Origin of the sequence: Arsukibacterium ikkense, from assembly GCF_000987775.1 — a bacterium.
Lineage (GTDB): Bacteria > Pseudomonadota > Gammaproteobacteria > Enterobacterales > Alteromonadaceae > Alishewanella > Alishewanella ikkense.
Genome location: NZ_LAHO01000020.1, coordinates 1 through 57,671 on the forward strand (window position 1 = coordinate 1; position 57,671 = coordinate 57,671).

Sequence of the window (57,671 nt, forward strand, 5' to 3'; positions counted from 1 at the left end):
TGGATGGTGTGGTTGCTGCAACGCTTACCGAGTAGCATTATAAAATTAAGGAAGAACAATGAAGAAAATAGTTTATGGAATACTGCTGCTTATAATGGGATGCCACTGGAGTAGCTGGGCTGCAGCGCGTCTCCCTGTATTACAAGAATTGGTGATTGATAGTGTTGTGCTTGGCGAAAAGCGTAACCTGGTGATTTACTTGCCGGCAGGTTATCAAAATAGTCAGGAGCGTTATCCGGTGTTATACCTGACCGATGGCGACATTCAGGCCCCACATACGGCGGGTACGGTAGATTATTTAGCAAAATTTGAGCAGATGCCGCCAATGATTGTGGTAGGTATTGTTAACCCGCCTGAAACACGCGCCAGAGACCTGACTGTAACCTCTTCAGAGAAGCAAAACCCTAATCAACTGGAAAATGCAGACAAATTTTTATCCTTTGTTGAGAACGAAGTTATCCCATTTGTTAAACAACAGTACCGTACACTGGACTATCAAGTGCTGTCTGGCACGTCGCATGGTGGTCAGTTTGCTATCAATGCATTGGTAAAACGACCAGGCTTGTTTAACGGTGTAATAGCGATCAGCCCATCCTTATGGTGGAATGATAAGCAAGTGCTTGGATTAGCTGAGGTGGGTATGAAAAGCGATCAGCTGCAAGGGCGTTTATATATTTCTATTGCCAATGAAGAGGCGGCAATGACAGAACCATTCCAGCAATTTGTCGAACTGACGGAACGCTATGCCAGCGAAAAACTTGTAGTTGCGAGCCAGATTTTTAGCAATGAAACTCACAATACAACCGTGTTGCAAGGGCAATATGCCGGCTTAAAGTATTTGTTTTCCGAATGGCCTATTCCAGAAGGTGAGCCTAAAACTTTGGCTGATTTGCAGGCAAAATTTGCCAGTCGCTCGAAACTTCTCAAAACAGACATCATGATCCCAGAAGATAAAGCCAGCGGTTACGCTGGGTGGTTGCAATATTTAAACAGGCAAGATGATGCTTTGGCATTGCTGAAGTGGAATCGGGAAAATTATCCTCAATCTTTGAATGCTCATACAGCCTTAATCAAAGCTTACTTACATTTCAAAATGGCACAAGATGCCAAAGCAGCACTTAAAGATGCATTGAAATCGATAAATGAGCTTAGCACTGAACAAAAAGCACAGCTTGAAGCTTTGTTTACTTAGCATGTATTCGAGTTAAGATGCGCAAACAAACGCCAGTAAGGTACGGGGTCAAGTAAGGTACGGGGTCAGGTCTTGCAATTTGCCAGTGAAAAAAACAAGAAACAATCCCTGCCCCTGAAATCCCTTAAGCTACGGTTTTTAAAATTTTAAAAGGATTTTTTACTATGAATAGGGTTTTGTTGTTCATCGTTGCGCTCGCAGCCTTTGCATTCACCAAGCCATGCCTGGCTGATCTGTCTTTAACGTTAAATAACGACGACATGGCAAAAGCGGAATCCATGTATCAACGCTATTGCTCTTTGTGCCACGGAGTGCAGCGCGAAGGTTACAAAGCCGACCATGCGCCGTCTTTACGCTCACAGTCTTTGCTTAGCACCGCCTTCCCTCAAATGTTGTTCGATTCTATTGCATGGGGCAGAGTCAATTCTGCGATGGATGGATACATCGACGAAACCGGTGGCCCTTTAGCAGAATCAGACATTCTGTTACTTATCAGGTGGCTGGCGCAAAAAGAAAACAGTTCTGCTATTGATTTAAATCAGGATCCTATACCCGGTAACGCTTTGAGGGGTAAAAAGCTGTATTCGAAAAACTGTGCAAGTTGTCACGGTAACGAGGGGCAAGGTATTACAGGGACGGCTTTAGCAGATCAATTATTCTTAGCAAGCGCAACCGACAGCTATCTGAAATACGCTATCGTAAACGGCAGAGATGGCACTCCTATGCAAAGTTTCGCTGGAACGTTACAGGATGAAGATATAAACGACGTTGTTGCCTATATCAGAAGCCAGGCGTCGGGTTGGAGCCCGCAACCGCCTGAACTAGCGCAATGGCCGGATGCAAGTGAGTACGTGATGAACCCCAATGGTGAAGCGCCACAATTTAATTTAAGAGAAGGTAGGTATGTGCCCGCTCGCGAAGTTGAAAAGGCATTAAAAGATAACAAAAAATTTATCATTTTGGATACCCGGCCGGGTTCAGCGTGGCAACGTATTCATATTCCTGGCGCGGTACCGATGCCGTATTACCGGGACAAATCAAGAATTGCCGAAAACTTACCCAATGACGGAACCTGGATTATTGCCTACTGTGCCTGTCCTCATGCGGCATCAGATTCAGTCATCAATCACCTGCGCAGTTTAGGTTACCAAAATACGGCGGTAATTGATGAAGGTATTATTAAATGGATTGAGATGGGCTTACCCGTTGTTGCCGGTAAAAACAAAGTCAACTAAAGGTGTGGGCCAGTTCAAAATGACAAAATTTAGTGTGTTTACCATGCTTTGCGTATTATCCGCCTGCATCGTCTGCTCTCAGACTTCAGCTGCAGATAGCCATGCCGTAGTCGATGCTCAACTGCGCACTAATCAACAAAAGCATGGCATTCCCGGCCAAGCCGTGCTTGTGCTGCACAACAACGATATTTTATACCGCAATGCCAGCGGCACCACTGCGCTCGGAGACGGTGTACCTGTAACGCCTAACACAGTTTTCCCTGTTTACTCGGTAAGCAAGCTTTTCGCCATCACCCTTGCAATGCAATTACACGAGGAAGGAAAGCTCGACATTGCTGCGCCTGCCTCACGCTATGTCGAGAATCTGCCACATTCCTGGCGTAATATCCGTATCGATCAGTTTTTAAACCACGTTTCGGGCATTCCAGAATATTTTGATAGCAATAATTTTTCGCGCCCGTTTCCGCCCAGCCTGGCAGCCGTTTTTGCGAACTTAAAAGATCTGCCGCTGCTATCAGCACCGGGCGAGCGAACTCGCTACACCAATACTAACAACCTGGTGATCGCAGCTGTCCTTGAGTCCGTCACACAGACGTCGTATCGGACACTGCTGCGCCAGCGCATCATCGAACCGCTTGAGCTTAACGAAACATGGCTGGACCTGGCCGACGTACCCAAAGACCGCCTTGTTGAAAGTTATCGTGCGAAGGGGGGCCAGATTGTGCCTGATCTGTCGATTGCGTGGCCGGATTACAGTGCCGCGCACGTGGGTGCCTTCATGACACTGGATGACGCGGGCAAATTTATGTCCGCAGTCGCGCAAGGACACCTTGTGTCAAAATCAGAACTGCTGCGTCTTTGGCAACCCTATCAGTTCGCTAACGGCACTGTAGGTTTTTTTGCAGCCGGTTGGGACTATGGTGAGTCAAGTCGCTGGCGAGAGGTTGGCCACGATGGTGGCACCAAGGTGCGGGTGCGCATTCTGTTCGATGACAATCTCGATAATCATTATGTGATCGTCTATTTAACCAACGGCAATAACGATGGAGTGTGGTCGAGCACACTTGTCAACTCGGTCCAGAACCTGATATTACCGAAATAGCTGAAGTTTTGCGGGGTCAGGTGCGGGGTCAAATCTTGCACTTTGCTAGTGAAAAAGGTGAGAAACAATCCCTGCCCTGAGGCCCCTTAAAACGTTGTTGCCTACTCTAGAATATATAGATAAACCCGACGCCTACTTCGGCCTCATAATTGCTGCGGGCGATTGGGCTGGCGCGCACGTCACTGCTAAAGTACTCATAAAGTGCTTCGCCGTAGATCTGCCAGTTCCGGTTGAGGTTGTGACGGTAATTGTAATCTATACCAACTGAGCGCAGCCCACTGCTTAATCTGGTTTCATTCAACCCCGATGCCGCGGCTTGCTGCGCGTTGATGCCAAAATCTTTATTGGCGTATTCGCTATCGTGAAATACCGCAACAAGGTTAATCTCGGAGCCGGAACCGTCAACTTGGTTACCGAAGCGGCGGCCTACGCCAAATAGGCCAAGGTTACCATTTTTGCCAGTCACCACCCGACCAACCAGCCAGTAACGCCAGTCGGCGCTGAACGCACGACGTGCTTGCAATACGAGTTCAAAGCCCTCATCGCCGTCACCCAGTCCATCCAGATAGCCCTTGTCAGAATCACCTTCTTCCCGGCCTTCTTCAAAGCCGACCAACGCTTCAAGTAGCCAGACATCAGCACGCAGGCCACGCCAGCCTAGTGCTTCACCGGCCCAATAGAAAATGTTATTGCCACTACGCCACTGCACGGCGCCGGCTGGTTGCAGCTCAAACCCAAATTCGTCCGAGCCTTCGTAGGCAGTTTCATATTCAATACCAAGCCCTAGGCCAAAGCCCCAGCCGTCCTGGCCCCGGGTGAAGTCGTCAAGTGAAGGTAACGGCACCAGAGCCGTCTTTTCCTCTTGCGCTATGGCTGTTTGCAATAAAAAGCCCTGTAGCAACACAACCAGCATTAAACTTGTGAATTTTTTCATGGCAAATCTTTCCTGTGCGCGCGGGCAATGAACGCCCGGGAGTGGCGTTATTTTTTCAACTATACGACAAACTCGAAAAATAAGATCTCAGCTTGGCGTTTTATTTAAATATGCAATTGGCTCTTTGCTTGCGACGTCTTGCCAAGAATATTAGGGTCATCACAAAATTAATCTGAATGTCCTTTTCTCGCTCATAACTGATTGTCAGGTTACATTGGAACCTCTCAGCTAAGCTGTTGGATCTGATATAAGCCACTGAAATTTAAGTCCGAAAAATTAACTCAGTACTTTGTTCGCGATGTCTTTTTCTTTCTACTCTGCGAAGCTGTTTTCTCCATTATTTTATTGACCACTTTCTGGGCAGTTGCTGATGAAGTTGGTCTGAAATGCCCTGAAGAGGCCGTCACAACAACATCGCTCTTTTCTGATGAACCATATCGTAATGTCCCTGCACATTTTACGTCTGGATCACCACCTACAAGTGTCGGATGCGGTAGCTTTTGGCCATCACTTCTAATTGCGACATGCAATTCATCGCTATTTGATAAAACATACATGTGCTCATCTTCTTCTCTGTTATCTAGGTAGGATGTGAGCTGTTTTTCAGAAGTAACTTTCTGCTGACTCAATACTGCATAGTCCATCATTGCTGCAGCTCTACTGGCATTTACCGCGCCGTCAACGGCGATATTGGACGAGGAACTAATTGCTGCTCCGAGCCTCCCCTGAATATCTGCTATCGTGTGATTTTCAAATAACTTATTAACTTTGTCATGCCTTAGATCTCCTCTAACGTGATCATCTGGCACTACTAAACGTTGTATTGTATCAACCTGGCTCAACGGCGACGCTCTACCACCAATTTCATTTTTCCTGGCAACAACAGCTTGTGCCTTAGCCCCCATCACATCGGCTTCATGCTCCAAACCCGGGTCGTCGTTTATCGCTTCGCCTTTTAGCTGAGTCGTCGCCCTTACTCTTCCCTGCTTTTGCTGCACCACGTGCCAGGCTTCGTGTGGTAAGTGTTGCTCCTGTCCCGGGGCTAGGTGAATATCGGTGCCCTGCGCATAGGCATGGGCTTGCATTTGCGCCGGCTTGGCCGAGTTATAATGCACTTTGACATCGTCCATCGCATAGCCGGATAAATTCTCGATGCCGGTTTTTAGTTGTTCCGGCATGCCAGTGTTATTGCTGCTGGTATCTGCCTGACGCTGACTAACAGCATCAGGCTCAAACTTTCCCTGCAATGGCTCCTCTTCGTCCAGCTGCAGTTGTTTGGCTGCATCAAACTTGCCTTGCAGCGGCTCCTCCTCTTCCAGCACTGCCTGCTGCAATACAGCAAACTTGCCCTGTAGCGGCTCTGCTTCATCCAGGCTTAATTGCTGGCTAACCAGGCCTTGCAGCTGCTTGCGTTGCAGCAACTGCTGCGGGCTTTGCTGAATCGCCGCTATCTGTTGTGATTGCTGTTGCAATAGCTGGCTGTGTTGCAGCGCAGTACTGGCCACACTGGCCTGCACTGGTGGCTGCTGGGCTGGGTTTTCTTTGGTACGACCCTGGGCAAATTTCATCTTAAGTATCCTTTTGCTGTGCCAATACTGCAGCGGCGGTTATTTGTCTTACAGTGTAGACGGTCTTGTTCATGCCTACGGATAATGTTCACGCCTTTGCTGTAAGCGGCGGTATAAAATAAACCCCAGCAGCAGCAAGGCCAGCGCAACAATTAAAATAATGGATTGAAACTGATGCCAGTAAGGATCGCAGGATAAAATCAGCAGTAAGCCGATAGCAAATACGCCCGGTACGCCGTACAACATAACCGGATGCTCCAGCCAGCGCTGCAGCGGGTGATAAAACAGGGTTGCCAGCAGGTACACCGCCAGCACTGACAGCAGCAACATTGCCAGCACTAAGCGCCAGAACCAGCGCTTTGGGCACACTCTGTCGCACAGTTGCAGCAACACCTGCTGATAACCATAACTTGGCACGCTAAACGCCTGGTACACAATGTCGTACTGCGCCTGGCTCAGCGGTAGGGTCCAAAAAGCGGCGCCACTGAAATTCCAGTTGGCATAGGTTAAATCATTACGCAAATCCTGCTCAGTCAGTTGGCCACTTTGCTGCAATTGCGCCATTTCAAACAAGGGCAGAATTTTTTCCAGTAACAAAGTGGCATCATCGGCGTTGGCCATCGAATCAATAGCCGTTTTTAACAACTTCATTTCCCGCCGGAATTGATATACGTCCGGCTTAGCCGCCGAAGAGTGCCCCACTGAGTCTGCTATGCTGTGATCAAACCGCACCAGCAACAGGTTTACCAGCGGCGCCAGCTCGGCCAGTTTTTCAGGTGAGTAAGGGGTATCAGCCGCACCGGGGCCCACCGCAACCTTGTTAAGTAAGGCCATTACTTCCTTTGGCAAGGCGGCATTTAATACCGCCTTAGCGGGTATTTTTAAATTAATATAATAGGTATCAGTCGCGGAGGCCTCTGCCGGCAAATTCAGATCTGCACGTAGATCGCTTAAAAACGTCTCAAAATTCAGCTGCTCAGCGACGGTCAGGCTGCTTAAATCCAGGTTAAAGGTGACACCATCGGCCAGGGTGCGACGGGAACTTAAGCCAAGGCTCAGCCAGGGCTGTAAATTATTCAGCGCAAAGCCAGCCATCGGTGTCGTCAGCTCTGCCACCAGTTGCTCGCGCAAGCGCTGTAAATCCGCCGGATGATAGCTAATGCGGTCAAATGCCGTAACCACAATATCCAGATAAGTATTATGAGACTGTGCCGTGTTAATAAAGTCGTTAAACTGCTGGTTATTACGCCAGTTTGGCGGGCTTTGCAGCTGATTATGCTCCCCCAGCGTAAACGAATATAAGCCAATGCGATTAAAGGCATTAAAGGCAATTTCACTGTCACCGCTTTGCCAGTAAGGTACCAAACCATAGCTGAAATTGGTAAAACGCTCCTGTCTGACGATTTCCGGTGCGCAACCGCAGCGCGGCGTAGCTTGCCAGCTCAGCGGTGTCGGAACATGCTGCCGCCAGTGACCCGCTTTAAAACTGCTGTTGTACACTAGCTGGCGCCATCTGCTCTGTTGCTCGCGAGTGAATGGCGTTGCCGTTTTATCATCTGTGGTCGCAAAACCTATAGTGTCCAGTGCCACTGCCAGCAGCTGCTCACTGTGAAATAGCTGATCCTGCAACAGCTTCAGTTGCTGCAGTGGCGTTTCAGGCAGCTGCTGCGCCAGACTGGTTAAGTCCTGCCCGGTCAGCTGGTGGTAGCCGATAATGCTGACATCTGCAGCATCAGTATGACTGCTGGCAACAGTTTCAGGCAGTAAGGTAAGCCCACACCAAAACAATGCAACGACATAACAGCGCAGCCGTCTCATACCATCATTCCTTCTTTGCGCCGCTCACGGCTGATGCCCTGTAATAAGTCTGCCTGCGCCAGCGCTTTGTCACCGCGCAATAAGGCAGCGATAGCGGCGTAACGTACTACATTGGTTATCGCCCCGCCCGACAACTCAAACTCATGCGCCAGATAGGTTAAATCGACATCGGCAGCCAGCATGACAGCGTCGCCAAGGATATGCCGCCACAACCGCAGCCGCTCAGATACGTCCGGCAACGGAAAATACACCATGGTTTGAAAACGGCGGGCAAAAGCTTCATCGATATTAGCTTTCAGGTTGGTGGCCAGCAGCACCACGCCGGGAAAATCTTCAATCCGTTGCAGTAGGTAAGACACCTGCTGATTGGCGTATCTGTCGTTACTGCCGCTAGTCTGGCTGCGCTTACCAAACAGGGCATCGGCCTCGTCAAAGAATAAAACCCAGTGCCGGGCCTGCGCCTGTTCAAACACTGCAGCCAGATTCTTTTCTGTTTCACCAATATATTTCGATACCAGCGCCGATAAATCGATGCGATAGACATCCATACCGGTTTGCTGGCCAATTAAGGTCGCCGTCAGGGTTTTACCTGTACCCGGCGGGCCATAGAACAGGGCGCGATAACCCGGTTTAATACTGCGCCCCAGTTGCCACTGCTGCATTACCGTATGCTGGTGCTGGATCCAGCCGGTGATATGGGCAATATCGGCCATCACGGCCGCTGGTAGCACCAGATCCGGCCAGCCCAATGCGCTGGTTAACAACTTGGCCGGAAAATAACTGTTGTAGTCCGGCTTTTGCCGGGTGCCGGTTACAAACAACTGCAGATACTCCGCGCTAAGGCTGAGTCTGGCGCTTAGAAACGGCTCATCGCCGGTTTCGTGCAGCAACTGCAGAATATTGTCACGCTGCAGCCGTTGTTCAGCCTGGAGCAACTGCATCACCTGCAACCGCTGCGCCAGATCATTGCCCGCCAGCAGAAACGCGGCAGTCTCAGCACTGGGTAAAAACCCGCGGTGTTGTTTGCTGCTGCAACCGCCAAATTCGGTAAAGCTGCGGCCAAGGTTATCATTGCGGACAAAAAAGCTGTCCAGCAACTGCGGCTGTAAATGCGGCGCCAGCGCCAGCAGCAGCATAAGCCGCTCTGACACGCTGAACTGTTGCTGCAACACAAAAGTGGCATAACTGCCCTGCCCGGCCATTAACTCTGGCGGCGGCGCCTGCTGCAGCAAGTTTAGCGGCTGCTGCTGAAAATAACTGTGCAGTCGCAGTTCAATGCATTGTGCCAGCCAGTGCAGATCCTGTTGCAGGCAAGCGGCATTATCATCAATGGCTACCGGGCTTAATTTAACCGCGCCAGTGGACATAAAGTTCTCCCTGCATCCATGGATAACAAATTAATGAAAACGACCAGGGCAGCCCCTCAAGCAGCATATCGTAGGGGCCGCTATCTAATTGCAACTGCCAACCACTGCCGTTACCAAGGCGCACCAGGCTGCCCCCCCGTTGTAAAAAGCATTGCCGTAAAGTTTCGACTGAGCTGTTAGCCAATTTAGGCCACTGCGCCAGAATACCGGCCAGCAGGCTATCAGCCAGCTCCAGCTGGGTGTCACTAAGCCTGATATCAATATCAACCGGGCCAGGCGGTTGGCGTCCGGTGAGCAACATGCCCAGCCGCCACTGCTGCCAGTAGTCAGCCCGGATCAGCTCTGCCGTTTCGCCAGTGGCCATATAATGCAACAGCGCGCAGGCCTGCCAGGCATGCTGTTCGCTATTAAACCGCTGCGCTGCAACCCAGCCCAGCCGCTGCCATAACAGCGGCAGATAAGGTGCCGCCAGCACCAGACCAGCATTACTGACCAGTTGCATCGACTCTGCCGGTTGCCTCTGTGCTGCAAGATCACCATCCCGCCGCGCTGGTTGCCGCTTAGCGGTTTGCGCCACCTGGCTGTGCGGTGTTTGATACTGCGCCGTTTTGGCGTCAGCTAATCTGGCTGGCGTTGCCTTACCCTGCTGAACCTTGGCGGGCTCTGTGCCTGGTGGCTGCGGCAGAGGCGCTGTGCTGACTGGCGGGTAGAGGCCGCAGCCATTTGCGGTACTGCCAGGCTGATGCGGTAACCGTTCAGGGGCCAGATATTGCAGCAAACGCTGCAACTGGCCCAGCAACAAACTGCTGGCCCGGCCCGGTGTGGCCTGCTGCAGTTTACTTTGGACATTGCGATAAAATGCTGAGCTGCTGGCCGGAGCCAGCGCAGACATCAGTGTACTTAGTAAGGCGCTGCCAAGCAGAACTGCAGTGCTATCAGGCATGGTTTCCGGCTGGGGGGTTAACACGCTTGCAGCCGGCTGCCGATTGACAGCTGACTGCGCTGCTATTGCCATTGTACTGGCAGGCTGTTGTGTTGCAGGTGTAACCGGCAGCAGCGATGACGGCACAAACTGCGCCACAACATGCTGACACAACAGCTGGGCCCGCGCTTGTATCGTCGCCGGTAACGCCTGCACTACCAGCTGAACCAGCTGCTGCCACAGTGGCCCGGCGGCCACGGTATTGCCAACAGCTGCGGCTGCAGCCAGCCTGGCTGGCACTGGCGTTGTCGCCCAGGGGGCCGTTACTGCCAGCTGCCACTGCAGTTGCTGCCACAGCCGGGCGCTCTGGCTGTCAGCAGCATTGGCGATATTACCGCTGTAGTACTGCAGCTGCCCTGCCAGCTGTTGCAACGTATGCCGGCCGGCTACGGCGCCTTGCTGCGCCTGCAGCCACAGCTGCAGCTGCACCAGTAATAAGCTCAACGTCAGTGGCTGGGGTTGCAAAGCACATTGCAATAACGGCTGCCATCTGGCTTGCTGCTGCAATGGCAACGGTAAATTTATTGCCGTCAACGCCCAATGTAGCAGGCGGATATAAGGTGTAAGAGCGGCGACACTGGCCGGTTGCAGCTGCTGAAATAACCGTTGCAACAACTCTGGCTGCGCATACTGCACCAGCGATGGCAACAGGCTGAGTTGCTGCATTTGCTGGCGTAATTGATCCAACCACAAGCTGCTGTTTTGTTGTAATAGTTGCAACAGCAAACCATTAAACTGCCGCTGCTGCGCCAGCGTCAGCCTGGCCTGACGTAGTAAATATTGCCACCGCTGCCAACGCTCGGCAGGGTTAAGCTGAGCCAGCTTGTGTGGCAAGGCGGCCTGCGGCCGGTGATAGCGCTTTACTGCCGGTAACACTGCGGTACTGAGTGCCCGCCGCTGGCTGCCATAGGCCAGACCAGCTGCTACAGCTGTATTTACTTCGCCCGGCTGCGGCAGAGTCAATAGCGGTTGCAGTAACTGGGTTAATTGCAGCAATAACGGGCTGTGGGTGGCAAAGTAGCGCTGACTGTGCTCTAAGGTCAGCAGCATGTGCTGTACTAACGCCTGCAATGACACATTGTCATGTGCCGCCATCCGCTGCAGCAAATAATGCAGATAGCTTTGCCGGTTAAACCGGCTGCCGCGCTCAACCAGTAAGTAACTCAGGCTAAGCTGCCATAGATGACGCTGCCGCTGGCGCAGCGCTGGCGGCGGCAGCTGGGCCTGTTGCCGCACCGCATGGCTTAACCGGGCAGGCGTAACAGCAAACAGTTGTGGTTGCGCTAGCAGCTGCAGTACAAAACGCTGCTCAGTCGGCACCAGCAATTGCACCAGCTCCGCCAACATATCAGTGTTTAAACCAAATGCCAGCACAGTACAAATATCACCACTGGCCGCTAGCTGGCGCAATAGCGCTACCAGTTCACTGGCAAACCGCCGGTACAGTGGCCAGTGCAGCGTTAACGCCGCACTGTCGGCGCTTTTCAGGGCGCTGATTAAGTTATTACGCTCAGTCGACGTTAACTGCTGTTGTTGCCGGGTTGCCGCAGTGGTTGCCTGGGGCAGTAACAACCATAGCTGGGTGCGCAGCGCCTGGCGAAAACTGTGTTGCAACAGATAACGGTCGCCAGGCAGACACATCGGCGGCAATTGCAGGCAAATCTCGTCGAGCTTGACCTCGGCAGCAACGTCAAACTCGTCCAGCACCTGCTGTGCCACCGGCAACAGTTCATGCTGCCACAGCTGTTCGGCACTGTCGTTAAACCATTGTGCGGTAGCCATAGTATGGCAGCTGAAATTCAGCTCAATTTCAGTCAGCTGGTGCATCGGCTCTCTCCACTGCCGCTTCGTTGCTCAGCGCATACAGATACTGCGCCAGTGCAACCGTTTCCGGCCCGGCGCTGTCACGCCCGGCTTTAACAGCGCTGCGCCAGTATTTAAACAGGCGCTCAAACCGATGCATGCGCTCAAAGCTGATAAACAGCACCTGACAGCTTAAATGCGCCGGGCAATTCAGTTGCAGGCTTTCAGTAACCAGCCGCTGAAAACCACTGTCGGCAAAGCGCGCCGTCCAGTTCGGACACAGCACCGTAATGCGGCCATCGTAGAATTCAGCCGGCAACCTGGCTTTGGCTTTCGCCGGCAGTAACAGCACATGTTCAATAAGATGCAGGCCTTCTGAGGTATGGCTGATATGGCACAAAAACCGGCTTAAACAATTGGCCAGAATAAGCGCACGGCGATAATGCCGATAACTGCCGCACAGCCACCATTCGTCCCGCTGGCTGTTGGGTACTTTTAGTAGCAGCTGATAGCGTTGTTGCTGCAAGGTGATCCGGTAATTACTCAGCGTCACCCCGCTTTGCACCACTTGCTGCGGCAACGTATCGCCTTCCAGACAGATGGCAGTGGCCAACCGCCGGCGCAGCGCGGGGCTGTCAGGTGCAAAGGGCAACCGCAGTGCCGCTACCGGCTGTAGCAAATCATCAGCGCGGGTTTCATCCAGATACAGGCTTTGCAGCTGCCGCTCGCTGCTCAGGCGTAACTTATACTGTAATACCGCAGTGGTCAGCGACTGCGCCGTCTGGCCCAGATCCAGCAACAGCGCCTGCTTTTGCACAAAGCCGCCAACAGCATCACGCCACAGCGGCGCATAATGATCCGGCGCCGCCACCCGATCCCGCGTCATTGTGACTATCTGTTGCAAATACCGGACTTTTTGTGCCAGCCGCCGCGCCGCGCCGCTGTAGGCATTATGATAATAATCAAAATGTTGCAGGCTGTGCTGGTACAGACTCTCACCATACAGCGCCAGTAAGTAATCCAGCAGCCGGTGTTTACGCGCCAGCACATTGTCAAATTGCTGATACAGCTGGCCGAGCTTTTCAGCCATATCAGCCGGATACAACTTGCTGATGCCCGAGATCTGTTGCTCGTTCAGCACTTGCCAGTAATAGCTTTGCTCAGTGTTAGATGGCGAGAACAGCGCCGGCACCTGCTGCAACTGGGCGAGAAAATTGGCCAGCAGTTGTTCAAACAGCAGCAGATACCCCTTCAGCTGCCACTGTGCTGGCTGCAACTGGCCGCGGCTTTGCGCCAGGCCATAGTTCACCGGCAAAAATGCCTGCAGTGAATGATACTGGGCCAAGGGCCGCAAGCGCCCCTGTGGCAATGCACACACCCCATCCAAATCCACCTGCCAGCGGCTTTGCTGGCGAAACAACTTTTGCCGGTAACGCTGCAACACGGCGGCTAAATCAACACTGACGGCTTTATTGCCAACATACAGCTGCACGTTAAGTTGAGCTGCGTTGGCAGGCAATTGCAGGGCGTACAGCGCCAGGCCATGCTGCAACGGCAGGCTGTCATAATAGTGTTCGCCATTGCAGCAAAGCGAGAACTGTGTCAGTTGCACCACGCCATCGATACTTTGCAGTGGTTGAATAAAATCATGTAATTGCACGCTGGTGGCCGGCTCGCTATGTCGCAACATACCCGCAGGTGTCAGTGGCCCGTCAAATAACTGCGAATAACTCAGCCCCTGCGCCAGCAAATCGGCATAACTTTGGCGCTCAGTGCTTTGTTGCAGCAACTGCTGACAGCAGTAATAAAATTCAGCTAACAGTTCAACCGGATCAGCTGCTGCACGGATCTCAAGCTCAGCGGTCGGCTGGCAAGCCAGCGGCGTCAACAGAGTAATATCGCCAAGCTGCTCGCCCAGATTGCGCTGAGTACTGAAGCAGCGGCGAATATCGATGTCCAGTTGCTGCACATCAGGTCCTGTCGTCGTGCCGGTGTCAGCCGCCACGGCCAGCACCCGGTACAACCCGGTCATGTTGTCAGCTAACAGGTAGATATCAGTCAGCTGCGGTAACTGATCCAGCAAATAACGCCGGTAATCAGCAGCAGTCACCGGCCGGCTACTTAAAATGTGCTGCGGTGCCACCAGCCCCAGGGCTGCATAGTCTATCTGGCCATCGGCACTGCTTAGCAGGTCGCTGATGGCAAAGTCGCAGCGGTATTGCAGCTCTGTCAGGCTAAAACACAACTGCTCCAGCAGGGTGATCCCCGGATCGTGCAGGTTATAATCGGTCCAGCGTTTACCGGCCAGACGCACAATATCAGCCAGCCCCTGCTGTTTCAGCCGGTTAAAGCTGTCCGGGTCATTGGTTTGCCGTCTGGCTATGCTGGGGCCGGCTTGCAGCGGCGCATCACGTTCAGCCATTGTCGCCCCCCTCATTGCCTGCAGCGCCCGTCAGATCCGGCGCTTGCCAGCACTGGCTCATCAGCTCGTCAAACCACAACCGGATCAGGTAATAACTGATCCGGATATCCGGCCCTAAATCACTGCGCGAGCGTAATTGCAGGCAGTAACTATCGTCCGCTAATGCCTGCCAGCGCAGTTCAAGTTTATTGCTGCGCGCCAAATAATAAGCCTGCTGCACCCGGATACGCTTTTTACGATTCAGAAAATTAAACCACCACCCTGTCGGATTAAAGGTATTGATAGCACTGGCTCTGAGCAGTGCGTACTTGCCACTGCCTTTGTTGCCGGTACCCGCCATCACGTCAAACGCGTGACAGCCGTGCAACGGGCCGCTGATATCATGCCACTGGCCATCAGCGGGGATCTGCGCTTTGCCGGTTGGCTGGTAGCCACGCTGGCCCTGAACGCTGACGACCCCGGCGACATCCAGCGTGCTGCCTGGCGTACTGGTAGCAATACCGACTCGTTGCTGTGGCGTTACCGTCAGTACAGGCGCTCCGTTTAGCGGCTTAAATTGTAACGCATTGCTTTTTTCATCAAACCGCAATTGCCACAGCGGTTGCTCGGTCAGGTTGTCGCGAAAAAAGCTTAGCAGTTCAGTGTGTTTGCCCAGCACAGTAATTTCAAAACCATTGCTGGCCGATTTATCAAAGCCATCTTCCAGCGTGTTCAGCGACGAGTCGATAAGATCGGCAAATTCACGAGCCGTAGGCATCGCGCCATCGCGGAAAAAGTTTTTCAGCGTATTGCGGTTACGTTTAGCCATCGCCTGCTTCCTGCGAAATAATAAATGTCTGGCCAATTTCCAGCTCGCTGATGCCGGTCGGCTCTGCTGCAATCGGCCGGCTTTGGCTGATCAGCTGCAGCGCATGCTGGCTGGCCGGCGTTATTAAATGCCAGGGTCGGGAGGGCCGCAGTACCGGCTGGTGTCCGCTGCTGAAGCAGGCGCTATCCAGCATACGGTACTGCCGGCTACCGTACTCGCTGATATGTAACAAGGAGAAATCCGTCACGTAATCAATATAAGACCGCTGCTGAATAAACGACTGCAGCAGCTGTGGCCGCAGCTCCCAGCCAAAACGGGCTAGCTGCCCGGCACTGACCCAGGGACAGAGATAGTCAGACAGCTCCTGCTGCAACAACTGCAGGCCATCACCGCCCTGGCGCATGCCGTTCAGCTTAACCGCGCAGCGCACCTGCAGCTGCTCAAATCCCGGATTGGCGACTTCTATCGTGGCAAAGGGTGATGCCAACTGTGTCACAAAGTGCTTAATTTGCCGCAGCAATTCACCACTGACTAATACCTGGCTGCAAGCCCGATGCTGACACGCGGTTACTTTCGCCAGCACCACCAGCAATAAACGGCCAGGGCTTAACTGCGTGTGCTGCAAGCTGGCATTGGCAAAACATTTCACTTTGGCCAACTGCGGAAAGGCCTGCAACACCAGACGCTCGTAATCATAAGGGGTGCAGGCGCGCTGCTTGTGGCTTAAACGCTCCGCGATCCGCTGTATCCGTGCACTTGCGCTCTCAGCCGACCTGACATCTTGCAGTGGTAGCAGATAATCGGGCGGCCCCATACCAGCCAGTTTGCTGTGGTATTGCCATTGCAGCGGCACGGCACCTGCCAGCTGCTGCGCACTAAGTTGCCGTTCAGGGTCAACGGCCTCGACTGCCACGGCATTGGTTTGAATGCGCCGCAGCCGACCATAGCGGCGGCTATGCGCCGGGCAACACAACCGCAACCAGGCCAGACCTGCCGGCATCAGCTGATGTTGCTGCTGCAGGCGGTGCGGTAGCTGCAGCAGCACGGCGCCGCTGCAGGTCAGACCGTAGCTACTGTCGGATAACAGCGCCTGCTGCGGCAAATCCTGCCATTGGTCATTGTGCAGATACTGCCAGTGCAGTGCATCTTCCGGCACGGTATCGCTACTGCCCTGTGCCGGCTCAAGCTCAAACAGCAAGCTAAGCTGACCACTGATGTCATCTCCCGCTAACCCCAAACATACATATGCCTGATGCGCAAAATACGGCAGTAAGCGCACAGCGCTGCGATCGCTAAGCGGATAGCTCTGGCGCTGACCAAACGGATATAGCTGCCGCAACCGGTCCAGGCTACCCACTGGCGGATCCTGCCGGGTATAAATATCTGCACTCGCCCGGTAATTTACACTAAACAACTGCAATTGCGGCGCATAGGGCGTTAATGGCAATGGCTGTGGTCTTTTGTGGCGGGCGTTATACAACAAGGCGCTACTAAGCGCTGTAGCATAATGGCTGTGGCCAAACGCCATTGCTGGCTGGCGCAACGTTAAGCGAAAAAAGCCCGCAGTAGCGCTATTCTGATAAGGCACATTTGCCTGCACACTGCTAAGCTGGAACGCCCGCACATCAGTAAATATCAGGCTCTGTTTGCCAGCCAGACGGTTACTGTCAGGCTGACTGGCAAACAGGCTACAGTCGGCGCTTTGCTGGCGCTGCTCAGTCAGCGTCTGCCACTGACCGGTGTCGAGCAAATCCAGCTGCGCTTTAAAACTGTAATTGCCAATACGCTGTTCCAGGCCGGCACCTGGCTCCGCATAGCCCGCATAATGGCTGACAAAACCATCAATATGTTCTGGCAGCTGGGTCCAATGCAGTTCTAACTCAAGCTGTTGCAGCTGTTTTTGCTGCCAGTCTGCGTGGTTAAACAACAGATAACTGCCGCGGCCCGGTACCGGGCCAAAAGGCCAGAATGGCTTGCTGCCATCAAGCGGCCCCTGCTGATTAGCCAGATTAAGCTGGCAGGCACCGCGCACACTGACCTCAATCCGGCAGTGTAATAAATCAAACTGACTACACAGCGTATAGCCACACAGCTTGGCCGTGGGATTCAGCAGTAACTGCAAACTGGCCACACCTTGCGCATTTGCCTGTACTGGCGCAAAACTGCTGCTCAGCTGACAGTTCAGTAGCAAGCCAAGCCGGTCGTTGCCCAGAGGTTGCAGGCTATACTCGGCCACGTCGCTGTAACCGTCGGCGCTAGACAGGCGCAGCAAAAACAAATTGCTGCAATAGCGGTAAAACACCGTCATTCTGTCATCCTGCAGCAACTGGGCGATACAGTTATAACTGTGACTGGCACCCTCCGCCAGGCACAGCAGTTTGGCCTTCTGCTGCAGCCGCATTTTATCCTCATCACTCAGCCACTGTTCAGGGCCAAACAGGTAGTAGCTGAATAACAGGCCAAACAGCCGGTAAAACTCAGTTAGCTGCTGGCATTGCAGTAACAATGGCTGCAAGTTGTTAAATTCGGTTGTCAGTTCGTCCGGCACAGCCAATGTCAGTGCCACACTAATGCTGCGTTCACCTTCACTGAGCGCCAGTGCTGCCGACTCAATAGCAAAGCCGGGTAAACGCGCCACGGTATCATCAGCAACAAACAGTGGCTGGGCGGTATTAAGTTCGGCGCTGTGGGCGCTGCTGTACATGCGGCTGACAAAACCCAGCTCGTGCTCCGGCGAGATACGCTTGCTGCTGAGCAAACTGACACTGCACAGCTGTTGCACCTGCACCCTGGCTAACCATTGCGGCTGAACGTTGCGAAACAGCACCGGCTTACCCGCGCTGTCTTTACCGGCACTGAATAGCGTATTGGCATTAAGTTGTATCGCTGTGGCCTGCCCCTGCAGCGGCAGACTAAGCCACAACCGCTGCCTGGCCGCTTGCTGCCAGCGCATTTTCAGACAATCATCGTAATAAAACGCCAAATGACGTGCCGTTAGCTGGTTTAATTGCTGCTGCTTGCTCTGATACAGCTTTAAAAACGCCAGCAGCAAAGCCAGCGCGGGCTCGGTCTGCCCCGACTGCCACAAGGGTGCCAAACGCTCCTCAGACTCCTGCTGTAAATAGCGGCCCAGTTCCATGGCAGCAGCGCAGCAGCGCGCCAGCGCATCAGCCACCGCAATCGCCGGGCTGTGGGCAGGCGCTGTCAGCGCAAATAGGCTGTGGCGCTGGTCAAACTGTGCAGCCGGCACTAATGGCAATTGCTGCAAAGCTGGCGCGAGGTGCAACTGCCAGCTGGTACTCAGCTTATCAGCCAGCAACAAAGCGGGCTCAGAGCCGGCTGCCAGCAGCTGCTGATACCAGTGATTAAACTGCAACAGCAACCTTTGCACAAACTGCAGCTGCTGGCGCTGGGATTGTTCTGCCAATGCCTGCCAGTCTTGTTGCAATCCTGACAAGTCCAGCGCCGCAATTTGGGCCAGCGTTACCAGCTCACTATGATGGAACAGTGGCTGCCAATTGTTGCCGGTAGCTGCCGCACTGTCTTCGCTGTTGTCGCTGATAAAACGGATCTGCCCGGCCAGAGCGGCAGTTAAACTCAACAACTGATTAATATTCAGCTCATCCACCTGAAAATAGCCGGCCTGCAGCGGCGCATAGCGCTGCTCTGTTTGCGCGGTGCCGTCAGTATAAAACTGCGCTGGCCAGCGCATGGCCTGATTATGATCAGCACTCACAGCGATACCTCTGAGCCTTCAAGCAGGTAAAACGGATACACCATATTGTGCCGGCTGTTACTGGCACGGATCTGATAACTCAGCCTTAGCAGCAAGATGCCGTCGTACAATTGTTGCAAGTCAGGCGTGACCTGCAACAAGCGGATGCGGGGTTCATAAAACAGTACTGCGTGCTCTATCGCGGCAATAATATTGGCCAGCACATGCTCATCCACTGCGCTGAACACATAGCGCTGCAAAGCACAGCCGTATTCTGGTTGCATTACCCGCTCACCCGGTTGGGTGGAAAATAAAATCCGCAGACTTTGCTCAATATCCAACTCGTCGGTTACCATCGCCACCTGGCAAGTAGACGGACTGAACGCCGGAGGGAAAGCCCAGCCGATACCAATAAAGGCGTTATCCGGATGCTCGCTGCTCATTCAGCCTCCTATCATGACCGTAGCGGCGCCCATTACCACAGTACCACCATGGGCACAATTATCACCAAGACGCGCGGCAGGTTTACCGCCAATCATTACCGTAGCCGACCCCTTGATAATACTGTCGGGCGGCCCGACACAAATACAGCTGTCGCCCAACACCGCGGCCGGCAGTTTTTCAATTAGTACTGTGGCAATGCCAGGCCCCAGTACCGGCCCCCCAACATGCGGGATCGGTGGTAAACCCGGGGTCTGCATCGGGCATTGATGCATATCGGTTAAGCGTGCAGCAGGTGGCATAGTTTCTCCTTAATTGATCAGCACCATAGCGCCTTTCACCGTGGTCTGGCCGCTGGCCGATAACTCAGCGCTGGCGTTGCCTTTGGCGGTAAAACCTACTTTGGCCTGCTGGCTGATATTCAGCGCTTCTGCGCTAAAATCCGCTTTGGCGGCCAGTTCAATATTACCGACGGCCTGCAGGCTGATTTTACCTTTGGCGTTTAAACTGATGTCTTTTGGGCTGTCCAGTAAGATACCACTGGCAGACAGCTCAGCTTTGTTGCCATGCTGGTCCTGCAACAGGATGGTTTGGCTGTCATCATCCAGCACCACTTTGTTACCGGCCGGGGTAAAAATACTAATTTTTTTCTTCTGCTCGTCGTACTCCAGCGTCAGCTTGCTGCGGCTGACAAAGGCTTTCAGGTTATTATCTGCCGCGTGCTCATAGGCTGGCTGTTGCTTGCTGCTATATACACTGCCCAGGATCACCGGGTAACAGGGATCGCTGTTCAGATAACCTAAGATCACCTCGTCGCCAATTTCCGGCAGGCAATACTGGCCAAAACCAGCCGAAGCATAAAAGCTCAGCAGCCGGGCCCAGACGCCTTCGGTTTCAGCTTCTGCTAACGGCACTTTGACCTGAATACGGTATTCACCGCCCGGATCGGCATCCAGCTTCAGCACCACACCAATTTGCAAACCGTTTACCCCCGGCAGTACGCCAGCGGCCAGCGGCGCACTGATATCGCTGTTTTCCGCAAACCACTGTGCCGACATACCAAAGCTGACCTGGCTGACCCAATCACCCTGTATCACGCTGTGGCGCACCTGGCTGACAAACACCTTGCCGTTAAAGCGCTCACCCACGCCGTCAACCTGCAGCAACACGCCCGGTTTTAGCAACGCCGAGCCCTGACAGCGTAGTTCGCCACGAATACGTGACAACGCCGATTTGAGCTGCTGCCCCTTAGCCCAGCTCGTTAAGCTGTCGCTGCTAAGCGGCACATGTGTTTGCAAGCGAAGTTCCTTGATCGCCGCCACCTTGGCCAGCGTATCGGCCGCCAGATTGCCCTGAGCGGTTAACTCTGCCGTGGACGCCTCGCTGTTTTGCAGTTGTTGACTGGCGGGGTCCCAGCTCACCGCTTTGACGGAGCTGAACTGCTGGCTGGCATCCAGACTTGCATTGAAACTCAGCAAATCATCACCGTAGGTGACTTTCAATACCGGCTCGCTGCTGATATCAGGCGGCGCTACGCTTAACTTACCGTCATCTGCACACAGCAGCATGCCGTTCACTTCAGCGCGCAGCAGCATAAAATCCCAATCGCTGCTGTAGTACTGCACCAGCTCGGCATGGCTTTCACTGGTGGCGGTGGCTTGACAACTGGCACCATATTTACCGGCCAGTTGCTGCCAGATATCACTGTCGGTCATGTCGACATAGTTGGCGTTATGGCGTGCCAATGTGGCAGCAAACAAGCTGTCACGACACTCCACCACCAAGTCGGCCTGATTGTTGCCCCTGATGCTTAAACTGTGCTTGACCACTACACCACTGAACACCTGTTGCTCGTCATCACCATAACCCAGTTTCACCACCAATTTAGCCCCGGGTGCCAGCTGCGGCTGGTTCGATAGCGGAAAGTCTTTATTCGGCATATCGCCATCACTAAAGGTTAAAATCGCCTGCGGAATGCGATTTAAAGCTTTGCTTATTTCGACACTGATCACACTGACACTGTCTGCCAGCACCTGGCCATCACTGCTGATCACCAACCGTACCGGGCCCTCGGCCCCCTGCAGTGGAGAATTTGCCATAGTTACCTCAACGGCGGAAAATACAGCATGGTGCCGGGCGTAAGCACACTAACGCTGTTCAGCTGGTTAAACTCGGCCACCGCCAGGTAGTAACTGCTGTCACGATACTGGCGGTAACACAGCAACGGCAGGGTATCGCCGGCTTTTACCAGGATCTGATGGGTTAAGTCCGGAGACTGCCTGTCGGCCTTTAATGCCTCCTGTTTATTTGACATATAGCTGCCAAAATTCAGTTTTATTTTTGCCCGTAGCGGATCGCCGCCGGGTTTAAACAAGGTGTAATCCACCGTCATACTGCTTAAACGGCCAACAAAGCTGAAACTCTGGCCCCATTGCAGCTTGACGATGCTGGGCTCATGCTTTTCACCGACATAGTGATACACCACGTTTTTCAGCTGCTGTACCTGCTGGCTGACATCAACTGCCGCAGCTTGCGGCACCACGCCGGTACCATCCAGTATCAGCTCAAAACTGAGCTTTTCCTGCTGATACTGGCTCAGCTTGCTTTCCACCGCCGATTTACCAATTGGCAGGCTAGTACTGTTGTCACTGTTATAGCTGATGCCCAGCTGATGGTTCAGGCTGGCCGGGTTGATCATGGCCTGAAACTGGCCTTCGCCAGTGGGCTGACCGTTATGATCACAACAACTGATGCTAAGCAGGGTTTTGCTGCCACTCATTAGCGCGGCCTCTGTTCAAACCGGGCCTGTTCAACCAGACGCTGGCATTCCTGCAGGATATCCTCCTTTAACTGGCGCAGCGCCTGGGCTTGTAATGCCTGCAGCTGTTGTGGCTCGGGTTCAGGTTCCAGCAAGGTAGATTTAACTATCAGTCGGCTGACTTCAATTGGCATTGGCTTAGCCCTCCCGGCTCAGATATTGATAGCTGAATTCCAGCTTTTCGATGGCCACTTCGTTTTTACTGGCATTAAAGGCCTCTACCTGCCAGCTAACCGGCCAGGCATTAACAAAACCCCAACTGCGCGCCGGCTGGCCATTGCTGTCGAGCAAAGCCACGCTGATGGTCATCGGCGTAATAGCACTGTCCAGGCCCTGTTCAAATACCTTAAGACACCACTTGATTAAGGGTGAATTTACGTCGGCGATACCACGCTTTAATACCAGATTGCTGTGTTTAACCGCTTTGGGCAACTTGTGCACAAAGCGGTTTTCACCGCCTTCTATTACCTCTTCAGTATCCATTTGCACCCCGATGCCCGACACCTCCTGAAAGGCGGTGTCGGTGCTATCACCTGTTGCAGCAAATTTCACCCGAAAATAAAACGCCGGTAGCGGATATTCCGCTTGCTCAGTCATACGTTTTTACCTGTCAGGGATTATCTATAGTGATACCTTCGTGCACAATTTCGATGGTTTCTATCGCCACCTCATTGCCGTCGGATTTCAGATCAGTACCGGTGATCTTGGTAGGCCAGGCGTTGGTTAAGGTCCACACCATAGTTGTCCCCCCTTCCTCATCCAGCAGACTAATGGTAATGGGCAGCCGTTTTATCGTGTTCATCTTGATCTGGCTGAACCAGGTCCAGAATTTGTTATCCGATTTATACACGCCTTTTTTCATGGTCACGTTGCCAGACTTTTTCAGCCCCGGCATCTTAGTGGCGGAAAATACCGGGTTGTCGCCAGCGCGATATTCAATAATTTGCGCCTCAACATCCAGGCCAGACACCTCCTGAAACGACATTACTTCAGAGTCCCATTTCACCTGAAAATAAAACTTCGGCAAGGGCCATACCGAAGTGGATTGGGTTGAACCGTCATCAGCCATTGTTAAGCTCCTTAATAAGCATGTTCATTGTCAGTTACTCACTATTCGGTTAATCAGTCGGTTAATCAGGATTTCTGCATCTGCTGCTGGAAAGTGATTTCAATAAACTCAGCCGGCCGGATCAGTGCTACCAGCACAGTAACCCGCAAAATACCTTCGAGAATATCTTCCGAGGTCATGGTTTCGCCTAGTCCTACGCTGACGGTGAATGCATCGTCAGGTGAGGCGCCGGCTAAACCACCACGCTTCCAGATACCAGTGAGAAAGTTGCGGATCATGCTCTTAATGGTGACCCAGGTACTGGCGGTGTTGTTTTCAAACACATAGGCTTTAGTGCCAAGCCGGATGGATTCCTCCAGCATCACCATGGTGCGGCGCACACTGATATAACGCCAGTCGAGGCTGTTACCATCCAGTGTTCTGGCGCCCCATACCAGGGTGCCTTCACCAATAAAAGTGCGAATGGCATTCACGGATTTGCCCTGGGTACTGACGTTTAAATCTTCCTGCTCATCGTGGCTGATATTGACCGCCGGTGATACCACGGCACTTAAACTGACGTTGGCCGGCGCTTTCCACACGCCCTTGGTGTTATCCACCATAGTGTAAATACCCGCCATGGCGGCAGCCGGTGGCAGTAAATTCAGCATAGTCCGCATCTGACCAAGTAACTGGCTGTATAAAGGGCTGATGGCTTTTAAGCTTTTATGCAGCAGCATTTGCTTGGCCACGCGCTCGGCGCTTTCCAGTTTGCTCCAGTCAGCGCTGATTTCGGCTATCGCATCTAACTGTTGCTGCAGTTTCAGCTGGGCCGCTTTATCGGCGGCAGTGGCAGTTTCGGCCAGTTTTGGCAGCTCATCCGGCAAATTCCGTTCTTGCTTTAACAGCTGCTGCAGCAGCTCAGCCGGCGCCAGGTTCTGGTAACTCAGATCACGCTCCTGCACTATGCTGGTGTTCAGCCACGGATAATAGGCGGTGGCGAAATCAAGGTAGTTGATACCCAGTTTACCGCGGAAGTTGTCGATGCAATCGCCATCCGGATGCTGCCGGGGTTTATAGCCCTGCCAAACATCTAAAATCGCCACCCGGTTGCGCATCTTGCCACCACAATGTGCCAGCGCGGCCTGCTGCACTGCGATGCAGTCGTCTTCGCCCAGCAGTACCGCTTCAGGAACAACCAGCATGGTAGGCTCCTGCTCCTTAATCAGCTGATCAATGCCGGCCATTAGTTTGGCGCCTGCCACATCGTCGCCATAATTACCTACTGACACGATATAACAGGGGCCACCACCATTCTGGTAAAACAGCATCATGGCGTAGTACAGCAAATTTTTGCCGCTATCGTGGCTAAGCTGATACGATTTAGCGCCGACACTAAAGGTATTGTCATCCGGCGCAGCGGCTTCGGCCAGGCCGAACATTGGTGTCGGTGCAAAGCCAAAGTAATTATGAAACTCTGACATTGAGCTGATACGCATAGGATGATTGGTCAGTGACTTAGTGCCATTCAATGCTTTTTCGGTATAGCCGATAAAAGCCGGCACTGCCGTTGCCACTTCCACCACCGAATTGGGAAAGGCATTTTTTTCTACGATATAAACGCCAGGCGTTTTCATCTGCCCCATGATTGGATCCTTTCTGGTTAATAGTTAAGATATATTTCCGCTATGTTGCTCGGTACTCCGTTTGCTACTGCCAAACCACACTGTCCGGCTGCCGCCACCGGCAACCGTTTAATGAGGATTTTTTCACTTTGTTCGTCCTGGCTTACCAAGGCAAAGCGGTACAGGCTCTGCTGTGCCAGTGCCAGCGGCGCGCTGGAGTCAAATACTTTGGCGCTGCGCCCATTGGCCAGGGTGACATCAGGCTGCTGCACAAATTGTGGTGCCGATAGTGTTGAGCCATGCGGCGCCAGATCGCGTATTTGCACTGGCTGCGTAAAGCTGTCACCACAAAGGTAATAGCGCCAGATACGGCGCCGGCTGCCAAAGCTAAGCAGATAATGTCGCACCTTAGCAGCCGTAAGCTGGGTGATGTCTGAGCGCAGGATCGTCAGAGCCAGCACCAGAACCGGCAGCGGTGTCTGTTTAAGTTCAGGCAGTGCCATCAGTTTAGGGTCAGTGCTGCTGATCACATCAGCTGCATTTAATTCAGCGCCGCTATGTAGACGTAACTGCTCATCCTGCTGCAGCGGCGTACTATTGTCGCAATACAACAGCTGGCCCTGTTGTAACGCCGGCTCAGTGTAACTGCCAAACTGCGCATCACGGCTGTACAGCAAAAAATGCAGTGTCAGGGGGCTGTCGCAGCATGCCGCGGCGATATCACGCCGGCTGCTATCAAGCAGCAACATAGCGCCCTGCTTGGTGGCTTTAAACAACAGTTGCGCATTATGCAGCCGTCGCGACGTGTCAGCAGTGGGTTTCAAATCAGCCTGTTGCAGATAGCCTGTCGTGAAATAACTGTGCTGTAGCTGTATATAACACAGCGGCAGATAACTCATACCCGGCTGCCTATATCACTAACCGGTTTGCTTAGCAGGCTGCTCTGGCCGTAAATGTCGGCACCGTCAAAGCTGACCATCCGCACCTTATACAGCACAGATGGCAGGTATTTGCCGCTTAACATGCCCCATAAGTTACTGGCGTCCTGAATGCTGAGGTTTTCCAGATCCAGTGCCAGCCGCTCAATCGCCGGGTCCAGTTCTGGCAGGTTCTGATGGGTAAAAAGCGGATTGCGCTGAAAAAAGCTGATACTGGCCGACAACAAAGTGAGTGCGTCGCTGTAATTGGCGCCGTTGAAATTCGCCGCCAGCATTAAGTATAAATTCAGGTGCAGCGGCGGTGTGCTGTTAGCACTGCGGCTAAAACCTGTGTCGAGCAGGCTGGGGTTATGGCGTGAAGCGGATTCTTTTTCTATACCAACCAGAAATAACGCCAGCTTATTATTAACGTGGGTACATACGTTACCGTCGGCTTCATTTAAATTTGATACCAGCACGATATCTTCAGCCAACTTAAAATTATGCCGCAAGAAACGGTTAAGTTGAACCGCCAGTAGCGCCAACGTCTTTGCTATCATATTGTTATTGTTCCAGCCAAACGCACACCACATAGCCGTCAAGGCTATGAACGATACATCTTGATTTAACTAAAAATCGACGGCTAAACAGCTTTTATAATAGCTATCGCGTCAGCCCTTTCCTGCAACAGCGACAGCACAAATAACAAAGCAAATTTCTGTTATTTATACAAACAAGGGGACCTGATGCATATAAAGATAGTGGCTAAAACAAACAATGCAAACATATCGAAAATTTATCGCAAATTTATCATCTATAAATACCAACATAAAAATAACGACTTAATGACAAGGTGAAATTACCACAATACAATTACTCGCCAGGCTGCTGGCGCAGCATTTTATGTTTAACTTTGGGGTGCTGTGGTCTTGGGAAAGCCTGTTTCGACAGTCAGAACACCAGCGACAGTTGTGCGCCAACCGTTGTCCGACTAAACCGCTGATTGTCAGCGTAATACTCTGTACTCCCCGGCCTGCCTAACATATTAAGCGACTGATACCTTAAGTTGTACCAATTACCATATAGCTCAAATCGAATAGTGTCGTGCAGTTTAAGTTCCAGCCCGGTTCTGGCCATGGCGTGGCAGCAACTGTCGTTGTTAGTGTCTAACCACTGCATCAGGCTGCCGTTTAAATCAATCCCGGCCTGAAAATAGGGGCTAAGCCACCAGTCCATGCCCAGCCGCCCATAGAGAAACAGCGGCCGGATCCGGCCCTCATCATAACCAGCCGGTTGCTGTTTTAACGTGATCCGCTGATAACTTACACCGGTCTGAAAATACACATGGGTGCGGTCTGCTGTGCGTAAACCAATAGCAAAGCCCGTGGTTTCGGCTTTAGCACCTTGTTCGGTAAATGCCGATAGCACTTTCTGGCTGTCAGCAAATACTGCCTGCGCTGCTGGCGCCGCTAACATTCCTGTCAGCGCCAGGCCTGCCACTATTAATTTACACATTCCCATTCCTACACTAAAAATTAACATTAACGACAAGGGGCGCAGATAGTAGCGTAAAGACAATTGCCTCGCCAGCATTGAGTAAAACCATGGCCTCTGCAACAATGTAGCCACTTCGGATTTTCAACGTGTGACCTGTTATATGTCGACTTTGCGCTATCGCCTTACTTGCTTGCTGGCTCTGCTATTGCTCACCTCACCCGCTCAGGCCCAATGGCACCGGCTACCGTTTCAAACCATGGGCACTGAGGCCTATGTCGAATTGTGGGCCGAAGATGATGCAAAGGGCCAGGCGTTGCTGCATGGCGTGCAAGCTGAATTTGAACGGATTAATCAGCTGATGAGCCCTTATATCAGCAGCAGTGAACTAAGCCTGTTAAATCGTGAGGCGGCGGCCAGGCCAGTGACCATCAGCAGCGAGCTCTACCAATTACTGCAACAAGCCGAACAACTGGCCATACTGAGTGAAGGCGCTTTTGATATCAGCTTTGCTTCTGTCGGTTTTAGCTACGACTACCGGCAGCAGCTTAGACCCAGCATCACAGAATTGACCGAGCAGCGCCCGCTGATTAATTACCGGCATATTCAGTTACTGGCTGACAACCAGGTTAAATTTGCCAGGCCCGGCGTAAAAATTGATTTGGGCGGTATTGCCAAGGGCTACGCCGTTGAACAAGCCATTGGCTTGCTGGCCAGCGCCGGCATTAAGCATGCGCTGATCACCGCCGGTGGCGATACCCGTTTGCTGGGCGACAAACGCGGCCGGCCCTGGCTGGTGGCCATTAAACACCCGCGTAAAACTCATGATATTGTGGCGCAATTGCCGCTAACAGACAGCGCCATAAGCACCTCGGGCGATTATGAACGCTTTTTTATTGAAGACGGGGTGCGTTACCATCATATTTTAGACCCTAAAAGCGGCCAGAGCCCGTCCGGCTTAATGAGTGTAACGGTATTAGGGCCAGACAGCACCCGCGCCGATGCCATGTCAACCACGTTATTTGTGCTGGGGCTGCAGCGCGGTATGGTCTTTATAGAGCAACAAAGTGACTTTGAAGCCATCTTTATCAGCAGTGAGCATCAGTTGTACTTTTCATCAGGGCTGGCCCAATGAAGCAGCAACTAAATTAGCAGTATCCGCGCACCAAAAAGCCCACTATACTGAACCTGCTGCTAATTTAAGCAATCTTACTAATAGCATGTTAACTGGCAGAATAGCTAAAACGGAAACCCGATGTTAAAAGCAGTATTACAGCTTGTTATTCAATTCAGTATAGTGCTGTGGCTATACTCACCGCAGGCTGCCGCCTGCAATTTACGCTTGGGGATCGAGACTCATTTTCCGCCGCACATTATTCACGGCGAGACGGGCTGGAGCGGCCTCAGCATAGAGCTGGCACAGCGCCTGGCCCAAGAGGTAGAGTGTGACCTTACCCTGGTTGAAAGCCCCTGGCTCAGAGCCATGCGCCAAATCGATACTGGCGAGCTGGATCTGATAAGCCATTTAACCTTCAGCACTGAGCGGCTGGAACGTTTCGCCTTTATTGGCCCACACCATCTGGAACAGATTTTCTTAGTGGCAGACCCTGACGCCATTCCGCCACTCAGTTCAGTAGAACAACTGAGCAATGAGATTGATCTGACTGCTATCGCCATGCTCAATGGCGCATACTATGGCGAAGATTTTGCCCGGCTGCAGGCACAACCCGGCTTCAAAAGGCAATTAGTTTACATCACCAATAGCCTGGATAAAATGGCGTTGCTACATGCCGGCCGGGTCAACGCCGTGCTGGAAGATTTGTCTGTACTGCGTTACTGGCAAACTGAGCACAACACTACCTCTAGCCGTTTTCAGCCATTGCTGGCCATCCACCAGGGGCCGGTGTATTTTGGTTTTAATAGAAAAACCTTGTCAGCAGCCCAACTACAGCAACTCAATAATGCCTGGCAACAGTTGCATAGCAGCGGCGAGCTGGCCAGGATTGTTGCCCGCTACCAGCAGCGTGAAACAGAGTTAAACATACCGCCACCTCAGCCACATTTATAACCTGAATGCGGCCTGCAGTGCATCAGTAACTCTGCGGCTACACTATAGGCGCAAACGCGGTTAGCCTGTCCTGGCTGGCTGCATTGCCCAGACCATGAAACGGTGCCACCTCCGGCAGCCGGCTCTGTTCACCATGTAACGCCAGATAGTTCAGCAGCACGGTTTGTACCAGTAAGTTCACATTATTAGCCGCCATGGATGAACCTGTTTCTACCGAGCCATCCGGGCGCATAAAGCCAATTTGCTGATGGCGGGCTTGTTCGGTTGTGCTGCCCCCCAGCAAGGCCGGCCGGCCATTCGGGTTATATACCAGGATGGCAGATGCCGCGGTAGCAGAACTATCACCGGTCCACTCGCCTTTACCGCGGCCATTGACGCTGTCGTCTATCCGGCCATTACTGCTGACCGAACCATCGGAATACAGATATATCATCAGCGGCTGATTGCGTCTGGCGGCATATTCCAGGCAGGCGCCTATGCAGCGGCCCGCCCGCAGATCGCGCAGCTCTCCGGTGCCCCGCTCGCCGGTATGATAATCATAACCGCCAATGGTCACGGTACCGGCGCCGGCAAAACCATTAACCACCAGTTTCATCACAGAGGCGGTTTTACGAAATTCAGCATCGCCGTTAAATTCAGCGCTTGTGAAAATGCCGGCCGCACCGACAATGTCCGGATCAGCGGCCGGGTCCAGCGTCGCCGGGTTACCAAAACGGTCAGCCAAGTCGGCACTTTTCACATAGCCACAACGCACCAGATCTTTGATTACCGCATCGCGGCTGACACCACTGTTTACCCGGCTCAGTTTACTGTCGCTTAAGCGTTGAATAGACTCCATTACCGCCACAGCGTCATTCTGATCCAATAACCCGAATAAATCACCAACATCTACCAGCCCTGTTACATCACTGGGCCGGTCAATTTTGGTTGGCCGCCACTCCGGGTTATAAAATTCGGCTGGCGCCATCGAGTTAGCACCAGATTCTGAATTACGTGAGCCAATTAATGGCATTAACGAGCCATTGGCACCGGCTTTGGCGATGGCATACATCGGATTATGCGGATTATTGCCAGTGTCGTTCTCCGAGCGTGACGGCATCACCGCTCCATTGGTCATGGCCTGAGTGGCCATACTGGTGCGCTCCAGGATACCAGCCAGCATTTGTGAATCGCTGTGAAACGCCAGGCCCAGCTGATCATTGATAAAGCCGCTGGCCGGGTTAGCTGCATTTACTGCCGTGGGCACCATATCTGCGGGCAAGCCCTGCCGGCTGTAGCCCTGGGTAGACAGAAAATCGAGCTGGCCGCCCGCACCACCCACCAGAATATTAGAACCGGCGATATTGGCACCACCGGCCAGGTCAAAACAGATAAACGGGATTTTTCCGGCGCCTTCCACGTTAATACCACACTGGTTTTTTAACAGTTCCAGATCCGGTGATAAATCCGCAAAGGCTTTGCTCGGATTAGCAAACAAGCTAAATACCGAGCCGGTCGTCAGTAACCCCGCGCCGACACTCAGGCCACAGGCGATAAAGTCGCGCCGGGTAACCGGCCGGCTATGGCAAGCGTGCAGTAAGGGCGCATCCGGATGTAAGGCTTTTTTTAGTTTCATCAGTTTAATCCTTGGTACATCAGCATTAGTACCTGTTGTTAGTACAGCAGCAGCTGGGCGCTGGCGAGCATGGCAGTGCAGGCAGCTTTGGCAATGGTTCGGGTGCGCTGGCTGTCGCAAGCGCCGTTACACTGGCTTAAGCGCTCGATCAGGTTATTCAGCTCAGCTCTGGCTTCACTTTCAGCCGGCGCAGTCGCTGGCTGTAACGGCGCAAACCTGTGCAACAACGGGCTGATTAATGCCTCGCGGTTGGCCGGGCTGAACGCCTCTGCCGGGCTGGCATTAAAATTAACCGCCGGGAACCAGGCACTGCGAATAGCCGTGTCGTTGATCGCAGCATTACAGTAGGCAATACCCAACTGGGTAATCGCCATTTGCTGCGCTGAAATAAAGGTTTCAATGTTGCTCTGCGCTGGTAATTGGCGCGAAATAGTCTGGTAAGTACTGGCAATGGCCGGCGTAGCCTGAGATACGCCGGTTAGCTGACTCATACTGGCGTGAATAGCGGCAAAAGGCCGCATGCCAATATCGCTGCTGTCCGAACTCAACTGGCTGATTTGCTGCACAGCAAATACCGGCTGGCTTCGAACATTACTGTACTGGCCAATCTGGCCAAACGACAGAAAAAACTCATCGCTGGCAGCCCCCGCCTCAGTGGCAATAACGGTCCCCAAGCCAGACATCGGCACAGGTTCACTCAGGTTAGTGCCGCTATTGAAACTGAATTGCTGACGAGTCCAGGCCTGGCCGGCAGTTATTTCCCGGCCGTTTAGCGCCAGCGCCATGCCGCTAAAGGTGAGGTCTGCCGGTAGCGCCAGACCATCCAGATTAATCAGGTAAGGCTGGCTAAACAGGTAGGAATAGTTATCGAACTGCGCCACTTCAAACACAATATAGCTCTGTGGCAAATCAATTAAATGGCCAATCGCAAACGGCAGATAAAACTTCTGGCCCACGCCGACACTGAAGTTCTGGGCAACTTGCGCTGCGCTGAGCGCCCGGTTGTGCACCGCCAGCAGGCGGATACTGCCCTGCCACTGCCGGCTGCCATCGGCTTCATTGCCCAGCATCAGCGCAAAACTGTTATCCCAGTTGCTGATGGCAACAGACGCGCCCTGCACACCACTGTCGGCACCATTAACATAAATGCGCTGGCCGTTTACCGGGTCCTGGGTCAGCACCACGTGCTGCAAACTGGCTTGTAACAGCTGATCCGCGTCGGCCGTACTAACTGCCGGCATACCGGCAAAATTACTGCCACTGCTGCGCAGCAAGAAGTCATAGTTATACTGGCTCTGGCCCAGGGTGACATTGCGACTAATGGCACTGCCAGCGTAACTGACAATAGCTGCCGGTCCTTGCTGCACCACATTGGCCGGTATCAGCCAGGCTTCAATGCTCAGCTCGCCGGTAGCGCCAATCAGCTGCGCCAGCTTGGCACTACTTTGCGTACTAGCCTGCGCCCGGCCACTGTTAATTTGTAAGCCCCAGCCGGTTAACCAGTTAAAATCGCCCTGCAGGGTCAAATTAGCGGCAGGCTCTACCCCGGAGGTATCAAATGCCTGATTGCCCTGGCCTTCTTTAAACTGATAAAAGGCAATCTGATTGCTTTCATAACGCCCGCCACTGGAGGCCACCACACCGTCGTCCAGCCGTAAGGCTTTTGACGGTATTAATTGCGGGTCCAGCTCAGTTAGTGGTACCGCATCACTTATTGCCCTGACTGCAGAGAGCATCATAGCCGCATCGCTGGCGCAATCTGACCAGCAGTTATGAAACTCACCGCCTAAACGGGCAACCAGGCGTGACAATTCCGGCCGGTCCAGATTGATTAAACTCCGGCTGGCCTGATAGGCAGCAGCAACGTCGCTGGCAGCAAAAAAAGGCGCCTGGGCCACGGCCGCATCCGGGCTATGGCAGCTGGCACAGTATTGCCGCAGCAAGGGGTAGACTTCAGCGGCAAATAATCCCGAACTTTCAGGCAGGGCTTTGCTGGCACCCGGGTCGCGGATCACCGGTGCTACCAGCGTAACTGCTGCTTGCTCGGCATCGGTGGTATCGCCCCAGTTACGCAGCCACTGGATTATAGTGTCAGCACAGGCCGTATTGCTGCTAAGCCAGCAGTTATGGCCACCGGCCACTTTCTGCACCAGCAGCGATTGCGCCGGATCAGCCAAATTGACCAGTGGCAACATCGCCGCATATGCCAGATTAATATCGTCACGCCGCACAAAATACGGCGCGGTATTGCCTTGCTGATGGCAACTGCCGCAGCGGTTATCGGCCACCAGGTTATCCCACAGATTGACCTTAAATTGTTGCACATCGGCCGTTTGTGGCACCGGCCCGGTGTAATTATTGGAATTGTCCTGCTGCGGTGGTGGCGGGTTTTGCTCTACCTCTGCGCCACCGCAAGCGATTAACAAGACACAAAGCATACTCAGCAGTACAATTCTCATGCTTAGTCTCCCATACAATAGGTGGCGGTGTCGGCAAACACCTGTTTTAAGTTATAACCACTCTGGCTGAAGCGTTCGCTGCTTTGCTGAATAAGCTGCACATCTGCCAGACTTTCAGCTGGCCGTAAACAAGTGGTTTCAAATGCTTTTTTAACCTGACACTGAGCAAAGGCGACCGAATTTGCCAATTCTTCGCCTAAACTCTTCGCGCCATAGCCTTCACCCGGTAAGCTGCTATCCCAGCCCAACGCCTGGTTCTGGCCCTGACGCCAGTAATTTTGCCAGTAGTCATCTTCGGTTTTATAGCCAAAAGGGAAATTACCGGCGTTAATATGATATTTCGGTTGCACCCGGCTGCCGGTCTGGCTGTTACTGCTGCCACTTTGCTGATAAAACAAGCGGCCATTATCGCCGTTTTCGTCAGTAAACTGATAATCGTAATAGGCAAACGCCTGCGCTAAGGGATCCATACCCGCATGGCAACCGAGGCAGCGGTTATGAAAAATCCGGCTGTCACCACCGGGGCTGCGGCTGACATCCTGCCGGATCCGATCGGCAGGCGTGCTGTTGTCTTTTAATGGCTCCAGATCAGTGCAGAGCTGACTCATCAGAGTAAAGCGCAGCATCGCCCGGTTAGTCCCCAGATAAAAGAACGCCTTGGCCCCTGCCCGGCTGGTCATCACCCCGGCACTGGCTGCTGCCGGTATACCCAATAAGCTGCTTTGTGAGCGCGGCTCCAGATATTGCTGCAAGTCAATGGCTTGCTGATCCAGCGCCTGATAATGGGCATTATTGTCTGGCGCGTAAGGGGGTAAACCTAAACTGTCGGCCGCCACGTATAACACATCTGTTTGTAACAGCTGCCGAAAATCAGCATTGTCGCGCACCAGGCCAATCAGCGTGGCGCTGTAATCGTTCAGTGGCTCAAAAATATCTAAATCGCGATTGGTGGCCGGGGTGGCAAACAACTTTAACGTGGTGCGATAAAAATCCGGGTGCTGCATCGCCAGCCCGGCAGCTGCCTGGGCATTACCCTGGGCTATCAACTCTGCCATCTGTTGCAAAGTATCCGCATCGGCCGGTACACCAGCCAGGCGGTCATGCAACCGTTTTGCCTGCTCCAGCGGCCCGGCAGCTAAAGCAGCACTGAACAAGATGGCCAGTACCGCCACCAGCAGGCCCGGTGCCGCCGGTTTAATATAACGTTGCATAGTTTTCTCCTGCCCGGTTAGCCGGGTAAAAACGCGATGGTCCAGGTTGAGCGGGTTGCCGACACCTCGGCTGCGCCGAAGCTGACCGCCTGCAGGCGCAACATTAACTGTCGCTCCAGCCGCTCATCATTTAATTCACTTTCAATAATTTTCACTCCGGCTAAACTGCCGTCCGGGTTAATAATCAGCTCAAATACCACTTTACCTTTAAGCAAGGGGTTAGCCCGCAACGCCCGGTTATACAGGGTATACAAGCTGCTTTTATTCGCTTCCAGCGTTTGCCGGATACTGGCTTCTGAGCGCCCACTCTGGCGGGCCGAATCATTGCTCGCACTGCCACTGCTATTGCCGGCAACGGGCGCAGCAGTGGCCAGACCACGTAATTGCGCATCCGCCAGGGCAATGTTTGCCGCTGTGGCTAAATCAGCGCGGGCTACATCAGCGCTAACCGGCGCAGCCGCTTGCGCGGCTGTTTTTGCCAGCATCGGGTTGGCAATTAACTCAGGCTCGGCAACCGCCGCCGCTTGCTGGCCGTCCCGCTGCAATTGCGGTGCCGGCTGCTTGACGGTAAACGTCTGGCGCAGGGCTGCCAGCTCGTCCTGCATCGCCAGTAAACCTGCTTGCTGGGCCTGAGCCCGCGCCTGTTCCGTGGTGACCGGGCTGGCGTCTACCACGGTTTGTTCCGGCTCGGCTGCGGGTTCTGGCTCCGCAACTGGCTCAGGTTCAGGTAAAGCAATCGGCTCTGGTGGCACAATGTCCCGCTGCTCTAACATCACCCGTGCCAATTGCGGCGGTAATTGCTCCAGCTGCGCCCGGCTGCGCTCGGGCACCTGATACAACGGCACGGCTATAGATAACAGCAGTAATAGCAGCAGGCCGGCGATCACCACCTTAGTGAACAACTGATCTTCACTTTGCCAGCCCGCACCGCCGTGCCAGGTTAAGCTACTCATGGCGTGGCCTCCAGCGCGTTGCTGCGCTGCTCTACCGCCAGTGACACGTCGCGGTATTCGGTGGCCGCACTGATCGCCATCAAGCGACGTAGCACCGCATACGGGGTCGTTGCATCGGCCAGAATAGTAATCGGCCGGCCCACCGCCTGTTGCTCCGTGTTTAGCGGCGCTGCGCGCCCGGCCAGATACTGCAGCTCTTGTTTAACGGCAACGCTTAGCGGTTCCTGCCACAGCTCGGCAGCTTGCTGCCAATCGCCGCGCCACACCTGTTTGCCTTGCAGCAGCACGCCATTAGGCGTCACCGTCAGCAATACCTGCTCCCGCGGCAATTGCTCTGAGACCGATTGCGGCAGGCTCATCTCTTTGTTACTGGGCAATACCACCACATCAGATTGATTTACCATCAGGAAAAACACCAGAATGGTAAAGATATCCATCAGCGCCACCAGGTTTAACTTGGAACTTTGCGCCAGCCGGATATTTTGTTTTAACATCCGTTTGGCCCGAAATGACTGCTTCATTCTGGCCCCTCGCTTGTCTCTGCCGGCAACTGGCCAAGCGAAATCAGCGGAAATAACTCAGCATCCACGACTGAGGCTGCCACTACCGTTTTAAAGGCCCGCACGGTGTCCATGGCACTGACCAAGGTCTGATAATCCAGGGTTTCCGGCGCCAGAATACTGATATCACGCTTGTCTATTTGCTGTTGTTGCCAGGTCAGCTTTAAATCCTGTAAAAAGGCCGATAGGGCCGTAAAATCGGGCTGGCCTTGCTCGTTATGACTAAACTCGCGCAGTAACTGACCCGCCGGATAATTCAGCCGTAGCCGATCAACGCGCAGCTCTAACTCCAGAATTTGCGGGTTGTCCTGCTCCTGCTGCAACAACTGCTCGGTTTGCGGCGGCAGCTGGATGTTCAGCACGCGGATCTGGGTAAATACCAGGCTCAGCAACAATACCGGTACCAGTACGATCATCAGATTCATAAAGGAGGTAATGTCGAGCTCCGCCTCTTGCTGGCGGATTTTATGCTTTCTGATCATCCCGGCCACCCGTGAAACGTTGTCCGATGCTATTCATTAACTTAATACCGGCCATTTCCATGGTATCGACAATACTGGCGGTTTTACTTTGCAACAGCGCATGCACAAACACCAACGGAATGGCAGTCATCAAGCCAAAGGCGGTGGTATTCATCGCCACTGAGATACTGGACGATAACAAACTGGCTTTTTCGGAAGGGTCGGCATTGGCCACCGCTGAGAACGCTGCAATTAAGCCGACAATGGTGCCCAGCAAACCCAGCAAGGTGGCAACGTTAGCCAGCGTTGCCAGGAATGGAGTACGTTTTTGCAGACGCAGGCTGTATTCCAGCACCACTTCTTCCATGGCGTATTCCATATCTTCCCGCCGGTGCGATGAGGTTAACCGGTTCACGCCACTGGCCAGCATTAAACCCAGCGGGGTTTGCTCAGAGTCAGCCTGTTGCAAAATCGCTTTGGTATCGGCGGCGGCGATGGCCGGTTGCAGTTGACGATAAGCCCGCTGATTACTGGCATACACCGAGCGTAAAAACCACCAGCGCTCTACAGTAATGGCAATACCCAAAATCAGAATAAAGGCAATGGGGTAAATAAAGTAGCCACCCTCTTGCAAAAACCGCACTATGCTGTTGACAAAATCCATGCTGTAACCCTCTTAATTATTGTTAGTTGATGCGGTACTGGCAGCTGGCTGGCTAAGCGACTGTGCCTCAATAAAACGTAGAAATTGCTGGCGGTCCAGTGGCTGTATCGGTGCCGGCTCGCTGTTAATATCGGGTGCCGGAATGCGGATCTGGGCAATACTGTCCTGCCAGGGCAGCACATACAGAGTGCGTGGCTGCTGCTGATTGCCGGTGATAGTGCTACTGATATCAACCCGTACCTCAGCTCCCGGCGCCTGCTGCGCCTGACTGCCCCAGGTCAGCAGAGCCAGGCTCAACCCCGTGGCGATGACACTATAACGACGCATGTGTTACTCCTGTTGCGGTTCAAGTAAGCTCAGCCAGGCTTCGACCAGCGGATCGCCGGTAAGCTGCTGATATTGCAAATAGTGATAGCGGGCTTGTTCCGGCTGCGCTAAATACAACTCGTATAAAAACCCCAGATTTTTATGCGCACTGGCAAAATGTTGCTGCTGCGCCAACGCATCCAGCCAGTGACGCCGGGCCTGGTTAAAATCACCGGCCTGGCGGGCCAGTACCCCCAGTAAATTGGCGGCATCGACATAAGCCGGATCATGCTTTAGCACGGCATGTAATTGCTGGCGGGCCTGCTCAGGCTGCTGCAACTGCCAGTAACAGATCGCCAGGTTATAGCCTATGCCGGCCGCTGCTGGCACTTGCTGTGCCAGTGGCTGAAGCAGGGTGAGCGCTGCCTGATATTGCTGCTCACGCAGCAGCTGCTTAGCCTGCTGAAACTGGGCCTGCAAATCAGCAGTTAAGGTTGGTTTAGCCTGAATACCTGTTGCAGTGGTCTCGGTTGGAATGGCTGGCTCTGCCGCTAACGGCGTTCCCGCGCCTGGTGGCGCCGCATCGATGTCCGGCAGCTGGGCACAGTGGCTTAGTGCCAGCAGCATAACCACAGCGCTGCCCAGCCGGTATCGTTTCGCAGCACCCGCACTGAATAAGCGGCTCAGAATCGTTTTAATACGGATCATCAGCCAGCTCCAGATACTGTTCAGGTTTGCGATAACGGGCCGGAAACAGCTCGGCCAGTTTACGGAAACTGGCAGCAACCCACTCGTCGTACAACGGCTGCGCCACCAAGGCCGCATTTTGCTGATAAATTTCAATCGCCAGCTCTTCAAACGGATAGGCTTGTTCTTCCAGCAACAACTCGTATTGCTCCAATGCCAGGGCATCAAGCCCGGTTGGCCGCTCAGAATCAAGCAACGCCGTGGCCATCTGCTGGTACAAGCTGGCAACCTGAAACTGGGCCTGGCTATAAAAATCGGCTACCTGCCAGCGCATGCTGGTTTGCAGCAGCTGAATGGCACTGGTCATATGGGTTTGCTTTGTCTGCAAATTAGCGCGCAGCGGCTGGCGCAGGCGTACCGTCTTAAACTGCCCGCTATGGTGCAAAGCCAGCTGCAACGCCGCCTCTGCCGCCAGATAACGGCTGCGCTCGCTACCGGTATGTTGCTGCTCAGCATTTACCATGCGCTGATACCAGAAATTGCGCCGGCTCAGATCATGCTGCTGCTGATACAGCTGTACCAACCTGGACCGGGCTTCCTGCGCCTGCAGATGGGGCTCGGGGTACTGGTTAGCGTAGCTACGATAAGCCAGCCGGGCTGCTTCGCTATTGCCGGCTTGCCAGTAATACCCTGCGGCCTGATACAACAACGCTTGGTGCTCGGCACCGGCCGGTAACTGCGCGACTTGCTGGCTGAGCAGTTCAGCAGCACTTTGCCAGTCCTGCAATTGCTGGTAGCTATTAAGCATAGCAGCGGCAATGGCTGACTGTTCGGCACTGTCCGGATAGCGCTGCTGATAGGCTTGCATTAACACAATGGCCTCGGCCAACGCCTGTTGTTCCAGCAGCAGGCTGATTTGCTGATAAGCCGCGCTTTGATGATATTCCGACTGCGGCAAGCTTAACAGGCGCTGTAAATGGCCAAGCTGCTCGCTGACCGCTAGCCGGCTGTCCTGCGCCTGCTGATACACCGCGGATGCCAACTGCTGCTGCAATAACCGGCGCCGGTCGTGAGCTGCCAGGCTATCATCAGCCTGATAACGCCTGAGCAGACGCTGAATACTTTGCTCGGCCAGAGCATAGTCGCCCTGGGCCAGCTCACTCTGGCTGACAATAAACCAGGCTTCATTTACCAGTAATGGCTGGCTTACTTGCGGGTGCGGCCAGTCGGTTACCCGCCTGGCATAACTGGCCACCTCGGCATAGGCTTGTTGCTGATAGATGTCAGTCAGCTGATTTAACGCGACCTGTTGTGCCTGGGGGTGTTGGCTGTGCCAGCGCACAAACTGGTTTTGTTGCTGCCACCAGTTAGCTGCCGCAGTGGCACTGGCGGTTGGGTCATCTGTACCTTGTTTACTGAGGTCTTCCGTTAACTCTTTACTTAATTTCTCACTTAACTCTTTACTTAACAGCAAGGCCCGGTAAGCCGCCTGCTCAGCGGTAAAGTTACGGGCATGCAGTGCGCTGCTGGGGTAACCCAGTTGCTGATAGCCGTTCAGTGCGCCCTGATAGTCACCGCTGGCCGCCAGGGCCTCTGCCAGTAAATAGCGCACATCATCCGCCAGCATCAACGTATCGTCGACCGACTCAGCTGCCAGCAGCGGCTGTACCTGCAACAGTTGCTGCCAGTATTGCACCAGCTTAACGGCTATAGCGCGCCGTTCTGCAGCGCTGCCCTGCTGCGCTTGTAAATAGACCTTACGGCCAAAATAATCCAGATATTGTGCCAGCTTTGGGGCTAGCTCAGCTTGCTGGGCTGGCCTTGCCTGCTGCCAGAACGCGGTTGCCGGGCCGAACCGGTTGATAAAATGCTGCTGCGCCTGCTCGGCGTCATTCGCCTGTGCCTGCGCCAGATGATACTGCACCAGCGTCAACTGCATCCGGGCCGCCTCAATAGCCAGTGGCTGCTCGGTGATAAACACGCGGTAACTGGCCAGTGCTGCCTGGTGCAACTCTTTTTCAAATAAGAAATCGGCCAGCGCCTGAAACAGGGCGGCCTGATAAGACACCGGCCGCTGCTCTGGCGGGCCATCCCGGAAGCTGGCACGCTTAAGCAGCGCCAGCAAACTGTCAGCCTGCTGCTGATAACTCAGTGAAATACTGAGGATCCGCTGCAATTCCTGGCGCAGGCTTTGTTGCTCATCGCTGCTCAGCCGTTGGTGGTAGGTCAAATCCAGTGCCTGCAAAAAAGCATCGTCGGCGTTAGCATACTGCTGCAGCTGAAAGTGACTCCAGCCACTCATATACAGCGCATGCTGGCGTAATTCCGGCCCCGCCAGGCTAAGTACCTGCACAAAGGCCGCTAACGCGTTGGGATAGTTCGCCTGGCTGTAGTAAATATCTCCCACTCTGAACCACAGCTCAGCGGCAAATTCACTTGCCGGGTATTGTTGCAGCAATAGTTGCATTTGTTGCTGTGCTGCCCGGCTGTCACCGGTTAAATCCAGCGCCCGTGCCAGCTGATACTGGATAAGCTCATTATTCGGATCAGCCGGAAATTCCTGTAACAACGCCTGATATTCAGCAATCAGTGCGCTAAGCGCCTGCTGCTCGGCGTTAGCGCTTAGCTCGGTTTGCTCCAGCTGCCGGGTGTTAAGCTGCGACAGCCTGTACAACACTTTCTGCCGCACCTCAGCTGCCGGCGCCAGCGCTAACAGCTCCTGATAAACCTGCTGCAACTGCGCCGGGGTGACCAGCACCGGCTCAGCCAGTTCAGCCGGGCTAAAAGGTGCCAGCTCTGCCAGGGTGGGCCGACGCAACATGTTATCTGGTGAGCTGCTGCAGCCCGTTATCTGCAACAATATCAGCAACAGTGCCAGCAGCAGGATCACAGCACGGCTGTTGCTCTGTCGACGAAAGCGATAGGCCCGGTGCAACATTACTGCGCCTCCTGCGAGGTCAGCAGCAATTGCTCCATCACCCGGGCTATCGCCTGGGTATTTAGCCGCCGCAAATCAGCCAACTGCTCGCGCTCAGTCTGACGTAACTGCTGTAAGCCATGGTTCAGCTGTGCCAGCAGCAGTTGTTGTTGCTGTGCCACAGCGCCACTAAATTGCTGCTCTGTTGCCGCCAGCTCAGCCAGTTGCTGTTGCTGCACCAGCAACCGCTCGGTTTGGCCATCCAGCGCCGCCAACCGCTGCAGCGCACCGTTGCTAAGGCTTAATTGCTCAGCCAGTTGCTGGCGCAGGGTATTCAGTTGCCAGTGTCGCTGCGCACTATTTTGCTGATAGTGCCACTGCAGCAAGCCCTGCAACCGGGCTAACCGCGTTTCTGCAAGGCTTACTTCCTGCCCGCCACTGGCCAGCAGCGCCAGCCGTTGTAAAGCACTGCTTAGCATCCGCTGTGAGCCAGCAAAATCTTGCTCGCTGCTGTCCAGCCATAACCACTGCACCAGCGGCTGGCTTGCTGCATCGGCCAGGGCCAGGTCCAGCTGCGCCACTTGCTGTTGCAGCTGCTGCTGTTTACTGGTTAAGTCGGGCAACGCCGCCGCTAATAATTGTTGCTGCTGTGCTAACTTAGTTTGCACAACCTCGGTAAGGTGGGTTAAGCGGCTGACACGCTGCAAATGCAGTTGCTGTAGCTGCTGCATCGCGTTTAACTGCCGGTTAAGCTGATACAAGGAGGCTTGCTGGCGCAACTGATATTGCTGCCAGCCGCTAAGGCCAGCAGGCTCAGCCAGTTGCTCAAGCTGCAGCTCGCCGGCATGGTCGTTATTGGCCACCAGTTGCTGCTGATAATAGTGATCGGCCCAGCGGTAAGCCGCCAGGGCATCTTTTTGTGCCAGCGCGCGCTCAAATTGCACCCCCAGCTGATGCGCCGCCAGCCAGCTGGCAGGCGCATAAGGGTAACGGGCTATCAGCTGTTGTAATACCGCCAGCAAGCTTGGGATTTGCCGGTTCTCGCTCAGTACATCCCGATATAACAGCATCGCCGGCAAGGTCAGCACACTGTTACTGGCAAACTCACTGAGTACTTGCTGGGCACTGGCCCACTGCAGTTGATCAACCAGTAAACCGGCTTGCAGTAACTGCAAATAATCGGCCAGTGCCTGCTGCTCACTGCTGGCTGCAGATGTTTGCGGGCCAGAGCGCCAGCGAAATAACTGCATCCAGAAGCCCGGCTGCACTTCGGTTTGCAGCTGGCCGCTCAGTCTGGCCAGTAATTGCAGCGCTTGCTCGGGTTGCTGCTGCTGGCGCAGCGCCAGAATATGATTAATAACCACATAGGGCAGTTCAGCTTGCCCGGCCAGCCGGCTAAAAATCTGCGGATCAGCATGGGCCAGTGCAGGCCAGTTAAGCAATTGATTTAACAACTCCGCCTGGCCGCTAAGCGTCTCAAGTGGCCCGGTTAGCTGCTGCAGGTAGTGGCGGGCCTGTTCGCTGCGCTGTTGTTCAAAAAGGTAACGGCTGAACTGCAGTAGCGCAACATTGCGCAATTGACGTGGCAACTGGCCGCTGAGCGTTTTATCGGCCAGTAAAGTTTGCAATAAAGCGGCGGTGGCAGCTGGCATATCCAGCTGCATTAATAAGCCGGCTTGCAATAAGCGGGTTTTGGCAACAGGTTCAGGTGCCAGCGCTAATTGTAACAACGCCTGATAATAATCATCCTGATAAAAGTGCCAGGCGGCCAGCCGGTACTGCTTTTCACTGCGCAATAATGGCTCTGCCGTTGCCTGCGGCGCCAGCGCCAGTACTGCCAGAGCAGACAGCGCGGCCAGGCCGGCAGAAAGCGGTTTTGTTAATTGCCAGACCATACTTCTACACTAAATTCAGGCTGATAACTGGCAGAACTGTCGCTGATTTTCAGCTCCAGCAACATGGCATCGTCGGCCTTGGTAAACCGATGACTGACCGCCCGGCGATAATCGCGGTCTGGCGGGCCTTTGCCGACAAACACTGCGGTAAGGGTATGCTCACCGGCGCGAATATTACCTTTGTACAGCGGCTGAATGGCACCGCGTTGTAACCCGGCCAGCTCGGCCGCCGTATACAGATGGGCGCTAACCGCCTTGTCATTAATTTTCAGTTGCACACTGTCGAGCTGGAACAACAGGCCGGCATCCAGCGACACAAATACCGCTAACTGGGTTTGCGGTGGAAATAGTAATTCCTCTTCCAGCATAAACAGTTCACGGTTCAGTGCTATGGCTTGTTGCCGCAGTTGCTCAAGTTGCTGCTCGGCCGACTCCTGTGCAGTAGCAACGAACGGCACTGCGGGCAATAGCAGCAGGATGGTTAGTACTAACGGTAAACATAACAGATATCTCATAAGGCCATCCTGCTAAAAATAAACACTGAAAAACAGCCGATAGACATTGGCGGTTAACCGGTATAACGGTTCAGCACCCGCTGCAGTGTCGGCAATAGTGACATTGCGAAAATTATTGTAGTTAAAGCGGATATGGTCCCATTCCAGGTTAAGCTCCGGTGTCGCCGTCGGCCACCAGCTCCAGTTGGCAAAGCGGTAACTGGCGCCAATGCCCAGGCTCAGGTTGGTAAAGTCACTCAGCTCTTTATCTCTGGCCATAAAATTTTGCTGGTTAGCAAACTCAAATAAGTCAGCATAAAACGACGCCTGACCCTGCTGATACCAGCGCACATGGCCATCCAGCAGCCAGCGCTCAGCAATGGGATGAACATATTCCAGCTCGGCATCAAACGCCCGGATATCCCAGCTGTCCTGATAGTGGCGTAAAGACGCGGTCAGCGCCGCCCGGTAGGGCAGGTAAAATTTATTCACCAGGCCCAGCGCCAGGCTGTTACGGGTATTCGGATACACTTCAAACTGATAACCATAGCCAAGCGGCGCCAGCGGATCGCGATAACGGACACTGCGATAAGGGTTATTCAGAAACCCCTGCTCCATATCCACCTCAGCATTCAGGGCGCTGATCCAGCGGGTGGTTAATACCTGGGTAATCCCCAGGCTGTAACTGTAACGGCGCAATTGCTCACTAAAACTTGCATCACCATTGCGGCCAATTTGATCATTACCAAAGGCGGTGTTCAGGCTCAGGGTTGTCATACCGCCAAAGGTATCGTGCGCAATGCCAAAGGAAACTGATTTGGCGTTGTAGTCATCTTCATCACTCTGGGCATAATTCAGCGAGATAATACTGTTGCCGCTCAGATAATCGACCCCCAACCGGCTTTCTCTGCGGGTTTCGCTGTAGGCTGAGGCTGTAGCAATAACATCAATCGAAGCCCCGGATACCGTATCAACGTAGTAAAAACCTGACACCGATAGCTGTTGGCCAATTTTACTGCGCAGCATCAGCGCCGGGCCGTCAATCGACACCCCGCCACCCTGATAGCTGTGGTGCATCAGGTCAATCCGGTTGTCCGGTAGCACAGCCGCGGCCACCACACCACTGAGCAACAGTGCCGGCAACGCCGCAAGCAGATAGCTAGTTACAGCCACAACCGCCTCCGCCACTGCCATCGGCACCTTTGGCCGCCTCGCGCGAGTCCCGCACGTGGGCACTGTGTTGCAGCGCAATCGGATGGCGGCCAAACGCCATGATCGGATCAGCCAGCTCGGCCCGCTCATAAGGCTTAACCCAGGGTTCAATGCTGGCACAACCGGCCAGCCCCAGTGCCAGCAAGGCCGACAGCAGTAATTTAGCGCCGTAGCAGGGTTTTAATATCATCTTCATATTTTTGCTCATAGCCCGGTTTGTAACCACGATGCACACTATGCACCTGGCCATCTTTATCAATGATCACCGTCGTTGGCATTGCTTGTACCTGATAACTCGCTGACACGCTGTTTTCGGTATCAAACAAAATGGGAAAGGCCACCCTGGTTTTGCTCAGATACCGCTCTGCGGCACGGCTGTCAGCCTCGACATTGACGCCCCACACCTGCACGCCTAACGGCTGATACTTGCTGGCCAGTTTATCCAGCGCCGGCATTTCCTGCAGGCAAGGCCCACACCAGCTGGCCCAGAAGTTCAGCACAATAATGTCACCTCGTTGCTCGGCCAGCCGTAAATTCACGCCGGTAAGCGCTTTGAGGGTAAAATCAGGTGCGGTTGCCGACGTATCAGCACGGCCACCGAATGACAGCCCAGCCAACAACACAATAACTAACAGTGTTTTCATACCACTTTCCTATCCGTTAAAAATAAACAGCCAGCCCCAGCGCCAGATTTAAGTTATGGCTGGTTTTGGTTTCAGCCAGCATAGTGGTTTCAAACACGTAGTCTGATACGACTAAATCTACTGCCAGCCAGTCGGTGACATAAACCCGCAACTGACTGCCAAACTTAAGCGCAAATACCTTATCGCCGGCAAAATCGACATTGCCGCCGCCGGCAAACACCGACCAACCGGTATTAAAGACGTAGTTTCCGCCCGGATACACCTGACCGGGCAATAGCACATACCCCAGCTCGGCGCCATAGTAGCGCCACTGGCGCTCGCTATCGGTCAGCAGGGGCGCTGCGCCACTTAACCGCTCATAAGAGGTCAGGCCGGCTTTGGCCTGGGCATACTCAACGCTGAGGTAAAAGTCTTCGTTAATATGATAACTCAGCTGCAACGCCGCCAGGCCACTGCTGCCGAAGTCTTCAATTGCCAGAACGCCTGCACGCAGCGCCACGACAAAATTCTCCGTATCCAACCGGGCAGGTATCACCTGCGACTGCTCAATGCGGGGTTCGATCCGGGCACTGCCAGCGCTGCCTTGCTGCGCATGCAGCGGCAACCCAAGCCCAACCAGCGCACTGACTAAAATGCTACGCGTAAGCCAATTAACCATGTATTCGTCTCTTCGTTAATATCTCGTTCGGTGCTGATCAATGCCCGGCGATAGCGCACATTGGCCTGCACCCGCTGGCTTAATGGATAATTGACGCCAAGCTCCATGGTCGCCAACGGGCTGTTGCGCTCGGGCGTTTGTACTAATACCGTGCGCTGACGGGTTAACAGCACCCCACCACCCAGCGCAAAATAAGGTGACAGCCGCCAATGGGGCCAGGGGCTCAAACCTAGCTGCAGCAAAAACTGCTGATTGCTGGCTAACTGGCCACTACCCTGGCCGGCGCTTAGCTCCAGTGCTACCACATCGGAAAACAGGTAACTGGCACTAAGCTGGTAATAACTGGTACCAGCAAAGTCGCCTGCTGCCACCCCCAACTGCCAGCGTGCGGGCGTTTGGTTATCCTGCCACAGTGCCGCCAGGCTCTGCTCGCTACCTGTTGGATACAAATAGTCCAAATCGGTCGCCGCCAGCCATAATTGCTGCTGCCGGTATTGTACTTTCAGCCAGCCAGTGCGCTGCTTCAGCAGCACTAAAGTGTCATGCTTCAACGCCACCTGCACCACCGGATAACCGCGCCCGGGCCCGCTGCGTAAATCGACAAAATCTTGCTGAACCACGACCTGCTCTGCCGACACAGACGCCGTCAGCAATAGCAACAGCATGAAGCCGAACCAGCGCATCTATTCCAGCTCCACGGCAAAGGGGGAGTTATAATACTGGCCCCCCATATCCAGCCAGTGGCTGAGCAGCCGCAGTTCGGCTGGCGATAAATACCCCTGGTGGCTGCCGCCCTGTGCAAAGCGCTGAAAAAACGCCACGCTGGCCAAAGCGCTGCCCGCCCGCATACTGGCAGGCACCGTCACTGTTACCATCAGCGGGATCGGCTGGCCGTTATCATCCAGGATCAGTTCACCCTCTGCATCACGTAAAAAGACCGGGTTACCATTGGCATCGACCGCCTGCACCAGCCGGTCAACCAGCACGCCCCCCACCAGCTCTTGTTCGTTGTCATTACTGAGTAATTCACGATAACTGGTCATCTGCTGCGCCTGCAGATCTGACGCTTGCGCTGTTAACTCCAGTTGTGCCGCCGGTAGCTGGGTGTTTCCTGCCGCATCGGTCCGGCTATGGCAACTGACACAGGTGTTATCCCGGACAAGCTCATTACTTAGCGGGTCAAACTGGCGCCGATCCAGTTGCCATAGCGGCTGAATATGAACCGGGTAATCAATGCGTAAGCGGCAGGCAGCCTGCCAGCTGGCAAAGCAATCCAGCCCGACCGGCGTGGCAGTGGCCAGCTCAGTAAACTGATTTAACTCAGCCGGATCCGGTTGGCGCAGCGCAGGATCTGTCCATAAATCTTCAAAATCTAAAGCGGCACTGAGCCGTTGCTCACCGAGCAAGCGCGCCATGGTTTGCGCCATGGTTTCGCCGGCATTGGGCGGTAACCGGGGGTTAGCATTAGTAAAAGATGACGCCGCATTCAGCGGGCCCGGATTTATCGTTGGCCACTCGCCACTTTGCCGGCCATGCGGCCGGGTGTTATTGGCAGCATGGCAACCATTACAACTTAAGGTTTCGCCTGGTGCCAGCGTTATCCATTGCTGGTGCTGCGCTGAGATAGCCTGGCCCTCGCTATTGAGTAAACTCAGTGCCAGCGGCACATTGGCCGGCACTGTTACCCGCACCGAGCCGTCAGGTTGCACCGGGGTAATACCAACCAGCTCGCGCATCAGCTGCCGCCGATTGACCCCAAAAGCAAAATTCGGCACCTCACGCACTGCCTCAGGTGGGATTGGTACGCCGCGGATCAAACTCAGATAACGTACTGGCCGCTGCGCGGCGCTGGTTTGCATCGGGTCGGCTAGCTGGGCTATCGGTAGTACCGCTTCCCCCCCAATATCATACACACTGCGAATATCTAGAATGGCCTCGCCATTGCCGGCAAGTTCCGGGTTTGCCGCCGGATTTGCCGGTAAGAAGACAGGCCGTGGATAGTGCTGCATCACCACCGCTTCGCTGAGCAGCAACTGGTCGCTACCTAACTTTACCGGCACCTGTGTCTGTTTGGCTAAATCAAATAACCATAACCCGAAGCGAGGGCTGGCCAGCGGATAAGCAGCCGGGTCTGCCACCAGTGCACAGCCAATAACCTGCTCCTCTACCATTACCTGACAAGGTGACCAGCTCACCAGAAAACGCGAAGATCCATCTTGTAGCGCAAACAGGTTTTGCACAAAACCTGAGGGCTCTGGCCGTGCAGCATTGTCAAAATTCCAGGGTAATAACGGCGTTTGCGCTGGTAAATTCAACACCTGCTGATAAAGCGGTTGCGCGTTGTCACTGGCCAGCGCCAGCGCTATCTGCACCGGCATGGCATTCAGGCCAGCTTGCTGGCGCTGGCTAAGCAAAGTTGCTATTTCACCATCGGCCAGCAACAATGGCTTAGCAAAGTCAACCCGGCTGTTAGCCGGCCCGGTTTGATGAGAGTGCCAGCCGTAAACCAGCTGATTAGCGGAGCCGTCGGGGCGCATCTGGTACCAGTTATACATATTGCGATCGCTCTGGTTATCCCAGCGGCTGTACAGAATATGGCCATCTGGCTGCACCAGCGGATATAAGTCGTGGCTAAGATTAAAGCTAATTTGCTCGATGCCAGAGCCATCAATGTTCATCACATGCAGGTTAAACGCCGGGCCCTGCAAGCCTTCATGCAGACCACTGTATTGCGGTTTAAATTCATCCAGTAAAATTTGCCGGGCCTTTTGCTGGCGACTGGAACTGAATACGATGCGGCCATCGGCTAAAAATGCCGGGTTAATATCGTGGCCCAGCTCAGCGCGCAATGGGTCGGCGATGACAGGCGCCAGTGTATCGCTGCTAAGGCTGTAGCGCCAAATACTCCAGCTGGGCTGCAGCTCATCCGGTACATCAGCCAACGCAGGCGGGCGCAGTGCAAACAGCAAGGTATCGCCATCTGGCGACACGGTTAAATCTTTTATATCAAGGGGGCTGTCGCCAAATAGCTCAGTCAGCAGCTCGCGCTCTGCTGACTCGGCAAAGGCATTTTGTTTGATAATAAGCCTCGCCCCCGGATTAAATTGTTCGGGGGCATTCAGGTTAAGCTGAAAAGGGTTGCTGTCCTGGTCCGCTAATGGCCGGCTAACATAGGCAAGGGGGTAATCCTGGGCGACCGGGTCCGTGGTTTCGTCTTGCACGCTGATATCGGCATTACAACCCAGCAAACAGCACAACGCGGCCAGCAGCATTAAGGTGTTTTTAATCATTATTATAATTACCGGCTACCCGTTCGCAGCCATGACTGCAATGTTAACAAAAACATTAATTAAGTAAAAAACAGACTTAGCAGATTAACGCTGGCCTAACGACAGAGCAAGCCAAAATTTTACTGTTAGCCGCCGCTTTGCCGCAGTGTTGCCGCTACACAGCGCAGGGTTCACCAGCAAGCTGAAAAGTTTAGCCGCCAGCTCAAAGGTTTAACGCTGGGTTGCTGGCTGAATTGCCGCCAGCACAGCGATATTCCGGCGGCAGAATAAAACAAAAAAGCCAGCAAAAATGCTGGCTTTTTCTAGTACAAAAGTATTACAAATCGGCTTCGAACTCAGCCGGAATGGCCTCTTCAATTGGTTTTTCGCCTGGTTTAAGCAACAAGCGGGTACGCAATTCTTTCTCAATTTCATCCGCTATTGCCGGGTTGTCGGTCAGAAACTTCATGGCATTAGCTTTGCCCTGACCAATTTTATTGCCCTGATAGGCATACCAGGCACCCGATTTATCTACCAGGCCTTGCGCTACGCCAAGGTCTATCAGCTCACCGTTTTTATTAATACCGGCGCCATACTGAATAATAAACTCGGCCTGCTTAAATGGCGGCGCCACTTTATTCTTCACCACTTTAACCCGGGTTTCATTACCGGTAATTTCATCACCTTCTTTTACCGAGCCAATCCGGCGGATATCTAACCGGACAGAGGCATAGAATTTCAGCGCATTACCACCGGTGGTGGTTTCAGGGTTACCAAACATCACGCCGATTTTCATCCGGATTTGGTTAATGAAAATGCACAAGGTATTAGAACGCTTAATATTGCCGGTAAGCTTACGCAATGCCTGCGACATTAAACGGGCTTGTAAGCCCATGTGGCTGTCGCCCATATCGCCTTCAATTTCGGCTTTAGGGGTTAACGCCGCAACGGAGTCGACTACCACTACATCTACTGCGGCTGAACGTACCAGCATGTCACAGATTTCCAGCGCTTGTTCACCGGTATCCGGTTGCGACACCAGCAAATCTTCTACTTTCACACCAAGTTTTTTGGCATACACCGGATCCAGTGCGTGCTCCGCATCAATAAAGGCACAGGTTTTACCAGCCTTTTGCGCTTCTGCAATAACCTGCAGGGTTAAGGTGGTTTTACCCGATGATTCAGGGCCATAAATTTCAACAATCCGGCCATAGGGTAAACCACCTATGCCAAGCGCAATATCCAGGCCCAAAGAGCCAGTGGAGACTGAGGCGATATCCAGCGCCGTGCTATCGCCCAGGCGCATAATAGAGCCTTTACCAAACTGACGTTCAATTTGAGTAAGGGCTGCACTGAGGGCTTTTTGTTTATTGTCGTCCATTATTCACTCCAGAAAATTCGGCTTGCACAAACACTGTATGCTCGTACAGTAGTCTAGTTTGGCAAAGCTGTCAATAATAAGATGCTGTGTTTAAGGGCATAATCAATGGCCTGCTGGCGTACCTGCTCGCGATTGCCGCTAAAAAATTGCTGCTGGCTGCTAAGCTGGCCATTCAGCCAGAAAGCGAACCAGACGGTACCCACGGGTTTGGCCGCTGAGCCGCCACCGGGCCCCGCCACCCCCGACACGGCTATCGCCAACTGGGCATTGGCCGCGGCGGCAGCGCCAATGGCCATTTCTTTAACCGTTTCATCGCTTACCGCACCAAATTGTAATAAAGTGGCACTGCGCACCCCCAATAGCTGCTGTTTCGCTTTATTACTATAAGTTACAAAGCTGCGGTCTAAATAAGCAGAGCTGCCGGCAATGGCGGTTACATAGTAAGCGATACCGCCGCCGGTACAGGATTCAGCAGTGGTGACAAACCATTTTTTCCGGGATAATAACGCGCCCAGCTGTGCAGCCAGTTGCTCAGTATCGGTTGCAAGTACCATAGCCAATCCAACAGGGAAATCAGAATTACATTATGCCGTCAGACCAGAAACCAGAGCAAGCCTTAGGCACACATACCTCTACCGTGTAGCCAATTAGAAAAACTACCGGCAGCACGTTCAGTTCTGTATCAAAGCAAATAGCTGAGCCCCCACCACAACTACTTTGGTTTCACAAGCGTCTCAATCGCGTCGGCCACAGTTCCCAGTGCATTGATTACACCATCCATTACGAAATCAAGCGCCCTTCCATATCCGGCATTGACATTCGCAATATCAAAACCGAGTCTTTGTAAGGTTTCCAGACACTGCCCTACTGTTTCATGCGCATCGGCAATCCTAAGATCATTGTTTAAAAACAGGGGGGCCATGATTTCATTACGATCACACCAACCTTCAGACTCCTTATCTGATGCAAAAGCATACATAGCCTCCTCATGAGCATTCAGTCCTTCAACTATATTAATAAGTGCCTGAAGTAATTTGAGACTTCCGAGATCTTTGACAGAAGCTCTCGAACATCCGGCACGCTCTAGTAATAGCTTGAGATAAGCATTGGGAATGCGCTGCCATACCTCGTGTAAGCTCTTGCAGCGAGCAAGGAACATCTGTTGTGTCATATCTAATGGTGCGACCTGAGCTAACCGACAAAGCGCCGGATAGGCCAACCAACCATTAGCTCCCACCTCTTCGCGATCAAAGCCGGTAAGTTCTAATACTGATTTATTCAGTCCCAAGGATGCACCGAGTGCGGAAAGACAATCTCCCAATCGCAAGAGTACGTCGAGTAACCGCTGCACCTTGGCAACTACATGCTCTTCATTTAGATCTATATGTACCAAGTCAGCCGGATCGATTGCAAATGATCTGGCATGCACAATCTCGCGATCCGGTTTAGGCTTATACAGTTCTCGCATAGGCACTTGGATCAGGTTTCTCCCAATACGCTGACATTCAGTGAAACTCCACTGCCCTTTATAAGATGGACTGCAAGACCACCGCCCCCAAAAATAGGCCGGTGCCGACTCATAAAAAGTACTCTGTTCATACTTTAGGAGAAACTGATCGTTAAGATAGACAGGTTTATCCCTCAGCAAAGCACTCGCCTGGTCGTGCGTCATCGGCTGTTCATAACCGGGCCACAAAATGCCTTCTGCAGTTTGCTCCGGACAAAGTTCTGGCATAACCGCTTCTACAGATGCCCATAACTGAAGCAAAAGACCAGTTTTGTGCTCACGAATGTCCAACTCATACCAGGCAACTCCATTTTCTGGCTTTAAAACTACATGGGGCTGTCCAGCCATGAGTGCACGAAGTTCGGGGATATCTGTTAATTGAGCTTCATAGAAAAAGACTCGTACCCCGCGAGCCCCTCTCATCCAGAGATAACGCCGAAGATATTCATTTGTCATTCGCCAAGTAACATTTCTCTTTAAATTCCAGTGGTAACTACTGGAAACTTCACCCTCAGCAACACCAAACTCAGGCAGCCCTAGATCGTCATAAATCAAACGTTGCTGATCATTACCTACACAACGCGGAGTTAGTCCGAGAGTCATCCAAACTTTTTCAGCGAGGTTGAAGCTATAGAAAGAACTGTCCCCCCAGGATGCAACAATATAGTCATAACCTGAGATCGATGGCGTTAACTCATCAACACACCCGAAGTTATCACAAGCCGGAACCGAGTATTCAACTACGCCATCGCCAGCTTCTGATAGAACTTCAATCGGTCCATCTGCCTCACCTGGCACAACAGCCATTTGCAAGTGTAGGTGTTCAGCTTGCTCACTGTACTGATCAAACTCTTGCATGGAAGCGACTTCCACAAGTTGGCTTGGCGACAAACCTACGGGCTCAAGTAATTCTCGCAGCTTTGGCGGCATCACATGAATTGGTATAGGAAATTCTGCTATATAGTCAAACGGCATATTCTCTCCAAAGAGTACGGTACCTCATCAAGCGGCATCTCCTGTATCGCCGATTTTCCACAACCCTTTGCTACCCGGCATATAGCTAGCTAACTCCATCCAGCAAAATTGTCAGTGCATCTGCCTGCTCGGCAAATTTCTTCGCATTGCTCTTTTTTAACTGTGTCAGGTTGTGCAGCTTCCAGCGAATACCTGGCAGATGTTCAAGGTGAGCAATACCCAGCAACGCCCAGTCGGGTTCACCGGCCACCAGCGATAGCAGAAACTGCCGCTCGTTGTCATCCAGCCCAGCCTGAAGTTCACTAATCATTCGGTCGCGAGTCATAAGCAATGCCTCAAGCGACACGGCATCATTCGTCATCCCCACAAAGTTATATTGGTAGTCATGGCTAATGTTTTTTAACTGTGGAAACAGCACTTCATGCACCGGGCGGTTGTGACAAGCCAGATAGACAACAAAGGCTCGCCGGATGCCCGGCGTAATACCCTCGTGCTCAAAAAGTTGCATTACGTCAAACAGATCGCGCGGATGCTGGCGGTCCAGCGCAGCAACCAGCTTGCCTCCGTATACGTCTTCCAACGAAGCCACCGGTATCTCCAAATCAGCCATCAATATTTCACGAGCTACAGGCATCAAGGATGCCTGCCGCACCGGCTGTACTGTACCGCGTAACACGAAATTAGCCTCGATCTTAACTTCAATGCGGTCACGGCGTACCAGCAGTTTGGTTTCACCAACAGTGGCTTGCGGTATATGTATTTGGAAGCCCCGCTTTTTAAGCCTCTCGCCCGCTTGCAAGATTCCCTTATTAATCCGTTCCAGCGCCTTATCACGCGGCAATGCATGATCAGAAAAAGCCAGATCAAGATCGACCGACAAACGAGGCATATCGCGTATAAATAGATTGATCGCCGTGCCACCCTTCAATGCGAAGGTATCGTCCACGAACACCAAAGGCGCAATCTGCGTTAGCAAGCGGGCAGTATCAAGATAGACAGAATTCATGATTTAAGTACCAAAATGCCATCGGCTGAGCGGGACACCCAAGGTTGGTCACTCCCTGTCGGTAGGGTGGCCGGATCAAGTTTTTTCACCCAAGGCAGCGAACCTTCCCGGCCGAGTTGCAGGCACAGCCGCACAGTTTTGACGCTCGTACAATGTTGCAACAGTTCGTGTAGTACTTCGGCACGCAAATTGTAGGTACTTTCAACCAGTTCCCGGGCCTCTTGCAACGACTGGCGCACACCTACTTCGCTTAATAACTCAAGCAGCGCCCGTTCTGGTGTGGAAACCTGTGGCGCCCCAATGCGCCTTTCAAAAGCAGTTACATGCAGCAATGCTGCAGGCTGCTCCTTAAATAAACGCTTGCGGTGGTAAGTGGCCGGAAAGCGCTCAGTAAACCACTCTGGCAATTGACCGGCAGTCCAGCCATATAAATGCAGTACGGGTTGTTGTGGCACATAATGCCGCATACCATACCAATCCAGCGCAGATTTACCCCCAACGTGCAAGCCCTCGAATTTGCGTTGCAACAGTAATAAACAGGAATGCAGAGACAAAGTATCATGCGGACGGCTATATATTCCACGCGCTAATCGCGTGAGCCAGCCTGCCCGGACATAGTGAACGGCAAGATCAGCAGAGATGCCCAGCGCCGCCAGATCTTCCGAAGCCAAGGGCGCTCCCGGTATCGAACGGGTATAGAGCAAATTTAATTTATTTAGATTAGTCGTAGTCATACTACGATTATTACAACTTATTCAAATAAGTCAATTTAGATTTATTAAAATAATCGTAGCCAAACTACGATAATGACAGCTTTTCTAAAAACTAACAGCCCAAACCTGACTATAACACGCCCTGCCAGACTTCTGTTATAATCCCAAGCTTTATCAACGCCAACCGTCGCGGATAAGCACATCTGTATGAATACAATCAAAAACCTGGATTCTCACACCCCGATGATGCAACAATATCTGGGTTTAAAAAGTGAACACCCTGACATTCTGCTGTTTTACCGGATGGGTGATTTTTATGAGTTGTTTTTTGATGATGCGAAAAAAGCTGCTGCCCTGCTGGATATTTCGCTGACCAAGCGCGGCCAGAGTGCTGGCCAGCCTATTCCGATGGCGGGCGTACCCTATCATGCGATTGAAGGCTATCTGGCCCGGTTGGTGCAACTGGGCGAATCGGTAGCCATTTGCGAGCAAATTGGCGATCCGGCTACCAGCAAAGGCCCGGTTGAACGTAAGGTAGTACGGATTGTTACCCCCGGCACTGTAACTGATGAAGCGCTGTTAAATGAACGGCAGGACAATTTACTCTGTGCCATCTACGAGCAGCGCGGCCAGTTTGGCCTGGCCCAGCTGGATTTAAGCGCCGGCCGGTTTTTAATAAACCAGGTAGCCAACAGTAGTGACCTGGCAGCGTTGCTGCAACGGCTGAATCCGGCAGAAATCCTTTATCCTGAACTATTCAGCAACCCGGCGCTTTGTCAGGCACGCAAAGGTGCCCGCCGCCGGCCAGAATGGGAGTTTGAACTGGCTACCGCCAAACGGCTGCTATGCCAGCAATTTGGTACCAAAGATTTAATCAGTTTTGGCGTCGATGACGCGCCGGTGGCATTAATGGCCGCCGGCTGCCTGATGCAATATCTGAAAGATACCCAGCGCGCCAGCCTGCCGCATATCCGGGCCATAGCGTTGGAACGGGCAGAAGATTATATCGTACTGGATGCCGCCACAAGGCGTAATTTAGAGCTAACCCACAACCTCAGCGGCGGCGTTGATAACACCCTGGCTGCTGTGCTTGATCGTAACCAGACTGCCATGGGGTCTCGCTTATTAAAACGCTGGATCCATGCACCACTGCGTGATCAAGCACAGGTTAACGCCCGGCTCGATACAGTAAATGAGCTAACCGACGATGTCGAAAGCGTACAACCGGCCTTAAAGCATATTGGCGATATTGAGCGGGTAATTGCCCGCCTGGCGCTGCGCAGTGCCCGGCCGCGTGATTTTGCCAGGCTGCGCCAGGCATTAGCGCAGCTACCGGCCTTACAGCAGGATTTAAGCTTTGCCAACACCCGCTTGCTGCAACGCATTGCCAGCGACAGTCAGCCACTGCCCGAATTACAGCAACTGTTAACCGAGGCGATAGTGGAAGCCCCGCCGGTACTGATCCGCGATGGCGGAGTGATTGCCGATGGTTATAACAGTGAGCTGGATCACTGGCGGGCACTGGCGAGTGGCGCCACTGATTATTTGCTCGAGCTGGAGCTGCGCGAGCGTGAGCGCACCGGCATTGCTTCACTTAAAGTGGGCTTTAACCGGGTACACGGTTATTACATTGAAACCGGCCGCAGCGCCGATACCAAAGTACCGCCAGAATATGTCCGCCGCCAGACCTTAAAAAATAACGAGCGTTATATTATTCCGGAACTAAAGGAATATGAAGATAAAGTACTGGGTAGCCAGAGCCAGGCGCTGGCGCTGGAAAAGCAGCTTTACGAGCAGTTATTCGAGCTGGTAAGCCCTTATTTAAGCCAGTTGCAGCAACTGGCGCAGGCGCTGGCTGAACTGGACGTACTTTGCACCTTTGCCGAACGCGCCAGCAGCCTGCACTATTGCCGGCCACAACTACGCAGCGAGCCAGGTATTGAACTGGAACAAGGCCGCCACCCGGTGGTAGAGCAGGTATTAAGCGAACCCTTTATTGCTAACCCACTTAGCCTGCATGCGAAGCGACGGATGCTGATGGTTACCGGGCCGAATATGGGCGGTAAATCGACCTATATGCGCCAGACAGCATTAATAGCGCTAATGGCCTATATTGGCTGCTTTGTGCCCGCTGCCAGTGCCACGCTTGGGCCGATTGACCGCATTTTCACCCGGATTGGCGCCTCGGACGATTTAGCCTCGGGCCGTTCGACCTTTATGGTGGAAATGAGCGAAACCGCCACTATTTTGCACCACGCCACCGAACACAGCCTGGTGCTAATGGATGAAATTGGCCGCGGCACCAGCACCTATGACGGTTTAAGCCTGGCCTGGGCCTGTGCCGATTACCTGGCAACCCGCATTAAAGCGCTGACCTTATTCGCCACCCATTATTTTGAGTTAACTGAACTGGCCAGCACGCTGGCGGGTGTGGTTAATGTGCATTTAGATGCAGTGGAACATGGTGATGATATTGTGTTTATGCACCATGTGCAGGATGGTGCGGCCAGCAAAAGCTTTGGTTTGCAGGTGGCGCAACTGGCCGGCGTGCCAAAAACCGTGATTAACCAGGCCAAACAAAAGCTCAGCCAGCTGGAACAACAAGGCCGGGCGCAGCTGAACGTAACCACAGCGGCCCAACAACATGCTGAGTTTCAACAACAATTACCACTCATCCCAGCCGAGCACCCGCTACTGCGTCAGCTGGCCGCACTTAACCCGGATGAG

At 53.3% G+C, this 57,671-nt stretch carries 48 protein-coding genes (1 of these 48 running past the window's edge); 6 read left to right on the plus strand and 42 right to left on the minus strand.

The annotated features are described in order from the left end of the window. Positions 1–58: 58 nt before the first annotated feature. The 3 genes from WG68_RS17210 to WG68_RS17220 all read left to right on the plus strand — a co-directional run bounded on the left by WG68_RS17210 (position 59) and on the right by WG68_RS17220 (position 3,529). Positions 59–1,192, plus strand: coding sequence for an alpha/beta hydrolase (locus tag WG68_RS17210; RefSeq protein WP_046558965.1), 1,134 nt, complete (start codon positions 59–61; stop codon positions 1,190–1,192). A gap of 164 nt (positions 1,193–1,356) precedes the next feature. Beyond that, on the plus strand, positions 1,357–2,427 hold the full coding sequence (locus WG68_RS17215; RefSeq protein WP_046558966.1) for a c-type cytochrome: 1,071 nt from the start codon (positions 1,357–1,359) through the stop codon (positions 2,425–2,427). Beyond that, complete coding sequence (locus WG68_RS17220) at positions 2,360–3,529, plus strand: serine hydrolase domain-containing protein (protein ID WP_235357772.1); 1,170 nt, start codon at positions 2,360–2,362, stop codon at positions 3,527–3,529. Before WG68_RS17215 ends, WG68_RS17220 begins: the two co-directional genes overlap by 68 nt. Positions 3,530–3,635: 106 nt before the next feature. Here WG68_RS17220 and WG68_RS17225 read toward each other — a convergent pair whose 3' ends face one another. From WG68_RS17225 to WG68_RS17310, 19 genes are all read right to left on the minus strand, one after another. After that, positions 3,636–4,463, minus strand: coding sequence for a MipA/OmpV family protein (locus WG68_RS17225; protein ID WP_046558968.1), 828 nt, complete (start codon positions 4,461–4,463; stop codon positions 3,636–3,638). Positions 4,464–4,744: 281 nt separating this feature from the next. Continuing rightward, positions 4,745–6,031: an eCIS core domain-containing protein gene (locus WG68_RS19465; protein WP_083981959.1), complete on the minus strand. Its 1,287-nt coding sequence runs from the start codon at positions 6,029–6,031 to the stop codon at positions 4,745–4,747. A gap of 75 nt (positions 6,032–6,106) precedes the next feature. Next, positions 6,107–7,849 carry a hypothetical protein gene (locus WG68_RS17235; RefSeq protein ID WP_046558969.1) on the minus strand — a complete coding sequence of 581 codons (1,743 nt, stop codon included), beginning with the start codon at positions 7,847–7,849 and terminating at the stop codon, positions 6,107–6,109. Then, positions 7,846–9,216 (minus strand): ATP-binding protein, encoded by a 1,371-nt coding sequence (locus tag WG68_RS17240; RefSeq protein WP_046558970.1) that lies wholly within the window; start codon positions 9,214–9,216, stop codon positions 7,846–7,848. The genes WG68_RS17235 and WG68_RS17240 overlap by 4 nt, the downstream gene beginning before the upstream one ends. Continuing rightward, positions 9,197–12,025, minus strand: coding sequence for a contractile injection system tape measure protein (locus tag WG68_RS17245; RefSeq protein ID WP_046558971.1), 2,829 nt, complete (start codon positions 12,023–12,025; stop codon positions 9,197–9,199). The genes WG68_RS17240 and WG68_RS17245 overlap by 20 nt, the downstream gene beginning before the upstream one ends. Continuing rightward, positions 12,009–14,423, minus strand: a complete 2,415-nt coding sequence (locus tag WG68_RS17250) for a hypothetical protein (RefSeq protein ID WP_046558972.1) — start codon at positions 14,421–14,423, stop codon at positions 12,009–12,011. Before WG68_RS17250 ends, WG68_RS17245 begins: the two co-directional genes overlap by 17 nt. Then, positions 14,416–15,231 carry a hypothetical protein gene (locus tag WG68_RS17255; RefSeq protein WP_046558973.1) on the minus strand — a complete coding sequence of 272 codons (816 nt, stop codon included), beginning with the start codon at positions 15,229–15,231 and terminating at the stop codon, positions 14,416–14,418. Before WG68_RS17255 ends, WG68_RS17250 begins: the two co-directional genes overlap by 8 nt. Continuing rightward, positions 15,224–18,967 (minus strand): hypothetical protein, encoded by a 3,744-nt coding sequence (locus WG68_RS17260; protein WP_046558974.1) that lies wholly within the window; start codon positions 18,965–18,967, stop codon positions 15,224–15,226. The genes WG68_RS17255 and WG68_RS17260 overlap by 8 nt, the downstream gene beginning before the upstream one ends. Then, complete coding sequence (locus WG68_RS17265) at positions 18,964–19,389, minus strand: GPW/gp25 family protein (protein WP_046558975.1); 426 nt, start codon at positions 19,387–19,389, stop codon at positions 18,964–18,966. Before WG68_RS17265 ends, WG68_RS17260 begins: the two co-directional genes overlap by 4 nt. After that, a complete protein-coding gene (locus WG68_RS17270) occupies positions 19,390–19,689 on the minus strand; it encodes a PAAR domain-containing protein (RefSeq protein ID WP_046558976.1) in 300 nt (99 codons plus the stop codon). It lies immediately after the preceding gene. A gap of 9 nt (positions 19,690–19,698) precedes the next feature. Next, positions 19,699–21,486 carry a type VI secretion system tip protein VgrG gene (gene vgrG / locus WG68_RS17275; RefSeq protein ID WP_046558977.1) on the minus strand — a complete coding sequence of 596 codons (1,788 nt, stop codon included), beginning with the start codon at positions 21,484–21,486 and terminating at the stop codon, positions 19,699–19,701. Positions 21,487–21,488: 2 nt separating this feature from the next. Beyond that, positions 21,489–22,166: a CIS tube protein gene (locus tag WG68_RS17280; RefSeq protein WP_083981961.1), complete on the minus strand. Its 678-nt coding sequence runs from the start codon at positions 22,164–22,166 to the stop codon at positions 21,489–21,491. Next, positions 22,166–22,339, minus strand: coding sequence for a DUF5908 family protein (locus WG68_RS19690; RefSeq protein ID WP_161796375.1), 174 nt, complete (start codon positions 22,337–22,339; stop codon positions 22,166–22,168). Before WG68_RS19690 ends, WG68_RS17280 begins: the two co-directional genes overlap by 1 nt. Before the next feature lie 4 nt (positions 22,340–22,343). Beyond that, complete coding sequence (locus WG68_RS17285; RefSeq protein WP_046558978.1) at positions 22,344–22,802, minus strand: phage tail protein; 459 nt, start codon at positions 22,800–22,802, stop codon at positions 22,344–22,346. 13 nt (positions 22,803–22,815) lie between these two features. Continuing rightward, positions 22,816–23,274 (minus strand): phage tail protein, encoded by a 459-nt coding sequence (locus WG68_RS17290; RefSeq protein WP_046558979.1) that lies wholly within the window; start codon positions 23,272–23,274, stop codon positions 22,816–22,818. Between the two features lie 65 nt (positions 23,275–23,339). Further along, complete coding sequence (locus WG68_RS17295) at positions 23,340–24,899, minus strand: phage tail sheath family protein (protein ID WP_046558980.1); 1,560 nt, start codon at positions 24,897–24,899, stop codon at positions 23,340–23,342. 17 nt (positions 24,900–24,916) lie between these two features. Further along, a complete protein-coding gene (locus tag WG68_RS17300; protein ID WP_046558981.1) occupies positions 24,917–25,777 on the minus strand; it encodes a hypothetical protein in 861 nt (286 codons plus the stop codon). Further along, on the minus strand, positions 25,774–26,355 hold the full coding sequence (locus WG68_RS17305) for a DUF4255 domain-containing protein (RefSeq protein WP_046559026.1): 582 nt from the start codon (positions 26,353–26,355) through the stop codon (positions 25,774–25,776). The genes WG68_RS17300 and WG68_RS17305 overlap by 4 nt, the downstream gene beginning before the upstream one ends. 391 nt (positions 26,356–26,746) lie before the next feature. Beyond that, entirely contained in the window at positions 26,747–27,310 is a 564-nt protein-coding gene (locus WG68_RS17310; RefSeq protein WP_046558982.1) for a hypothetical protein, read from the minus strand. Positions 27,311–27,440: 130 nt separating this feature from the next. Here WG68_RS17310 and WG68_RS17315 point away from each other — a divergent pair, with 130 nt between their 5' ends. Together WG68_RS17315 and WG68_RS17320 are read left to right on the plus strand one after the other, a co-directional pair. Next, a complete protein-coding gene (locus tag WG68_RS17315; protein WP_235357775.1) occupies positions 27,441–28,424 on the plus strand; it encodes an FAD:protein FMN transferase in 984 nt (327 codons plus the stop codon). A gap of 120 nt (positions 28,425–28,544) precedes the next feature. Then, positions 28,545–29,357, plus strand: coding sequence for a substrate-binding periplasmic protein (locus tag WG68_RS17320; protein WP_046558984.1), 813 nt, complete (start codon positions 28,545–28,547; stop codon positions 29,355–29,357). Positions 29,358–29,394: 37 nt separating this feature from the next. Here the strand turns inward: WG68_RS17320 and WG68_RS17325 are convergent, their stop codons facing one another. The 23 genes from WG68_RS17325 to WG68_RS17435 form a co-directional block, all read right to left on the minus strand. Next, positions 29,395–30,972 carry a general secretion pathway protein GspF gene (locus tag WG68_RS17325; protein ID WP_200897628.1) on the minus strand — a complete coding sequence of 526 codons (1,578 nt, stop codon included), beginning with the start codon at positions 30,970–30,972 and terminating at the stop codon, positions 29,395–29,397. 38 nt (positions 30,973–31,010) lie between these two features. Continuing rightward, positions 31,011–33,431: a LamG domain-containing protein gene (locus WG68_RS17330; protein ID WP_046558985.1), complete on the minus strand. Its 2,421-nt coding sequence runs from the start codon at positions 33,429–33,431 to the stop codon at positions 31,011–31,013. Between the two features lie 2 nt (positions 33,432–33,433). Then, a complete protein-coding gene (locus WG68_RS17335; protein WP_046558986.1) occupies positions 33,434–34,642 on the minus strand; it encodes a hypothetical protein in 1,209 nt (402 codons plus the stop codon). Between the two features lie 17 nt (positions 34,643–34,659). Then, positions 34,660–35,595, minus strand: a complete 936-nt coding sequence (locus WG68_RS17340) for an AgmX/PglI C-terminal domain-containing protein (protein ID WP_083981963.1) — start codon at positions 35,593–35,595, stop codon at positions 34,660–34,662. After that, on the minus strand, positions 35,592–36,116 hold the full coding sequence (locus tag WG68_RS17345) for an ExbD/TolR family protein (RefSeq protein ID WP_046558987.1): 525 nt from the start codon (positions 36,114–36,116) through the stop codon (positions 35,592–35,594). The genes WG68_RS17340 and WG68_RS17345 overlap by 4 nt, the downstream gene beginning before the upstream one ends. Further along, complete coding sequence (locus WG68_RS17350; protein ID WP_052749154.1) at positions 36,113–36,637, minus strand: biopolymer transporter ExbD; 525 nt, start codon at positions 36,635–36,637, stop codon at positions 36,113–36,115. Before WG68_RS17350 ends, WG68_RS17345 begins: the two co-directional genes overlap by 4 nt. After that, positions 36,621–37,280, minus strand: a complete 660-nt coding sequence (locus WG68_RS17355; RefSeq protein ID WP_046558988.1) for a MotA/TolQ/ExbB proton channel family protein — start codon at positions 37,278–37,280, stop codon at positions 36,621–36,623. The genes WG68_RS17350 and WG68_RS17355 overlap by 17 nt, the downstream gene beginning before the upstream one ends. Before the next feature lie 12 nt (positions 37,281–37,292). Continuing rightward, positions 37,293–37,607, minus strand: coding sequence for a hypothetical protein (locus tag WG68_RS17360; protein WP_046558989.1), 315 nt, complete (start codon positions 37,605–37,607; stop codon positions 37,293–37,295). Between the two features lie 3 nt (positions 37,608–37,610). Beyond that, on the minus strand, positions 37,611–38,294 hold the full coding sequence (locus WG68_RS17365) for a tetratricopeptide repeat protein (protein WP_046558990.1): 684 nt from the start codon (positions 38,292–38,294) through the stop codon (positions 37,611–37,613). Continuing rightward, positions 38,281–41,211, minus strand: a complete 2,931-nt coding sequence (locus WG68_RS19610) for a tetratricopeptide repeat protein (protein WP_046558991.1) — start codon at positions 41,209–41,211, stop codon at positions 38,281–38,283. Before WG68_RS19610 ends, WG68_RS17365 begins: the two co-directional genes overlap by 14 nt. After that, the gene (locus WG68_RS17375; protein WP_046558992.1) at positions 41,211–43,085 is read right to left on the minus strand and encodes a CAF1 family ribonuclease; all 1,875 of its coding nucleotides are present in this window, start codon (positions 43,083–43,085) and stop codon (positions 41,211–41,213) included. The genes WG68_RS19610 and WG68_RS17375 overlap by 1 nt, the downstream gene beginning before the upstream one ends. Then, complete coding sequence (locus WG68_RS17380; RefSeq protein WP_046558993.1) at positions 43,070–43,600, minus strand: hypothetical protein; 531 nt, start codon at positions 43,598–43,600, stop codon at positions 43,070–43,072. The genes WG68_RS17375 and WG68_RS17380 overlap by 16 nt, the downstream gene beginning before the upstream one ends. Positions 43,601–43,612: 12 nt before the next feature. Further along, positions 43,613–44,752 carry a DUF3570 domain-containing protein gene (locus tag WG68_RS17385; RefSeq protein WP_235357777.1) on the minus strand — a complete coding sequence of 380 codons (1,140 nt, stop codon included), beginning with the start codon at positions 44,750–44,752 and terminating at the stop codon, positions 43,613–43,615. Then, a complete protein-coding gene (locus WG68_RS17390) occupies positions 44,739–44,987 on the minus strand; it encodes a DUF4266 domain-containing protein (protein WP_083981966.1) in 249 nt (82 codons plus the stop codon). Before WG68_RS17390 ends, WG68_RS17385 begins: the two co-directional genes overlap by 14 nt. After that, positions 44,953–45,435, minus strand: coding sequence for a TlpA family protein disulfide reductase (locus WG68_RS17395; RefSeq protein ID WP_046558996.1), 483 nt, complete (start codon positions 45,433–45,435; stop codon positions 44,953–44,955). The genes WG68_RS17390 and WG68_RS17395 overlap by 35 nt, the downstream gene beginning before the upstream one ends. A 16-nt stretch (positions 45,436–45,451) precedes the next feature. Further along, positions 45,452–46,093 (minus strand): outer membrane beta-barrel domain-containing protein, encoded by a 642-nt coding sequence (locus WG68_RS17400; RefSeq protein WP_046558997.1) that lies wholly within the window; start codon positions 46,091–46,093, stop codon positions 45,452–45,454. Beyond that, positions 46,063–46,758 carry an SH3 domain-containing protein gene (locus tag WG68_RS17405; protein ID WP_152663148.1) on the minus strand — a complete coding sequence of 232 codons (696 nt, stop codon included), beginning with the start codon at positions 46,756–46,758 and terminating at the stop codon, positions 46,063–46,065. Before WG68_RS17405 ends, WG68_RS17400 begins: the two co-directional genes overlap by 31 nt. A gap of 18 nt (positions 46,759–46,776) precedes the next feature. Continuing rightward, positions 46,777–49,383 carry an HzsA-related protein gene (locus tag WG68_RS17410; RefSeq protein ID WP_046558999.1) on the minus strand — a complete coding sequence of 869 codons (2,607 nt, stop codon included), beginning with the start codon at positions 49,381–49,383 and terminating at the stop codon, positions 46,777–46,779. A gap of 316 nt (positions 49,384–49,699) precedes the next feature. Beyond that, the gene (gene recA / locus WG68_RS17415; protein ID WP_046559000.1) at positions 49,700–50,743 is read right to left on the minus strand and encodes a recombinase RecA; all 1,044 of its coding nucleotides are present in this window, start codon (positions 50,741–50,743) and stop codon (positions 49,700–49,702) included. Positions 50,744–50,796: 53 nt separating this feature from the next. Then, on the minus strand, positions 50,797–51,297 hold the full coding sequence (locus WG68_RS17420; RefSeq protein ID WP_046559001.1) for a nicotinamide-nucleotide amidohydrolase family protein: 501 nt from the start codon (positions 51,295–51,297) through the stop codon (positions 50,797–50,799). Positions 51,298–51,455: 158 nt separating this feature from the next. Beyond that, positions 51,456–53,225 (minus strand): hypothetical protein, encoded by a 1,770-nt coding sequence (locus WG68_RS17425; RefSeq protein ID WP_046559002.1) that lies wholly within the window; start codon positions 53,223–53,225, stop codon positions 51,456–51,458. A gap of 85 nt (positions 53,226–53,310) precedes the next feature. Next, positions 53,311–54,231, minus strand: a complete 921-nt coding sequence (locus tag WG68_RS17430; RefSeq protein ID WP_046559003.1) for a nucleotidyl transferase AbiEii/AbiGii toxin family protein — start codon at positions 54,229–54,231, stop codon at positions 53,311–53,313. Next, positions 54,228–54,965 (minus strand): type IV toxin-antitoxin system AbiEi family antitoxin domain-containing protein, encoded by a 738-nt coding sequence (locus WG68_RS17435; RefSeq protein ID WP_046559004.1) that lies wholly within the window; start codon positions 54,963–54,965, stop codon positions 54,228–54,230. The genes WG68_RS17430 and WG68_RS17435 overlap by 4 nt, the downstream gene beginning before the upstream one ends. Before the next feature lie 186 nt (positions 54,966–55,151). On the opposite strand from WG68_RS17435, the gene mutS reads away from it, so the two are divergent. Next, on the plus strand, positions 55,152–57,671 hold the 5' portion of the coding sequence (gene mutS, locus WG68_RS17440; protein WP_046559005.1) for a DNA mismatch repair protein MutS. Its footprint extends 63 nt past the window's final position; 2,520 of the gene's 2,583 nt are visible here — the first part of the coding sequence; the start codon lies at positions 55,152–55,154; its stop codon lies beyond the right edge, outside the window.

Bases quoted from the DNA above. Each gene is read 5' to 3' on its own strand.
- WG68_RS17235 (WP_046558969.1), bottom strand. From the start codon at position 7,849: ATGAGACGGCTGCGCTGTTATGTCGTTGCATTGTTTTGGTGTGGGCTT.
- WG68_RS17350 (WP_052749154.1), bottom strand. From the start codon at position 36,637: ATGATCAGAAAGCATAAAATCCGCCAGCAAGAGGCGGAGCTCGACATT.
- WG68_RS17240 (WP_046558970.1), bottom strand. From the start codon at position 9,216: ATGTCCACTGGCGCGGTTAAATTAAGCCCGGTAGCCATTGATGATAAT.
- WG68_RS17390 (WP_083981966.1), bottom strand. From the start codon at position 44,987: ATGAAGATGATATTAAAACCCTGCTACGGCGCTAAATTACTGCTGTCG.
- WG68_RS17355 (WP_046558988.1), bottom strand. From the start codon at position 37,280: ATGGATTTTGTCAACAGCATAGTGCGGTTTTTGCAAGAGGGTGGCTAC.
- WG68_RS17305 (WP_046559026.1), bottom strand. From the start codon at position 26,355: ATGATAGCAAAGACGTTGGCGCTACTGGCGGTTCAACTTAACCGTTTC.
- WG68_RS17360 (WP_046558989.1), bottom strand. From the start codon at position 37,607: ATGCGTCGTTATAGTGTCATCGCCACGGGGTTGAGCCTGGCTCTGCTG.
- WG68_RS17265 (WP_046558975.1), bottom strand. From the start codon at position 19,389: ATGAGCAGCGAGCATCCGGATAACGCCTTTATTGGTATCGGCTGGGCT.
- WG68_RS17250 (WP_046558972.1), bottom strand. From the start codon at position 14,423: ATGGCTGAACGTGATGCGCCGCTGCAAGCCGGCCCCAGCATAGCCAGA.
- WG68_RS19690 (WP_161796375.1), bottom strand. From the start codon at position 22,339: ATGCCAATTGAAGTCAGCCGACTGATAGTTAAATCTACCTTGCTGGAA.
- WG68_RS17225 (WP_046558968.1), bottom strand. From the start codon at position 4,463: ATGAAAAAATTCACAAGTTTAATGCTGGTTGTGTTGCTACAGGGCTTT.
- WG68_RS17290 (WP_046558979.1), bottom strand. From the start codon at position 23,274: ATGGCTGATGACGGTTCAACCCAATCCACTTCGGTATGGCCCTTGCCG.
- WG68_RS17410 (WP_046558999.1), bottom strand. From the start codon at position 49,383: ATGATTAAAAACACCTTAATGCTGCTGGCCGCGTTGTGCTGTTTGCTG.
- WG68_RS17380 (WP_046558993.1), bottom strand. From the start codon at position 43,600: ATGAGATATCTGTTATGTTTACCGTTAGTACTAACCATCCTGCTGCTA.
- WG68_RS17345 (WP_046558987.1), bottom strand. From the start codon at position 36,116: ATGAAGCAGTCATTTCGGGCCAAACGGATGTTAAAACAAAATATCCGG.
- WG68_RS17435 (WP_046559004.1), bottom strand. From the start codon at position 54,965: ATGACTACGACTAATCTAAATAAATTAAATTTGCTCTATACCCGTTCG.
- WG68_RS17335 (WP_046558986.1), bottom strand. From the start codon at position 34,642: ATGCAACGTTATATTAAACCGGCGGCACCGGGCCTGCTGGTGGCGGTA.
- WG68_RS17215 (WP_046558966.1), top strand. From the start codon at position 1,357: ATGAATAGGGTTTTGTTGTTCATCGTTGCGCTCGCAGCCTTTGCATTC.
- WG68_RS17270 (WP_046558976.1), bottom strand. From the start codon at position 19,689: ATGCCACCTGCTGCACGCTTAACCGATATGCATCAATGCCCGATGCAG.
- WG68_RS17395 (WP_046558996.1), bottom strand. From the start codon at position 45,435: ATGAAAACACTGTTAGTTATTGTGTTGTTGGCTGGGCTGTCATTCGGT.
- WG68_RS17365 (WP_046558990.1), bottom strand. From the start codon at position 38,294: ATGATCCGTATTAAAACGATTCTGAGCCGCTTATTCAGTGCGGGTGCT.
- WG68_RS17220 (WP_235357772.1), top strand. From the start codon at position 2,360: ATGAAGGTATTATTAAATGGATTGAGATGGGCTTACCCGTTGTTGCCG.
- WG68_RS17325 (WP_200897628.1), bottom strand. From the start codon at position 30,972: ATGAAACTAAAAAAAGCCTTACATCCGGATGCGCCCTTACTGCACGCT.
- WG68_RS17330 (WP_046558985.1), bottom strand. From the start codon at position 33,431: ATGAGAATTGTACTGCTGAGTATGCTTTGTGTCTTGTTAATCGCTTGC.
- WG68_RS17320 (WP_046558984.1), top strand. From the start codon at position 28,545: ATGTTAAAAGCAGTATTACAGCTTGTTATTCAATTCAGTATAGTGCTG.
- WG68_RS17210 (WP_046558965.1), top strand. From the start codon at position 59: ATGAAGAAAATAGTTTATGGAATACTGCTGCTTATAATGGGATGCCAC.
- WG68_RS17340 (WP_083981963.1), bottom strand. From the start codon at position 35,595: ATGAGTAGCTTAACCTGGCACGGCGGTGCGGGCTGGCAAAGTGAAGAT.
- vgrG (WP_046558977.1), bottom strand. From the start codon at position 21,486: ATGGCAAATTCTCCACTGCAGGGGGCCGAGGGCCCGGTACGGTTGGTG.
- WG68_RS17285 (WP_046558978.1), bottom strand. From the start codon at position 22,802: ATGACTGAGCAAGCGGAATATCCGCTACCGGCGTTTTATTTTCGGGTG.
- WG68_RS19610 (WP_046558991.1), bottom strand. From the start codon at position 41,211: ATGTTGCACCGGGCCTATCGCTTTCGTCGACAGAGCAACAGCCGTGCT.
- WG68_RS17430 (WP_046559003.1), bottom strand. From the start codon at position 54,231: ATGAATTCTGTCTATCTTGATACTGCCCGCTTGCTAACGCAGATTGCG.
- WG68_RS17255 (WP_046558973.1), bottom strand. From the start codon at position 15,231: ATGGCTAAACGTAACCGCAATACGCTGAAAAACTTTTTCCGCGATGGC.
- WG68_RS17280 (WP_083981961.1), bottom strand. From the start codon at position 22,166: ATGAGTGGCAGCAAAACCCTGCTTAGCATCAGTTGTTGTGATCATAAC.
- WG68_RS17400 (WP_046558997.1), bottom strand. From the start codon at position 46,093: ATGGTTAATTGGCTTACGCGTAGCATTTTAGTCAGTGCGCTGGTTGGG.
- WG68_RS17300 (WP_046558981.1), bottom strand. From the start codon at position 25,777: ATGAGTTATCTGCCGCTGTGTTATATACAGCTACAGCACAGTTATTTC.
- WG68_RS19465 (WP_083981959.1), bottom strand. From the start codon at position 6,031: ATGAAATTTGCCCAGGGTCGTACCAAAGAAAACCCAGCCCAGCAGCCA.
- WG68_RS17420 (WP_046559001.1), bottom strand. From the start codon at position 51,297: ATGGTACTTGCAACCGATACTGAGCAACTGGCTGCACAGCTGGGCGCG.
- WG68_RS17310 (WP_046558982.1), bottom strand. From the start codon at position 27,310: ATGTGTAAATTAATAGTGGCAGGCCTGGCGCTGACAGGAATGTTAGCG.
- recA (WP_046559000.1), bottom strand. From the start codon at position 50,743: ATGGACGACAATAAACAAAAAGCCCTCAGTGCAGCCCTTACTCAAATT.
- WG68_RS17405 (WP_152663148.1), bottom strand. From the start codon at position 46,758: ATGCTGTTGCTATTGCTGACGGCGTCTGTGTCGGCAGAGCAGGTCGTG.
- WG68_RS17245 (WP_046558971.1), bottom strand. From the start codon at position 12,025: ATGCACCAGCTGACTGAAATTGAGCTGAATTTCAGCTGCCATACTATG.
- WG68_RS17425 (WP_046559002.1), bottom strand. From the start codon at position 53,225: ATGCCGTTTGACTATATAGCAGAATTTCCTATACCAATTCATGTGATG.
- WG68_RS17295 (WP_046558980.1), bottom strand. From the start codon at position 24,899: ATGGGGCAGATGAAAACGCCTGGCGTTTATATCGTAGAAAAAAATGCC.
- WG68_RS17375 (WP_046558992.1), bottom strand. From the start codon at position 43,085: ATGGTCTGGCAATTAACAAAACCGCTTTCTGCCGGCCTGGCCGCGCTG.